Source organism: Kitasatospora sp. NPDC051705, from assembly GCF_044453265.1.
Taxonomy (GTDB): domain Bacteria; phylum Actinomycetota; class Actinomycetes; order Streptomycetales; family Streptomycetaceae; genus Kitasatospora.
Window position 1 is genome coordinate 56,618 of record NZ_JBITCO010000003.1, and the last position, 56,728, is coordinate 113,345.

General features: G+C 71.4%; 52 protein-coding genes (2 of these 52 cut by a window edge). 38 read left to right on the forward strand and 14 right to left on the reverse strand.

Translation table 11 applies throughout. The annotated features are described in order from the left end of the window. On the reverse strand, positions 1-445 hold the 5' portion of the coding sequence (locus tag ACIA8Q_RS05140; protein ID WP_396316782.1) for a hypothetical protein. 401 nt of this gene lie to the left of the window's left edge; only the first 445 of its 846 coding nucleotides appear in the window; the start codon lies at positions 443-445; the stop codon falls past the left edge of the window. A gap of 191 nt (positions 446-636) precedes the next feature. On the opposite strand from ACIA8Q_RS05140, the gene ACIA8Q_RS05145 reads away from it, so the two are divergent. Both ACIA8Q_RS05145 and ACIA8Q_RS05150 read left to right on the forward strand, forming a co-directional pair. Beyond that, positions 637-3,273: a valine--tRNA ligase gene (locus ACIA8Q_RS05145; RefSeq protein ID WP_360211578.1), complete on the forward strand. Its 2,637-nt coding sequence runs from the start codon at positions 637-639 to the stop codon at positions 3,271-3,273. Positions 3,274-3,606: 333 nt separating this feature from the next. Further along, positions 3,607-4,131, forward strand: a complete 525-nt coding sequence (locus ACIA8Q_RS05150) for a hypothetical protein (protein ID WP_360211576.1) — start codon at positions 3,607-3,609, stop codon at positions 4,129-4,131. Positions 4,132-4,156: 25 nt separating this feature from the next. Here ACIA8Q_RS05150 and ACIA8Q_RS05155 read toward each other — a convergent pair whose 3' ends face one another. The 3 genes from ACIA8Q_RS05155 to ACIA8Q_RS05165 form a co-directional block, all read right to left on the reverse strand. Then, on the reverse strand, positions 4,157-5,719 hold the full coding sequence (locus tag ACIA8Q_RS05155) for a glycosyl hydrolase family 18 protein (RefSeq protein WP_360211574.1): 1,563 nt from the start codon (positions 5,717-5,719) through the stop codon (positions 4,157-4,159). A gap of 169 nt (positions 5,720-5,888) precedes the next feature. Further along, positions 5,889-7,034: a non-hydrolyzing UDP-N-acetylglucosamine 2-epimerase gene (gene wecB, locus ACIA8Q_RS05160; RefSeq protein WP_360211572.1), complete on the reverse strand. Its 1,146-nt coding sequence runs from the start codon at positions 7,032-7,034 to the stop codon at positions 5,889-5,891. A gap of 66 nt (positions 7,035-7,100) precedes the next feature. After that, positions 7,101-8,534 carry a glycosyltransferase family 2 protein gene (locus ACIA8Q_RS05165; protein ID WP_360211570.1) on the reverse strand — a complete coding sequence of 478 codons (1,434 nt, stop codon included), beginning with the start codon at positions 8,532-8,534 and terminating at the stop codon, positions 7,101-7,103. A gap of 174 nt (positions 8,535-8,708) precedes the next feature. Here ACIA8Q_RS05165 and ACIA8Q_RS05170 point away from each other — a divergent pair, with 174 nt between their 5' ends. The 8 genes from ACIA8Q_RS05170 (at position 8,709) to rodA (ending at position 17,595) form a co-directional block, all read left to right on the forward strand. Beyond that, positions 8,709-10,100, forward strand: coding sequence for a folylpolyglutamate synthase/dihydrofolate synthase family protein (locus ACIA8Q_RS05170; RefSeq protein WP_360211568.1), 1,392 nt, complete (start codon positions 8,709-8,711; stop codon positions 10,098-10,100). A gap of 1 nt (position 10,101) precedes the next feature. Next, positions 10,102-10,452 (forward strand): DUF4233 domain-containing protein, encoded by a 351-nt coding sequence (locus tag ACIA8Q_RS05175; protein WP_360211566.1) that lies wholly within the window; start codon positions 10,102-10,104, stop codon positions 10,450-10,452. 109 nt (positions 10,453-10,561) lie between these two features. Beyond that, positions 10,562-10,975, forward strand: a complete 414-nt coding sequence (gene ndk / locus ACIA8Q_RS05180) for a nucleoside-diphosphate kinase (protein ID WP_360211564.1) — start codon at positions 10,562-10,564, stop codon at positions 10,973-10,975. A gap of 319 nt (positions 10,976-11,294) precedes the next feature. Beyond that, a complete protein-coding gene (locus ACIA8Q_RS05185) occupies positions 11,295-12,320 on the forward strand; it encodes a rod shape-determining protein (protein ID WP_030256393.1) in 1,026 nt (341 codons plus the stop codon). A 95-nt stretch (positions 12,321-12,415) separates the two neighbouring features. Beyond that, positions 12,416-13,363 carry a rod shape-determining protein MreC gene (gene mreC / locus ACIA8Q_RS05190; protein ID WP_360211562.1) on the forward strand — a complete coding sequence of 316 codons (948 nt, stop codon included), beginning with the start codon at positions 12,416-12,418 and terminating at the stop codon, positions 13,361-13,363. A 3-nt stretch (positions 13,364-13,366) separates the two neighbouring features. Continuing rightward, positions 13,367-14,008, forward strand: coding sequence for a rod shape-determining protein MreD (gene mreD / locus ACIA8Q_RS05195; RefSeq protein ID WP_360211560.1), 642 nt, complete (start codon positions 13,367-13,369; stop codon positions 14,006-14,008). Positions 14,009-14,065: 57 nt separating this feature from the next. Further along, complete coding sequence (gene mrdA / locus ACIA8Q_RS05200; RefSeq protein WP_360211558.1) at positions 14,066-16,399, forward strand: penicillin-binding protein 2; 2,334 nt, start codon at positions 14,066-14,068, stop codon at positions 16,397-16,399. Further along, entirely contained in the window at positions 16,396-17,595 is a 1,200-nt protein-coding gene (rodA, locus tag ACIA8Q_RS05205) for a rod shape-determining protein RodA (protein WP_360211556.1), read from the forward strand. Before mrdA ends, rodA begins: the two co-directional genes overlap by 4 nt. A gap of 129 nt (positions 17,596-17,724) precedes the next feature. Here the strand turns inward: rodA and ACIA8Q_RS05210 are convergent, their stop codons facing one another. Next, positions 17,725-19,017: a M14 family zinc carboxypeptidase gene (locus tag ACIA8Q_RS05210; RefSeq protein ID WP_387897602.1), complete on the reverse strand. Its 1,293-nt coding sequence runs from the start codon at positions 19,015-19,017 to the stop codon at positions 17,725-17,727. Between the two features lie 480 nt (positions 19,018-19,497). On the opposite strand from ACIA8Q_RS05210, the gene ACIA8Q_RS05215 reads away from it, so the two are divergent. Beyond that, positions 19,498-21,441, forward strand: a complete 1,944-nt coding sequence (locus ACIA8Q_RS05215; protein ID WP_360211552.1) for a TIGR03960 family B12-binding radical SAM protein — start codon at positions 19,498-19,500, stop codon at positions 21,439-21,441. 424 nt (positions 21,442-21,865) lie between these two features. Here ACIA8Q_RS05215 and ACIA8Q_RS05220 read toward each other — a convergent pair whose 3' ends face one another. After that, positions 21,866-22,207, reverse strand: coding sequence for a hypothetical protein (locus ACIA8Q_RS05220; protein WP_360211550.1), 342 nt, complete (start codon positions 22,205-22,207; stop codon positions 21,866-21,868). Between the two features lie 632 nt (positions 22,208-22,839). Continuing rightward, a complete protein-coding gene (locus ACIA8Q_RS05225; RefSeq protein WP_360211548.1) occupies positions 22,840-23,550 on the reverse strand; it encodes a hypothetical protein in 711 nt (236 codons plus the stop codon). A gap of 405 nt (positions 23,551-23,955) precedes the next feature. On the opposite strand from ACIA8Q_RS05225, the gene ACIA8Q_RS05230 reads away from it, so the two are divergent. Continuing rightward, positions 23,956-25,308 carry a hypothetical protein gene (locus tag ACIA8Q_RS05230; RefSeq protein WP_360211546.1) on the forward strand — a complete coding sequence of 451 codons (1,353 nt, stop codon included), beginning with the start codon at positions 23,956-23,958 and terminating at the stop codon, positions 25,306-25,308. Between the two features lie 104 nt (positions 25,309-25,412). Here the strand turns inward: ACIA8Q_RS05230 and ACIA8Q_RS05235 are convergent, their stop codons facing one another. Beyond that, entirely contained in the window at positions 25,413-26,165 is a 753-nt protein-coding gene (locus tag ACIA8Q_RS05235) for a creatininase family protein (RefSeq protein ID WP_396316783.1), read from the reverse strand. 7 nt (positions 26,166-26,172) lie between these two features. Beyond that, positions 26,173-27,477, reverse strand: a complete 1,305-nt coding sequence (locus ACIA8Q_RS05240; protein WP_396316784.1) for a hypothetical protein — start codon at positions 27,475-27,477, stop codon at positions 26,173-26,175. 134 nt (positions 27,478-27,611) lie between these two features. On the opposite strand from ACIA8Q_RS05240, the gene ACIA8Q_RS05245 reads away from it, so the two are divergent. From ACIA8Q_RS05245 to ACIA8Q_RS05265, 5 genes are all read left to right on the forward strand, one after another. Then, positions 27,612-28,082: an ATP-binding protein gene (locus ACIA8Q_RS05245; protein ID WP_360211540.1), complete on the forward strand. Its 471-nt coding sequence runs from the start codon at positions 27,612-27,614 to the stop codon at positions 28,080-28,082. A 148-nt stretch (positions 28,083-28,230) separates the two neighbouring features. Next, complete coding sequence (locus tag ACIA8Q_RS05250; protein ID WP_360211538.1) at positions 28,231-28,704, forward strand: hypothetical protein; 474 nt, start codon at positions 28,231-28,233, stop codon at positions 28,702-28,704. After that, positions 28,701-29,015 carry a hypothetical protein gene (locus tag ACIA8Q_RS05255; RefSeq protein ID WP_360211536.1) on the forward strand — a complete coding sequence of 105 codons (315 nt, stop codon included), beginning with the start codon at positions 28,701-28,703 and terminating at the stop codon, positions 29,013-29,015. Before ACIA8Q_RS05250 ends, ACIA8Q_RS05255 begins: the two co-directional genes overlap by 4 nt. A gap of 35 nt (positions 29,016-29,050) precedes the next feature. Continuing rightward, on the forward strand, positions 29,051-29,305 hold the full coding sequence (locus ACIA8Q_RS05260; protein WP_396316785.1) for a hypothetical protein: 255 nt from the start codon (positions 29,051-29,053) through the stop codon (positions 29,303-29,305). Between the two features lie 172 nt (positions 29,306-29,477). Further along, on the forward strand, positions 29,478-29,771 hold the full coding sequence (locus ACIA8Q_RS05265; RefSeq protein ID WP_360211532.1) for a hypothetical protein: 294 nt from the start codon (positions 29,478-29,480) through the stop codon (positions 29,769-29,771). A 596-nt stretch (positions 29,772-30,367) separates the two neighbouring features. Here ACIA8Q_RS05265 and ACIA8Q_RS05270 read toward each other — a convergent pair. Further along, positions 30,368-31,378, reverse strand: coding sequence for a hypothetical protein (locus tag ACIA8Q_RS05270; RefSeq protein ID WP_396316786.1), 1,011 nt, complete (start codon positions 31,376-31,378; stop codon positions 30,368-30,370). Between the two features lie 672 nt (positions 31,379-32,050). On the opposite strand from ACIA8Q_RS05270, the gene ACIA8Q_RS05275 reads away from it, so the two are divergent. The 3 genes from ACIA8Q_RS05275 (at position 32,051) to ACIA8Q_RS05285 (ending at position 33,406) form a co-directional block, all read left to right on the forward strand. Beyond that, the gene (locus ACIA8Q_RS05275; RefSeq protein WP_360211671.1) at positions 32,051-32,422 is read left to right on the forward strand and encodes a hypothetical protein; all 372 of its coding nucleotides are present in this window, start codon (positions 32,051-32,053) and stop codon (positions 32,420-32,422) included. Continuing rightward, complete coding sequence (locus ACIA8Q_RS05280) at positions 32,409-32,747, forward strand: hypothetical protein (RefSeq protein ID WP_360211528.1); 339 nt, start codon at positions 32,409-32,411, stop codon at positions 32,745-32,747. Before ACIA8Q_RS05275 ends, ACIA8Q_RS05280 begins: the two co-directional genes overlap by 14 nt. A 281-nt stretch (positions 32,748-33,028) precedes the next feature. Then, positions 33,029-33,406, forward strand: a complete 378-nt coding sequence (locus ACIA8Q_RS05285) for an STAS domain-containing protein (protein WP_360211526.1) — start codon at positions 33,029-33,031, stop codon at positions 33,404-33,406. 207 nt (positions 33,407-33,613) lie between these two features. On the opposite strand, the gene ACIA8Q_RS05290 is transcribed toward ACIA8Q_RS05285, so the two are convergent. After that, entirely contained in the window at positions 33,614-34,399 is a 786-nt protein-coding gene (locus ACIA8Q_RS05290) for a GntR family transcriptional regulator (protein WP_360211524.1), read from the reverse strand. Positions 34,400-34,650: 251 nt separating this feature from the next. Between ACIA8Q_RS05290 and ACIA8Q_RS05295 the strand changes: the two genes are divergently transcribed. The 5 genes from ACIA8Q_RS05295 (at position 34,651) to ACIA8Q_RS05315 (ending at position 38,321) form a co-directional block, all read left to right on the forward strand. Continuing rightward, positions 34,651-35,001, forward strand: a complete 351-nt coding sequence (locus ACIA8Q_RS05295) for a hypothetical protein (protein ID WP_360211522.1) — start codon at positions 34,651-34,653, stop codon at positions 34,999-35,001. Further along, positions 35,001-35,207 carry a hypothetical protein gene (locus tag ACIA8Q_RS05300; RefSeq protein ID WP_360211520.1) on the forward strand — a complete coding sequence of 69 codons (207 nt, stop codon included), beginning with the start codon at positions 35,001-35,003 and terminating at the stop codon, positions 35,205-35,207. The genes ACIA8Q_RS05295 and ACIA8Q_RS05300 overlap by 1 nt, the downstream gene beginning before the upstream one ends. Next, positions 35,207-36,508: an FtsK/SpoIIIE domain-containing protein gene (locus ACIA8Q_RS05305; protein ID WP_396316844.1), complete on the forward strand. Its 1,302-nt coding sequence runs from the start codon at positions 35,207-35,209 to the stop codon at positions 36,506-36,508. Before ACIA8Q_RS05300 ends, ACIA8Q_RS05305 begins: the two co-directional genes overlap by 1 nt. Then, a complete protein-coding gene (locus tag ACIA8Q_RS05310) occupies positions 36,508-36,708 on the forward strand; it encodes a hypothetical protein (RefSeq protein WP_360211518.1) in 201 nt (66 codons plus the stop codon). Before ACIA8Q_RS05305 ends, ACIA8Q_RS05310 begins: the two co-directional genes overlap by 1 nt. A gap of 158 nt (positions 36,709-36,866) precedes the next feature. Further along, positions 36,867-38,321, forward strand: coding sequence for a replication initiator (locus ACIA8Q_RS05315; RefSeq protein WP_360211516.1), 1,455 nt, complete (start codon positions 36,867-36,869; stop codon positions 38,319-38,321). Between the two features lie 227 nt (positions 38,322-38,548). Here the strand turns inward: ACIA8Q_RS05315 and ACIA8Q_RS05320 are convergent, their stop codons facing one another. Next, positions 38,549-40,162: a recombinase family protein gene (locus tag ACIA8Q_RS05320; protein WP_360211663.1), complete on the reverse strand. Its 1,614-nt coding sequence runs from the start codon at positions 40,160-40,162 to the stop codon at positions 38,549-38,551. Positions 40,163-40,499: 337 nt separating this feature from the next. Here ACIA8Q_RS05320 and ACIA8Q_RS05325 point away from each other — a divergent pair, with 337 nt between their 5' ends. The 5 genes from ACIA8Q_RS05325 (at position 40,500) to obgE (ending at position 47,708) form a co-directional block, all read left to right on the forward strand. Further along, positions 40,500-41,261, forward strand: a complete 762-nt coding sequence (locus ACIA8Q_RS05325; RefSeq protein WP_360211514.1) for a TIGR03936 family radical SAM-associated protein — start codon at positions 40,500-40,502, stop codon at positions 41,259-41,261. A 431-nt stretch (positions 41,262-41,692) separates the two neighbouring features. Further along, positions 41,693-45,313, forward strand: coding sequence for a ribonuclease E/G (locus ACIA8Q_RS05330; RefSeq protein ID WP_396316787.1), 3,621 nt, complete (start codon positions 41,693-41,695; stop codon positions 45,311-45,313). 228 nt (positions 45,314-45,541) lie between these two features. Continuing rightward, complete coding sequence (rplU, locus tag ACIA8Q_RS05335) at positions 45,542-45,859, forward strand: 50S ribosomal protein L21 (RefSeq protein WP_188307842.1); 318 nt, start codon at positions 45,542-45,544, stop codon at positions 45,857-45,859. A 14-nt stretch (positions 45,860-45,873) separates the two neighbouring features. After that, entirely contained in the window at positions 45,874-46,131 is a 258-nt protein-coding gene (gene rpmA, locus ACIA8Q_RS05340) for a 50S ribosomal protein L27 (RefSeq protein ID WP_360211510.1), read from the forward strand. A 101-nt stretch (positions 46,132-46,232) separates the two neighbouring features. Next, positions 46,233-47,708: a GTPase ObgE gene (gene obgE, locus ACIA8Q_RS05345; RefSeq protein WP_360211508.1), complete on the forward strand. Its 1,476-nt coding sequence runs from the start codon at positions 46,233-46,235 to the stop codon at positions 47,706-47,708. Positions 47,709-47,785: 77 nt separating this feature from the next. Here the strand turns inward: obgE and ACIA8Q_RS05350 are convergent, their stop codons facing one another. After that, on the reverse strand, positions 47,786-48,616 hold the full coding sequence (locus ACIA8Q_RS05350; protein ID WP_360221825.1) for a hypothetical protein: 831 nt from the start codon (positions 48,614-48,616) through the stop codon (positions 47,786-47,788). A gap of 305 nt (positions 48,617-48,921) precedes the next feature. On the opposite strand from ACIA8Q_RS05350, the gene proB reads away from it, so the two are divergent. The 5 genes from proB to ACIA8Q_RS05375 all read left to right on the forward strand — a co-directional run bounded on the left by proB (position 48,922) and on the right by ACIA8Q_RS05375 (position 54,085). Further along, a complete protein-coding gene (gene proB, locus ACIA8Q_RS05355) occupies positions 48,922-50,058 on the forward strand; it encodes a glutamate 5-kinase (protein WP_360221823.1) in 1,137 nt (378 codons plus the stop codon). Between the two features lie 169 nt (positions 50,059-50,227). Further along, positions 50,228-50,752: a hypothetical protein gene (locus ACIA8Q_RS05360; protein ID WP_360221820.1), complete on the forward strand. Its 525-nt coding sequence runs from the start codon at positions 50,228-50,230 to the stop codon at positions 50,750-50,752. A gap of 170 nt (positions 50,753-50,922) precedes the next feature. Then, complete coding sequence (locus tag ACIA8Q_RS05365) at positions 50,923-52,245, forward strand: glutamate-5-semialdehyde dehydrogenase (protein WP_360221817.1); 1,323 nt, start codon at positions 50,923-50,925, stop codon at positions 52,243-52,245. A 101-nt stretch (positions 52,246-52,346) separates the two neighbouring features. Continuing rightward, entirely contained in the window at positions 52,347-52,919 is a 573-nt protein-coding gene (locus ACIA8Q_RS05370) for a hypothetical protein (RefSeq protein ID WP_396316845.1), read from the forward strand. A gap of 104 nt (positions 52,920-53,023) precedes the next feature. After that, complete coding sequence (locus ACIA8Q_RS05375) at positions 53,024-54,085, forward strand: hypothetical protein (RefSeq protein ID WP_360221811.1); 1,062 nt, start codon at positions 53,024-53,026, stop codon at positions 54,083-54,085. 233 nt (positions 54,086-54,318) lie between these two features. Here ACIA8Q_RS05375 and ACIA8Q_RS05380 read toward each other — a convergent pair whose 3' ends face one another. Further along, positions 54,319-55,389 (reverse strand): M48 family metallopeptidase, encoded by a 1,071-nt coding sequence (locus ACIA8Q_RS05380; protein ID WP_396316788.1) that lies wholly within the window; start codon positions 55,387-55,389, stop codon positions 54,319-54,321. 294 nt (positions 55,390-55,683) lie between these two features. Between ACIA8Q_RS05380 and ACIA8Q_RS05385 the strand changes: the two genes are divergently transcribed. The 3 genes from ACIA8Q_RS05385 to nadD form a co-directional block, all read left to right on the forward strand. Next, complete coding sequence (locus tag ACIA8Q_RS05385) at positions 55,684-55,830, forward strand: hypothetical protein (protein WP_360221805.1); 147 nt, start codon at positions 55,684-55,686, stop codon at positions 55,828-55,830. 186 nt (positions 55,831-56,016) lie between these two features. Then, entirely contained in the window at positions 56,017-56,172 is a 156-nt protein-coding gene (locus ACIA8Q_RS05390; RefSeq protein ID WP_360221802.1) for a hypothetical protein, read from the forward strand. A 123-nt stretch (positions 56,173-56,295) separates the two neighbouring features. After that, positions 56,296-56,728 carry the 5' portion of a nicotinate-nucleotide adenylyltransferase gene (gene nadD, locus ACIA8Q_RS05395; protein ID WP_360221799.1) on the forward strand. 200 nt of this gene lie beyond the right edge of the window, so the window shows 433 of its 633 coding nt (coding positions 1-433); it begins with the start codon at positions 56,296-56,298; its stop codon lies beyond the right edge, outside the window.

Genomic DNA, 56,728 nt, shown 5'->3' on the forward strand with positions numbered 1-56,728 from the left:
CGGCCTCGGCCTTGCTCGGGTCGACGGCCTCCTCCTTGGAGGACTTCTGGACGTAGCCGTCCGGCAGCGACTGCGGCGCGGAGATCTTGTAGTTGCCGCCGGAGTCGCCGGCCATGAACTTCCACGCGGCGAAGCCGCCGCCGCCCAGCACCAGCGCACCGACCACCAGGCCGACCACCAGACCGGTCTTCCCCTTCTTCGGCGGGGCCGGGTAGCCCGGCTGGCCGTACGGGGCCTGCGGCGGCACGCCGTACGGCTGCTGCGGGGCGCCGTAGGGCTGCTGGGGCGCGCCGTACGGCTGGCCGCCCTGCGGCGGGTAGCCGTACTGGGGCTGTCCCTGCGGCGCGCCGTACGGCTGCTGCGGCTGCGGCGGGCCGTACGGGGGCTGCCCCCCGTACGGCTGCTGGGGCTGTCCCTGCGGATACTGCTGTCCCTGGCCGTACATCTGCGTCTGTGCTCCCCCGCCGCACCCGCGGCCTGTCATGGTGTGGATCTGCTCCGTACCCGTGCCGCAAACCGGACGAGTGTCCGGGAACGGTACCGCACGGCGCCCGGCGGCGACCCGTTCGGGCGGCTCGCGTCCGAGGGGCGAAAGCGGTTCGTAACACGTGCCCGCGGTTACGTAAACTGTGCGTCGTGACCGACACGACGAACCAGCGCCCCGTGAGCACCACCGGGGACGAAGCAGCAACCCTCCCGACGACCTACACCCCAGCGGACGTAGAGGGCGAGCTGTACGAGCGCTGGGTGGAGCGTGGCTACTTCGCCGCCGACGCGAAGAGCGACAAGCCCCCGTTCACCGTCGTCATCCCCCCGCCGAACGTCACCGGCAGCCTGCACCTGGGCCACGCCTTCGAGCACACGCTGATCGACGCGCTGGTCCGCCGCAAGCGGATGCAGGGCTTCGAGGCGCTGTGGCAGCCCGGCATGGACCACGCCGGCATCGCCACCCAGAACGTGGTCGAGCGCGAGCTCGCCAAGGAGGGCAAGTCCCGCCACGACCTGGGCCGGGAGGCCTTCGTCGAGCGCGTCTGGAAGTGGAAGGCGGAGTCCGGCGGCCAGATCTCCGGCCAGATGCGCCGCCTCGGGGACGGCGTGGACTGGTCCCGCGAGCGCTTCACCATGGACGAGGGCCTGTCCCAGGCCGTCCAGACCATCTTCAAGAAGCTCTTCGACGACGAGCTGATCTACCGCGCCGAGCGCATCATCAACTGGTGCCCGCGCTGCCTCACCGCCATCTCGGACATCGAGGTGGAGTACCAGGACGACGACGGCGAGCTGGTCTCGATCCGCTACGGCGAGGGCGACGCCTCGATCGTCGTGGCCACCACCCGCGCCGAGACGATGCTGGGCGACACGGCCGTGGCCGTCCACCCGGAGGACGAGCGCTACCGGCACCTGGTCGGCACCGAGATCGAGCTGCCGCTGACCGGCCGTCGCATCCCGGTCGTCGCCGACGCCCACGTCGACCCGGAGTTCGGCACCGGCGCCGTCAAGGTGACGCCCGCCCACGACCCGAACGACTTCGAGATCGGCCAGCGGCACGACCTGCCGAACATCGCCGTCATGGACGAGCACGCGGTCATCACCGTGCACGGCCCCTTCCTCGGCCTGGACCGCCTGGAGGCCCGCTCGGCGATCGTCGCCGCGCTGCGCGCCGAGGGCCGGATCGTCGCCGAGAAGCGCCCGTACGTCCACTCGGTCGGCCACTGCTCGCGCTGCAAGACCACCATCGAGCCGCGGCTGTCCATGCAGTGGTGGGTCAAGGTCGGCCCGCTCGCCAAGGCCGCGGGCGACGCGGTCCGCGACGGCAAGGTCAAGATCCACCCGCAGGAGATGGAGAAGCGCTACTTCGACTGGGTCGACAACCTGCACGACTGGTGCATCTCGCGCCAGCTGTGGTGGGGCCACCGGATCCCGGTCTGGTACGGCCCGAACGGCGAGGTCGTCTGCGTCGGACCGGACGAGCAGCCGCCTGCCGGCGAGGGCTGGCACCAGGACACCGACGTCCTGGACACCTGGTTCTCCTCCGGCCTGTGGCCGTTCTCCACGCTCGGCTGGCCCGAGCAGACCGAGAGCCTGGCGAAGTTCTACCCGAACTCCGTCCTGGTCACCGGGTACGACATCCTCTTCTTCTGGGTCGCCCGGATGATGATGTTCGGCCTCTACGCGATGGACGGCACCCCGCCGTTCCACACCATCGCGCTGCACGGCATGGTCCGTGACCAGAACGGCAAGAAGATGTCGAAGTCCTTCGGCAACGTCGTCAACCCGCTGGACTGGATGGACAAGTACGGCTCCGACGCGCTGCGCTTCACGCTGGCGCGCGGTGCCAACCCGGGCGTCGACGTCCCGATCGGCGAGGACTGGGTCCAGGCGGCCCGCAACTTCGCCAACAAGATCTGGAACGCCACCCGCTTCGCGCTGATGAACGGCGCCACCGTCGAGGGCCCGCTGCCCGCGCCGGAGGAGCTGACCGCGGCCGACCGCTGGATCCTGTCGCGGCTCAACAGCACCGTCGCCGAGGTGGACGGGCTGTACGAGGACTACCAGTTCTCCAAGCTGTCCGAGGCGCTCTACCACTTCGCGTGGGACGAGGTCTTCGACTGGTACGTCGAGCTCTCCAAGACCACCCTGGCCAAGGGCGGCCCGCAGGCCGACGCCGCGCGCCGGGTGCTCGGTGAGGTCCTGGACGTCACGCTGCGGCTGCTGCACCCGATCGTGCCCTTCGTCACCGAGACGCTGTGGACCACGCTCACCGGTGCGGAGTCCGTCGTCATCGCCGACTGGCCGACCGACAGCGGCTACCGCGACGCCGCGGCCGAGGCCGAGATCGCCACGCTGCAGCAGGTGGTCACCGAGGTCCGCAGGTTCGCCGTGAGCCAGGGCCTCAAGGACCGCCAGCGCGTCCCGGCGAAGCTGGAGCTGGACGGCACCGTGCTGGCCGTCCACGAGGACGCGATCCGCTCGCTGCTGCGGCTGACCGTCCCGGAGGAGGGCTTCGTGGCCACCGCCTCGCTGCCGGTCGCCGGCGCCACCGTCTCGCTCGACCTCTCGGGCACCATCGACGTCGCGGCGGAGCGCAAGCGCCTCGCCAAGGACCTCGCGGTCGCCGAGAAGGAGAAGGCGCAGACCACCGCCAAGCTCGGCAACGAGGCGTTCCTCGCCAAGGCGCCGGACGAGGTGGTCGCCAAGATCAAGGTCCGCCAGGAGGCCGCCGAGGCCGACATCGCCCGGATCACCGCCCAGCTCGCGGCGCTGCCGCAGGGCTGAGCCCGTACCGGCCGGTGAGGGGCCGCACTCCGCGACGCGCGGGGTGCGGCCCCTCGGCGTTCCCCGGCCCGGCGACCCGGCCGGATACCCGGCACGGATGCCCCGGCCGGGCCGCGGCCGTTCCCGTTACGCCTAATAGCGCAGCAACATTGCTCCCTTCCGGCGAATATTCATCCTGGACCGGGTGAGGTCTTATTCCGAGCGAATTCATTCCGGTCTTGCCCGCGCGGGTTCGCGGAAGTTTGCAGGTCGGATGTGTACGGTGTGCTCGGAGTTTCCGCTGAGCGTTTGTGCGGAGCGTTTCTGCTGAACGGACGGACGGGAGGGCATGGCGTGGTGGTGACCGAGGAGTTGGCCGACGAACTGCCTGCCGAGGCGGTCGAGGAGGCCAAGGTCAGGGCGGCGACCCTGCTGCTCGCCTTCCGGCACGGCAACCAGCTCGCTTTCGACCGCGAGCTGGACCAGCTGTTCGCCGAGCACGCCGGGCGCGAGGTGACCACCCTGCTCGCCTGGATCGCCGCCGAGGCCGTCCGCAAGGCGTACGCCCCCGAGGTCGGCGACCGGGTGCTGCGGGCGATGGCCCGGCGCGCCCCGGCCGACAGCGGTGCCGTCGCGGTGGACGAGGAGAGCGCGGACGCGGCCCGGCTGATCGAGGCGGTGGCGGCCGGCGAGGTGGCGGAGGTGCGCGGGCTGGTCGCCTCGACGGCCGACACCACCTTCCTGCTCGGCGGTCTGCTGCAGGGCGTGGCGATGATGCTGCCGCTGCTGCCCGAGGGCGAACTGGCCGAGATCACGGCCGAGCTGCGCCGCCGTCACGGGGGCGCGGTGCACGTCCCGGAGGCCCGGGCCGGGGTCTGAGGGCCCCGCCCCGGGCCCGCCGCCGTCAGGGCATGGCGTGCAGGTGCGCGCCGATGGTGGTGGCGACCGGGTTGCCCGCCCGGGCGTCCCAGTTGGTGGACCAGGTCATCGCCCCGCCGATGCCGGGCCAGGTGGTGTCCGGCCGGTAGCTGCCGCAGGCGGTGCCGGCCGCCAGGCAGTCCAGGGCGTTGGCGACGGTGCTCGCGGCGACGTACCCGCCGCCCGCCGCGCTGGTGGACGCGGGCACCCCGATCCCGACCTGGTCGGGCCGCAGCCCGCCCTTGAGCTGGATGCAGGCCAGGGCGGTGAGGAAGTTCTCGGTGCCCTGCGAGTAGACGTTCCCGTCGCAGCCGTTCATCGCGCCGGAGTTGTAGTACTGCATGTTGACGATGGTGAGGACGTCCTTCACGTTCAGCGCCAGCTTGAAGTACTCCGTGCCGGTCGACTGCATGTCGATCGTCTGCGGAGCCATGGTGAGGACGAATCCGGTGCCGGCCTTCGCCGCCAGGGCGTGCAGTGCCTGGCCCAGGTAGGCGGCGTTGACCCCGTTCTCCAGGTCGATGTCGATCCCGTCGAAGCCGTAGGACTGCATCAGCGCCCAGGCGGTGCTGGTGAAGGTCGCGGCGGAGGCCGCGTCGCCCACCCACACGGTGCCGTTCTGCCCGCCGACCGAGAGCACCACGCGCTTGCCGGCCGCCCGCTTGGCCGCGATGTCGGCCTTGAACTGGGCGTCGGTGTAGCCGCCGAGGCGGGTGGAGAGCGCGGGGTCGAGGGTGAAGCTCAGGCCGCCCCGGGTGGCGGTGGCGTCCGCGAAGGAGACCGCGATGACGTCGTAGGCCGCCGGGACGTCGCTGATCCGCTGGACGGTGGCGCCGTTGTCGAAGTTCTGCCAGTAGCCGGTGAGGATGTGCTTGGGCAGGCCGGGGGGCCGGCCGGTCGAGGTCGCGGTCGGGCTGCCGGTGGCGGTCGCGGTGGGGCTGCCACTGACGGTGCCGGTGGGGGAGGGGCTGCCGGTCGCGGTCGGGCTGGGGGACGTGGTGGTGGTCGGGCTCTGCGAGGGCTGCGGCCTGCCGGGGCCGATGAGTGACACGTCGTCGGCCAGGAAGGCGGGCTGCCCGTACCAGCCGTGCAGGTAGACGGTGACGCTGGTGGTGCTCGGGCCGGTGGTGAAGCCGGTGCTGAGCCGGCCCCAGCCCGCCGAGGTGGTCCAGGTGCTGGGGTCGGTGCCGCCGGTGCCGCGGGCGCCCAGGTAGACGTACGAGCCCTGGACCCAGGAGGCGAGGGTGTACGTCGAGGAGGGCTTCACGGCGACGGTCTGGGTGCACTCGCCGGTGTCGCCCGCCCCGGGGGTGGACTGCAGGGCGTAGCGGCCGGAGTGCACGGTGGTGCTCTGGACGGCGCCGCTGCCGCAGGTCCAGCCGGCCGGGGTGCCGGTCTCGAAGCCGCCGTTGGTGATCAGGTCGGGGTCGGCGGCGCGGGCGCCGGGGCCGGTGGCGAGGAGGAGCCCGGTCAGGCCCAGGGCCATGGCGCAGGCCCCGGCGAGCAGGGAGCGGCCGGCGCGTGGGCGCCGGTGTCGGAAAGGTGGCATGACTCCATCTCCGGTGGGGGAGGCCCGGCGGCGTCCCGGTGGTGGGGGTGGGATGCCGTCCGGGGTGTCGATGGTGCGCGTGTGGGAGCTACCGACAACTCAAGTCCCTGTCGGGGAAGGAGACTTGCCTCACAAGGTGGAGTAGACCAATCCGGCTGTCAAGAGGGCGCTACGCGGCCGCCAGCTGTACCGCGTCGTCGGCCGACTCGGCGGCGGCGGCGGTCAGCGCGGCGATCCGGGCCGACGCGAGGCCGTCGCCGTACGGGCTCGGGGTGGCCGCGAGCCGGGCGAGCCGTTCGGGGGTGTCGGCCAGCCAGGCCCGGGCCAGCTCGCCGAGCTCCTCGCCGGGGCCCACCAGCGCGGCGAAGCCCGCCGCGACCGCCTCCGGGCGCTCGGTCGAGCGGCGCACCACGAGCAGCGGGCGGCCGAGGACGGTGCACTCCTCCTGCACGCCGCCGGAGTCGGAGACGAGCAGCGCGGCGTGGCGCGCCAGGCCGAGGAAGTCGGCGTAGCGGACCGGCCCGGTGACGGCGAGCCGGTCCAGCAGCCGCTCCAGGCCGAAGCGTTCGACGGCGGCCCGGGTGCGCGGGTGCATCGGGAACAGCACCGGGGTGCCGGCCCGGGCGATCCGGTCCAGCTCGGCCAGCACGGCGCCGAGCGCCCCGGCGGTGTCGGTGTTCTCCGGGCGGTGCACGGTGGCCAGCACGTAGGCGTCCGGCCGCAGCCCGTGGGCGGCGAGCAGTGCGGCGCGGGTGGCGCCGTCCGGCAGCTGGCGGCGGACCACCTCGACGACGGTGTTGCCGGTGAGGGCGATCCGCTCCTCGGCGAGCGACTCGGCGCGCAGGTTGGCGACGTTGTCCCCGGTGGCGGCACAGAGCAGGTCGGCGACGTGGTCGACCATCACCCGGTTGTGCTCCTCGGGCATCGCCCGGTCGAAGCTGCGCAGCCCGGCCTCGACGTGCACCAGCGGGATCCCGCGGGCGTTGGCCGCCAGCGCCCCGGCGAGGGTGGCGTTGGTGTCGCCCTGGACGACCACGGCGGCGGGTCGGTCCTCGGCGAAGGCGGCGTCCAGCTGGCCGAGGGACTGGGCGATCTGGCCCGCCCGCGGGCGGCCGCCGACGCCGGTCAGCAGCTCCGGACGGGGCAGGTCCAGGTCGCGCAGGAAGCGGCCGGACATGGCCTCGTCCCAGTGCTGGCCGGTGTGCACCAGGCGGGTCGCGTCGCCCAGCTCGTGGATCAGCGGGGCGAGCTTGACCAGCTCGGGGCGGGTGCCGAGGACGACGGCGACGCTGGCGGGGGGAAGACAGGTGCTCATGGGGGAGGGCTCCGCGGGGGTCGGGGGCTCGGGGGGCCTGGCGGGGGCCGGGGCGGTGGGGCCGGCTCAGGACTCGAGTGCGGTGGGGGCGCCGAGGGCGACCTTCTCGGCGTTGCGCCGGGTCTTGGCCCAGCCGTTGCGGCCGAGCGCGATCCGGACGGCGGCCCGGGTGGCGACGACGAACAGGTGGTAGGCGTACAGCCAGACCAGGACGCCCCAGAGCAGCCCGGTGAGCCGGCTGCGGTCGGGGTGGACGAGCCGGCGGTAGGCGAAGCCCCAGAAGACCATCGGCAGGGTGGCGATCACGAAGGCCAGCAGCATGTACGGCCCGAACCGGAGCTGGAAGTCGGCGGTCTCCGCGGGGAAGAGCACCAGTCCGGCCGCCGTGATCGCGAGCGAGAGCGGGGTCAGCAGGACGAGCAGCACGCAGACCACCGGCTGCAGGAAGGTGTACAGCACCTCGGCCTTGCCGGCCGGGGTGTAGTGGGGGGAGCGCAGCACCCGGCCGGTGTACCGCAGGCACTGCATGTTGCCCTGGGCCCAGCGGGTGCGCTGGGTGAGGAAGCGGCGCAGCGAGACCAGGCCCTCCTGGGAGACCTGGGTCTCGGTGACGTGGGTGAGCCGCCAGCCGGCCAGCCGGAGGTCGAGGCCGGACTCGTAGTCCTCCAGCAGGGCGCGCTCGGGCCAGGGGCGGCCGGCCCGGCCCTCCTCGGCGGTGAGCGCGTCGAGGGCGGTGAGGCGGACGAACTGGCCGTTGCCGCCGAGGCCGACGCTGCCGGTGCGGCGGCGCAGCAGCTGCATGCCGGCGTTGTTGGCCTGGAACTCGACGTCCTGCATCCGGACCAGGGCGCGGGCGAGCGCGTTGGCGGCGCGGCCGCGGCCGGGCAGCGGGAGTTCGTCGTCGGCGTTGCGCATGCGCACGCCGATCTGGACGGCGCCGGTGTCGGGGCGGCCGAGCGCCTTGGCGTTGCAGACCCGGGCGAGGGTGCCGGGGTCGAGCCGCCCGTCGGCGTCGACGACGCCGATCACCACGCGCGAGCGGTCGGCCGAGGCGGGGAGCCGGGCGGAGATCTCGCGGTAGGCGGCGTTGAGGGCGGCGCCCTTGCCGATCCGGGCGTGCGGGCGGCGGCGCTGGACGAGGTGGACGCGGTCGTCGTGGGCCGCGGCGGCGAGCACCAGCTCGCGGGTGGCGTCCTCGCTGTCGTCGTCGATCACCCAGAGGTGGGCCTCGGGTGCGCTCTCGCGCAGTCCGGCCAGGGTCTGGGCGACCACGGCCTCCTCGTCGCGGCAGGGGATCACCAGGTGCCACTGGAAGGCCGCGGGGTCGCCGGGCTCGGCGGGCCGGTCGTGCCGGAAGGCGTGCCGGGAGCCGGCCCAGTACACGAGGAAGCGCGCGAAGACGAAGGCCATGTAGCCGACGAGGGCCAGCGAGACGAGTCCGGCTAACCAGACCACGGAGTCCTGGCGGAGCACGATCCAGTCGTGCAGGGCGTCGGGCATGGCGCGGTTCTCCTCGTGAATCAAAGGCGGAGTGACTCCTCGGGGTGCGAATCGATGCTTCGTTGCGGATCAAATCGCCAAATCAATAGTAAAGGGGGCAAACTGGAAACACCGCCCAAAGTGGCCGTTCTCACCCCGTGAGGACCGCCCGCCACCGCTCCGTAGACTGTGGTCGTGAGCGACAAGGCCGACCCGAACCCGTACACCCTCCGCCCCGCCGACGGCGACACCGGCGACGCCCTGCGCGACGTCGAGGTGGAGCTCTCCAAGCGCTGGCCGGAGAACAAGCTGGAGCCCTCGCTCGACCGGATCGAGGCGCTGATGGACATCCTGGGCCAGCCCCAGCGGTCCTTCCCCTCCATCCACATCACCGGCACCAACGGCAAGACCTCCACCGCCCGGATGATCGAGCAGCTGCTCAACACCTTCGAGCTGCGCACCGGCCGCTACACCAGCCCGCACGTGGAGACCGTCACCGAGCGGATCAGTCTCGACGGCGCCCCGATCACCCCCGAGCGTTTCGTCGAGGTCTACCGCGACATCGAGCCCTACGTGCAGATGGTCGACGCCCAGCAGCCCGTGCCGATGTCCTTCTTCGAGGTGCTGACCGGCATGGCCTACGCCGCCTTCGCCGACGCCCCGGTGGACGTCGCCGTGGTCGAGGTCGGCATGGGCGGCTCCTGGGACGCCACCAACGTCATCGACTCCGCCGTCGCCGTGATCACCCCGATCGGGCTGGACCACACCGACAAGCTCGGCGGGACCACCGGCGAGATCGCGGTCGAGAAGTCCGGGATCATCAAGTCGGGGGCCGTCGCCGTCGTCGCCCAGCAGCAGCTGGACGCCGCCCAGAACATCCTGCGGCGCGCCGTCGAGGTGGACGCCACCGTCGCCCGCGAGGGCATGGAGTTCGGCGTGATCCGCCGTGAGCTCGCCATCGGCGGGCAGCTGGTGACGCTGCGTGGGCTCGGCGGCGAGGAGTACGAGGACGTCTTCATCCCGCTGCACGGCGAGCACCAGGCGCACAACGCGGCGCTGGCGCTGGCGGCGGTCGAGGCCTTCTTCGGCGTCGGCGGCGCCCGCGGCGGGCAGCTCGACCCCGACAAGATCCGCCAGGGCTTCTCCGGCGTCTCCTCGCCGGGCCGCCTGGAGGTCGTCCGGCGCAGCCCCACGATCATCCTGGACGCCGCGCACAACCCGCACGGCGCCCGCGCCACCGTCGCCGCCCTCGGCGAGTCCTTCGGCTTCACCCGGCTCGTCGGCGTGATCGGCACCTCCGGCGACAAGGACGTGGCCGGCGTGCTGGAGGCCTTCGAGCCGATCCTCGCCGAGGTCGTCATCACCCAGAACTCCACCCACCGCGCGATGGACGTCGACGCGCTGGCCGCCCTCGCCGTCGAGGTCTTCGGCGAGGACCGCGTCCAGGTCGAGCCGCGGCTCGACGACGCCATCGCCGCCGCCGTCACCCTCGCCGAGGAGGAGGGCGACCTCGGCGGTGCCGGGGTGCTGGTCACCGGTTCGGTCATCACGGTGGGCGAGGCCCGCCTGCTGCTCGGGAGGAAGTGACATGAGGACGCTCTGTTCCTCGACGCTGATCGGCGAGGCGCTGCTGATCATGTTCGCCGCGCTGGTCGCGATGCAGCTCTCCGACGTCTCCACCGCCACCGTGTGGATCGTCAGCGGCATCGCGATGGCGCTGTGCGTGCTGCTCTGCGGCATGATCAACCGGCCCGGTGCGGTCCAGATCGGCTGGGCGCTCCAGATCGGACTGGTCGCCAGCGGCCTCGTCCTGCCGACGATGTTCGTGCTCGGCCTGGTCTTCGCCGGCCTGTGGTGGTGCTCGGTGCACTACGGCCGCAAGGTGGACGCGTTCAAGGCCGCCCGCGCGGCCGCGGAGGCGGCCGTCGCCGGCGTCTGAAGGTCCGGACCAGCGGGCGGACCCGCCGCTCACGCAAGGTAACCTCTGGCGTGTCGGCCCCCGCTCGTCGAACCGACTTCCGCCGAACCGAATCCCCAGGAGACGCACCGTGTCCCAGCGCACTCTGGTCCTGCTCAAGCCCGACGCCGTCCGCCGCGGCCTGGCCGGCGAGATCATCAGCCGCATCGAGCGCAAGGCCGGCTGGCGGCTCACCGCGGCCGAGCTGCGCACCTTCGACCGGGCGACGCTGGAGCAGCACTACGAGGAGCACGTCGGGCGCCCGTTCTACGAGCCGCTGCTGGAGTTCATGACCTCCGGCCCGTCGATCGCCCTGATCGTCGAGGGCGAGGAGGTCGTGAAGGGCATCCGGATGCTGGCCGGTGCGACCAACCCGCTGGAGGCCGGCGCCGGTACCATCCGCGGCGACTACGCGACGATCACCCGCGAGAACCTGATCCACGCCTCGGACTCCCCGGAGTCGGCCGAGCGCGAGATCAAGATCTTCTTCCCGGCCCACGCCTGAGCCGGTCCGGGCGACACGCCCGGGGACCTCGGGGCTGCCCCGGTCGGGACCATTGGCCCGGCCGGGGCATTCTTATCGTGAAATAAGCAACCAGGGGCGCCGACACGGCGTCCCAATGCTCGGAGAAGCGATCACGCTCCGGACAATGGACGGTATGCCCCACGTCGACGTCCGTACCGCGCGGCGTGACTACGATGGACGCGACTCAAGGGCCCGGTAAGGCAGCTCAGCTGGTCTCCGCCCCCGTGCGGGCGCGCGCTCTCGTCCACCCCCCATGAACTCCGAGCCCGGGAAGGCACCTCACCCCATGGCGAGCAACCTGTCGTTCATCGGCCGCGACTTGGCGATCGACCTTGGAACTGCCAACACGCTGGTGTACGTCCGGGGCAAGGGGATCGTCCTCAACGAGCCGTCCGTCGTCGCGGTGAACACCAACACCGGCGGCATCCTCGCGGTCGGCGCCGAGGCCAAGAAGATGATCGGCCGCACCCCGGGCAACATCGTCGCCATCCGCCCGCTCAAGGACGGCGTGATCGCCGACTTCGAGATCACCGAGCGGATGCTCCGCTACTTCATCCTCAAGATCCACCGCCGCCGCTACCTCGCCCGCCCGCGGGTCGTGGTCTGCGTCCCCTCCGGCATCACCGGCGTCGAGCGCCGCGCCGTCATCGAGGCCTCCTCCCAGGCCGGCGCCCGCCAGGTCCACATCATCGAGGAACCGATGGCCGCCGCCATCGGCGCAGGCCTGCCCGTCCACGAGGCCACCGGCAACATGGTCGTCGACATCGGCGGCGGCACCACCGAGGTCGCCGTCATCTCCCTCGGCGGCATCGTCACCGCCCAGTCCATCCGGGTCGCCGGCGACGAACTGGACAACGCGATCGTCCAGCACATCAAGAAGGAGTACTCGCTGCTCCTCGGCGAGCGCAGCGCCGAGCAGATCAAGATGAGCATCGGCAGCGCCTTCGGCCTGGAGGGCGAGAAGGACGAGCACGCCGAGATCCGCGGCCGCGACCTCGTCAGCGGCCTGCCCAAGACCGTGGTCATCTCCGCCGCCGAGGTCCGCGAGGCCATCGACGAACCGGTCAACTCGATCATCGACGCGGTGAAGACCACCCTCGACCAGTGCCCGCCCGAGCTGGCCGGCGACGTCATGGACCGCGGCATCGTGCTCACCGGCGGCGGCGCCCTGCTGCGCGGCCTCGACGAGCGGCTGCGCCGCGAGACCGGCATGCCGATCCACATCGCCGAGAACCCGCTCGACTCCGTCGCGCTCGGCTCCGGCAAGTGCGTCGAGGAGTTCGAGGCGCTCCAGCAGGTACTGGACGCCCAGCCGCGCCGTTAGCACCGACGAGACATCCGACACTCAACTGAACGGGCCGCCGCCCGAGCCCCACAGCCCGGGCGGCCGGCCAGGTACGAAGGGGCAGTACCAGCACCGTGAGGGACACACGAGAGAGCCGGCTGCTGCTCATCCTGCTGGTGGCGGTCGCCTTCGCACTCATCACCGTGGACATCAAGGGCGGTGAGGACTCCCCGCTCGGCGGCGCCCGGCACGCCGCCGCCAGCGTCCTCGGCCCGGTCGAACGGGGCGCCGCCACCGTCGTCGACCCCGTCGCCGACACCGTCCGCGCCTTCCGCGACGCCGCCACCGACAGCGGCCGCACCGACCAGCTCGCCCGCGAGAACACCGAACTGCGGCAGAAGCTGGCCTCCTCCGACATGGCCACCGGGCGCACCAAGCAGCTCGACGACCTGCTGCGCACCGCCGGTACCGGCGGCTACACCGTCAAGGCCGCCCAGGTCATCGCGATCGGCCCGGCCCAGGGCTTCTCCTGGACCATCACCATCGACGCCGGCAGCGACGACGGACTCGCCCGCGACATGACCGTCATCAACGGACAGGGCCTGGTCGGCCGGATCACCACCGTCGCCCCGACCACCGCCACCGTGCTGCTCGCCTCCGACCCCGGCTTCTCGGCCGGCACCCGGCTGGAGGGCAGCGGCGAGATCGGCTTCGCCTCCGGCGGCGGCACCAGCCCGATGAAGGTCTCGCTGCTCAACGGCAAGGCCCAGGTCAAGAACGGCGACCGGCTGGTCACCTTCGGCTCGCAGAGCGGCCGCCCCTTCGTGCCCGGCGTGCCGGTCGGCAAGGTGGTCGAAGTCGAGGCCACCCCGGGCCAGCTGACCAAGACCATCATGGTCGAGCCCTTCGTCCAGTTCACCCGGCTGGACCTGGTCGGCGTGGTGGTCGTACCGCCGCGCACCGACCCGCGCGACGGCGTCCTGCCGCCGGCCCAGGCCCAGAGCCCGGCCGCCGCACCCGCCCAGGGACAGGCCCCGGCCGCCTCCGCCGCCCCGCCCGCCAAGCCCACTGGGGGGAACTGAGCCATGCGCCTCGCCCGCATCCCCGTCTCCGCCGTCCTGATCCTGCTCGGCCTGATCCTGCAGGTCAGCGTCTTCGGGCGGCTCCAGCTGCCGGGGGCCACCCCGGACATACTGCTGCTCGTCGTGGTCGGCCTCGCCATGGTCTACGGGCCGTCCGGCGGCTGCCTGGTCGGCTTCTCGGCCGGCCTGCTGGCCGACCTCGCCCCGCCCTCCGACCACGCGATCGGCCGCTACGCCCTGGTGCTCTGCCTGATGGGCTACGCCGCCGGGCTGCTGCGCCCGGAGCACGGCCGCCAGCGGTCCGTCTCCAGCGCGCTGCTGGTGGTGGCCGCCGCGGCGGTCGCCTCCACCCTGCTCTACGCGATGGTCGGCGCCCTCGTCGGCGACACCGCCGCCCGGCACGTCGGCCTCGGCGGCCTGGTGATCAGCGCCCTGCTGTACGACCTGCTGCTGGCGCCCTTCGTGGTGCCGCTGGTCATGCTCGTCGGCCGCCGCTTCGGGCGCGACCCGGTGACCGCCGCCAGCGGCGACGACGAGGGCGGCCCCGGCCTGGGCACGCTGGCCCGCTACCGCACCACGCGCGAGGTCTCGACCGGCCCGTCCTACAAGAAGCGCCGCGTGCCCGGCTTCGCCAAGCGCCCGTAACCGGCCCCGCCCCGGCCCCCGACCTCCCGACTTCCCGCACCCAGGAGCGCACGAGACGTGAGCAACATCCCCGAGACCGGCCGTACCCGGCGGGTGACGATCCGTCTGGTGGTGCTGCAGATCCTGGTGCTGTCGCTGCTCGCCACCCTCGGCGGACGGCTCTGGTACCTGCAGATCCGCAACGCCAGCGTCTACACCGCCAAGGCGACCGGCAACCACATCCGCGAGGTCGTCGAACCGGCCGTCCGCGGCGAGATCCTGGACGCCTCCGGGCGGATCCTGGCCGGCAACGAGACCCGGCTGGTGGTCTCCGTCAGCCGCACCTCGCTGCTGCAGCAGAAGGACGGCGGCAAGGCCGTGCTCACCCGGCTCGCCGAGGTGCTGGGCATGCCCGCCAAGGACGTGCAGGAGAAGGTCCGGCTCTGCGACGCCAAGACCCCGCAGCCCTGCTGGAACGGCTCGCCCTACCAGCCGATCCCGGTCACCAAGGAGGCGACCACCCAGCAGGCGATGCAGATAATGGAGCGCCGCGAGGACTTCCCCGGGATCACCGCGCAGCCCACCGCCGTGCGCCGCTACACCGGTGCCGAGGGCGCCAACATGGCCCAGGTGCTGGGCTACCTCTCGCCGGTCACCGACGAGGAGGTCAGCAAGACCGCCGACAAGACCGGCCTGGACCGCTACCTGCCGGCCGACCAGATCGGCCGGGCCGGCCTGGAGTCGGTCTACGACCGCGACCTGCGCGGCACCGCCGGCATCACCCAGCTCGAGGTGGACAACCTCGGCCGGGTCATCGGCACCGCCGGCACCGCGGCCCCGCAGACCGGCAACAACCTGGTCACCAGCATCGACGCCCGGGTGCAGAAGGTGGTCGAGGACAACCTGGCCCAGGCGATGGCCGACGCCCGGAAGACCTTCGACAAGGTCACCAACCGCAACTACGAGGCCGACTCCGGCGCCGCCGTCGTGATGGACGTGCACACCGGGCGGATCGTCGCGATGGCCAGCGCACCGACCTACGACCCCAACCTCTGGGTCGGCGGCATCACCGGCAAGGACTACCAGTCGCTGACCAGCAAGGACTCCAACTTCCCGCTGCTGAACCGGGCCATACAGGGTCAGTCCGCCCCCGGCTCGACCTTCAAGGTCATCTCCACCACCGCCGCCGTGCAGGCCGGCTACTCGCTCGACGGCCGGTACGACTGCCCGAAGAGCATGACCATCGGCGGCCGCGAGTTCAAGAACTTCGAGAGCGAGAACTTCGGCGCGATCTCCCTGGAGAAGGCCCTGGAGGTCTCCTGCGACACCGTCTTCTACGGCCTCGCCTACGACCAGTGGATGAAGGACGGCGGCATCAAGCCGAAGAAGGACCCGGGCGACTGGTTCTTCAAGACCGCCCACCAGTTCGGCCTCGGCGCCAAGACCGGCATCGACCTGCCCAGCGAGGTCACCGGACGGGTGCCGGACCGGCAGTGGAAGCAGTCCTTCTTCGACAACAACAAGGACGCCTGGTGCAAGCAGGCGGAGAAGGGCGGCACCAGCTTCTCCGACCAGATCGCCCGGGAGAACTGCGTCGACGGCTACCAGATGCGCGCCGGTGACGCCGTCAACTTCGCGATCGGCCAGGGCGACACGCTCGTCACCCCGGTCCAGATGGCCCGGATCTACTCGGCGCTGGCCAACGGCGGCACCTTCTACCGGCCGACCGTCGCCAAGGCCGTGATAAGCCCGAGCGGGGATCTCGTCCGCGAGATCGCCCCGCACGAGGACGCCAAGTTCCCCGGCGACCAGAAGCTGCTGAGCTACATCGACCAGGCCACCGCGGGCGTCATCACCAGCGGCACCGCGGCCTGGAAGTTCGCCGGGGCCGGCTGGCCGCAGAACAAGATCGAGCTGCACGCCAAGACCGGCACCGCCGAGGTCGAGGGCAAGCAGACCACCTCCTGGCTGACCACGTACAGCAAGGACTACGCGGTCGTCATGACGATAAGCCAGGGCGGCACGGGCTCCGGCGGCTCGGGTGACGCGATCCGACGGATCTACCAGGCCCTCTACGGCGTCGACGACAAGGGCAACATCGACAACGGCAAGGCGCTGCTGCCCGCGCCGCAGACCGAGCTGCCGAAGTTCAACCCGGACGGCACCGCCGTCATCAAGCCCGCCGCGTACACCGTCACCGCCGACCCCGCGCGCGGCACCGCCGCCGACCCGGCCCTGCCGGGCGCCGCGCAGGCCGCTCCCGCGCCGCTGACCCTGTCGGCCGTGCAGGACCTGCCGGCCGCGGCCCCGGCCTTCCTCGACCCGCCGCAGCCGGCCGACCGGCCCGTCCTCGGCACCGCGGCCGGCGCCGCACTCGAACCGAACCGCGGCCCGGGAAGGGGGCGGGCATGACCTCCTACGGCTCGTACCGGCAGCTGCGGCTGGCCCCGCAGCGCAGCGGGGTCTCCAAGGCCCTCGCCAAGGACTCCCCGCTCTGGCGGCTGGACTGGATACTGCTGCTGGCCGCGCTGGCCCTCTCGCTCGGCAGCTCGCTGCTGGTCTGGTCCGCCACCCGCGGACGCGACTCGCTCACCCACGGCGACCCGCAGTACTTCCTGTACCGGCACCTCACCAACCTGGTGGTCGGGCTGGTCCTGTGCGCGGTGGTGATAGGCATAGGGAGTCGGCGCTTCCGCACGCTGGTGCCGTTCCTGTACGTCGGCGTGATCCTCATGCTGCTCGCCACGCTCAGCCCGCTCGGCTCGACCATCAACGGAGCGCACTCCTGGATCCAGCTGGGCGGCGGCTTCTCGATCCAGCCCGCCGAGTTCGCGAAGCTGGCGATCGTGCTCGCGATGGCGGTCGTGCTGTCGGACCAGGTGGACGCCGGGGAGCGGGAGTACCCCTCGCACCGGGCGGTGTTCCGCGGCCTGGTCTGGGCCTGCCTGCCGATGTGCATAGTGCTGCTGATGCCGGACGCCGGCTCGGTGATGGTGATGGCCGCGATCGTGCTGGGCATCCTGCTCGGCTCGGGCGCCGCCAACCGCTGGGTGCTCGGGCTGCTCCTGGCCGGCGCGGGCGGCTGCGTGGCCATCTGGAAGCTCGGCGTGCTCAGCAAGTACCAGATCGACCGCTTCGCCGCCTTCGCCAACCCGCAGCTGGACCCGTCCGGCGTGGGCTACAACACCGCGCAGGCCAGGATCGCGATCGGCTCGGGCGGCCTGACCGGCAAGGGGCTCTTCCACGGGACGCAGACCACCGGGCAGTTCGTTCCGGAGCAGCAGACCGACTTCGTGTTCACGGTGGCCGGCGAGGAGCTCGGCTTCGTCGGCGCGCTGGCGATCATCGTGCTGGTCGGCGTGGTGCTGTGGCGGGCCTGCCGGATCGCCCGCCAGGCGACCGACCTGTACGGGACGATCGTGGCGGCCGGGATCATCGCCTGGTTCTCCTTCCAGGCCTTCGAGAACATCGGGATGTGCCTGGGCATCATGCCGGTGGCCGGCATCCCGCTGCCCTTCGTCTCCTACGGCGGGTCGTCGATGTTCGCGGTCTGGCTCGCGGTCGGGCTGTTGCAGGCGGTGCGCAGCCAGCGGCCGATAGCGGCCTGACCGGCACGTCGGCCCGCCGGCGCGGCCGGCCCGTTCACCGGGGCCGGTCCGGGAGTCCTCCCGGGCCGGCCCTCGGCGTTCCCGCCCGGTCGTGCGCCCCCACGGGGGCCGGCGGCCGGGCGGGCGCGGTCAGAGCAGGCAGTCGGCGGCCGCCAGCACCGTCCTGGTCTGGTGGGCGACCTGCGTGCGCACCGGCACCCACTGCGCGCCGAACCCGGCCCGCAGCCGGTCCAGGCTCTCGGCGGCCACCGCCCCGGCGCGGACCCGGGCCGCCTCCACCGCCGGACCGCCGGTGTCCGCCAGCAACCGCAGCAGCATCGACGCCACCCGCAGCGGGATCCGGGCCGCCACGATCCCGGCCGCCGTCACCCGGGACACCGTGAGCGGCTCCGCGCACCAGCGCGCCACCCACTCGTCCGCCACCGCCGGGCAGACCTCCAGGGTGAACTCCGCCGCGCGCACCAGCTCGCCGTGCGCCGCCCGGGTGTGCGGGGGCACCAGCGCCAGCAGGCCGGACAGCTCCTCGGCGCGCTCGCGCAGCGTGCGGGCCGCGTCGCCGACCGTCCGCTCCACCGCCGGGTGCGGTCGGCCGTCGGCGACCGCCTCGACGGCCCACATCGGCACCTCCAGCACGGCCGTCACCCCGCCGTGGCGCCCGGCGTAGGACCAGGTGGACAGCTCCGGGCGGTCCGGCAGCGCCCTGGATCGGTCGGCGCCGTCGGCCGAGGGCATCAGGTAGGTGCCCGGCGAGGGGCTGGCCCAGCCGATCGCGTCGAAGGAGTCGACGTCCGGCGGGATGCCCGCGCGGCGCACCGAGCAGGCGAACTGCTCGGGCAACCCCGGCACCGGAGCCGTCAGTTGGACGAAGGCACCACCGAAGTCCACGCCGTGCAGCGAGCACTGCAGGAACGGGCGCAGCTCGTCGATCAGGCCGGTCAGCACCAGGCTCTCCGGCATCGGCGGGAGGCCGGAGCCGGGGGCCGGCAGCAGTTCGGGCTGCTCGGTGAAGGAGGGGCGGAAGAAGTGCTCGTAGTGCCGGTCCATGGTGAGCGGGCCGTCCAGCCAGCCCGCGTTGAGCGCGGCGCCGTCCGGGTCCAGGCAGAGCAGCAGGTGCCAGGAGACCCCCGGCCGGGCCGGGCGGTCCAGCAGCAGCCCGGCCAGCCGCAGCGCGCTGGCCGTCCCCACCGGCTCGTTCGGGTGCGGCCCGCCGACCACCAGGACCGCGCGCGGCCCCCGGTCGACGGAGAGCAGCAGCAGCGGGCGCCCGGCCCGGGAGCGGCCCGCCTCGCGCAGCCGGCACCGCTCGGGGTGGCGCAGCGCGAGCCGCCGTGCCGCGGCCTCCGTCTGTGCCGCGGTGGGGTAGCGGGCCGGCCGGGTGTCGAGGGGCCGGGAGGGACGGATCCGCCGGTCGGTGTCGGTCATGGTTCTCCTTGGGCGTCCTTCCGGTGCACCCGCGGGCCCCGGTCGCCGGGCCGCCGGGGAGCGGGCCGCACCGCCGGACGCGGCCTGCGCAGCCGGGGACGGGGGCGCTGCGGGCCGGGAACGGGTCGCCGGGGTGAGGGAGTCGGCGAGGGCCTGAGCGTACGGCCCAACTCCCCTGTCCGGAAGGGGTGCAGAGGTCTCTGACGGCGCCCTGTCAGTACCGCACGGGCGCTCCGGACATGTCAACGGCGGACGGCGCGGGCCGGCGGGCGCGCACTGCGCGTGCCGGGGGCGGGCGCCCGCGGGGAGGGTCGCGCCGGAGCGCGGGTGGGGCTCCGGCGCGGGAGCGGGGCGGGAGCGGGGCGCGGTGTGCGGCCGGAAGGCCGTTCCCCGGATTGGGCTACCCTTGAGGGTCACCCCTCCCAGCCGTCGCCTGTCGATGCGCGCGGCACCGAATCACGTCGTAAGGGTTCCTAGTACATGACTGTCGAATCGGTCTTCCCACGCCTGGAGGCCCTCCTCCCGCACGTCCAGAAGCCGATCCAGTACGTCGGCGGCGAGCTGAACTCGACCGTCAAGGACTGGGACGCCTGCGACGTCCGCTGGGCGCTGATGTACCCCGACGCCTACGAGGTCGGCCTGCCCAACCAGGGCGTCATGATCCTCTACGAGGTGCTCAACGAGCGCGAGGGCGTGCTCGCCGAGCGCACCTACAGCGTGTGGCCCGACCTCGAGGCGCTGATGCGCGAGCACCGGGTCCCGCAGTTCACCGTGGACGCGCACCGCCCGGTCAAGGCCTTCGACGTCTTCGGGCTGTCGTTCTCCACCGAGCTCGGCTACACCAACATGCTGACCGCGCTCGACCTGGCCGGCATCCCGCTGGAGTCCAGGGACCGCACCGACGAGGACCCGATCGTCCTGGCGGGCGGCCACGCGGCCTTCAACCCCGAGCCGATCGCGGACTTCATCGACTGCGCGGTCGTCGGCGACGGCGAGCAGGCCGTGCTCGACATCACCGACATCGTGCGCGCCTGGAAGGCCGAGGGCCGCCCCGGCGGGCGCGACGAGGTGCTGCTGCGCCTGGCCCGCACCGGTGCGGTCTACGTGCCGCGGTTCTACGACGTGGAGTACCTGGCCGACGGCCGGATCGGCCGCGTCGTGCCGAACGCCCCGGGCGTGCCGTGGCGGGTGTCCAAGCACACCGTGATGGACCTCGACGAGTGGCCCTACCCGAAGCAGCCGCTCGTCCCGCTCGCCGAGACCGTCCACGAGCGGATGTCCGTGGAGATCTTCCGCGGCTGCACCCGCGGCTGCCGCTTCTGCCAGGCCGGCATGATCACGCGCCCCGTGCGGGAGCGAAGCATCACCGGCATCGGCGAGATGGTCGAGCGCGGGCTCAAGGCGACCGGCTTCGAGGAGGTCGGCCTGCTGTCGCTGTCCAGCGCCGACCACACCGAGATCGGCGACATCGCCAAGGGCCTGGCCGACCGCTACACCGACGACAAGATCGGCCTGTCGCTGCCGTCCACCCGCGTCGACGCCTTCAACATCGACCTCGCCAACGAGCTGTCCCGCAACGGTCGCCGTTCGGGCCTCACCTTCGCCCCCGAGGGCGGCAGCGAGCGCATGCGCAAGGTGATCAACAAGATGGTGTCGGAGGAGGACCTGATCCGCACCGTCGCCACCGCCTACGGCAACGGGTGGCGCCAGGTGAAGCTGTACTTCATGTGCGGCCTGCCCACCGAGACCGACGAGGACGTGCTCCAGATCGGCGAGATGGCGAAGAACGTCATCCAGAAGGGCCGCGAGGTCACCGGCCAGAACGACATCCGCTGCACCGTCTCCATCGGCGGGTTCGTGCCCAAGCCGCACACCCCGTTCCAGTGGGCCCCGCAGCTGTCCGCCGAGGACACCGACGCCCGCCTGGCCAAGCTGCGCGACTCGATCCGCGGTGACCGCAAGTACGGCAAGAACATCGGCTACCGCTACCACGACGGCAAGCCGGGCATCATCGAGGGCCTGCTCTCCCGCGGCGACCGCCGGGTCGGCGGCGTCATCCGCGCGGTCTACGAGGACGGCGGCCGCTTCGACGGCTGGCGCGAGCACTTCTCCTACGACCGCTGGATCGCCTGCGCCGAGAAGGGCCTGGCCGGCACCGGCGTCGACGTCGACTGGTACACCACCCGCGAGCGGACCTACGAGGAGGTGCTGCCCTGGGACCACCTGGACAGCGGCCTCGACAAGGACTGGCTGTGGGAGGACTGGCAGGACGCCCTGGAGGAGGTCGAGGTCGACGACTGCCGCTGGACCCCGTGCTTCGACTGCGGCGTGTGCCCCCAGATGCAGACGGCTATACAAATCGGCCCGACGGGCAAGAAGCTGCTCCCGCTGACGGTCGTCAACGCCGCTGAGCAGCAGAAATAGCCCGCAGCATGGGTGACACGGTGGACGAGCTGTGTGACTTACTTCACAGCCTTCCGGAGGGTGAGCGGGAGCTCGTCCTGGGCGCGCTCGGCATGATGCGCGCCCCGGACGGGCCCGCCCACTCCAGGAAGGCCCGGCAAGGCGGCCAGAGAACCCCTCTGCCCGCCGCCCGGAGTGCCCCGGGCATCGAGTCCTCGATCGAGTGGGTATGAGCCCCTCACGGCCTGGCAGTGCGCGATCGTCGTCAACTCTGCTGCCCGTCGGAGCTAGCCAGCATGGGCGACATGCGGGTGATCGACGTGACGACTGGACTCGGATAGCACGCCGCCCCCTGGTAGGAGCCAGGGGGCGGTCAGGGCTTCGGCCTAGTCGGACGGCGTCCGGTTTGTGATCATGAGTCGAGCATGGGGGGCGGAGAGTCCGCTCAGCCGGCGGGCGGTTGGGCGGCTGAGACAGTGACCCGGTCGCCGAAGCGGCTACGCAGGTCTGCCTGGGCGCTGGACAGATTTCCGCTGACGCCGACCTCCACCACGCCGTGGGCGAAGCTCACCTCCGAGCCGTCGCCCACCATGACGATGCTGTAGTCGCTCGTGTGCCCTATCAGTGCCGTGACCTGGGTGCGGGTGGCGGCCAGCTCGCTGATCGAGCGCGGAGCATCGCGCAGGTCGATACGCACGCTCAGACCCAGGTGAGCGAGGGCGGCGTCGAAGCTGCCACCGCCCGGCTTCCGGTAGACGATGACGCAACCATCCGGAACATCCACCACCAGGCCTGTGAAGACATCCTGGTAGGAGCTACTGAGGTGTGAGACCGCGTCCGCGGCCGTGTCCAGCTGCTGCTGGTCCGGTCGGCCTGAGCTCGGCGTAGAGCTTACGGTGACGCTCGGCGTAGGGCTTACGGCGACGGCAGACGGGGCGGCACTCGTCGGCACAGGAGCGGACGGCGTGACATTGGTCTGTCCAGCACAGGCTGCGCATGCCAGCAGAGCGGTCAAGGCCAGGGTGCCAGCGGTCAAGCGTATCGGCGTTGGGGTGCGGGGCATCGATCCAGCCTTACTTTATCGGCGACGGTTGGTGATCGTAAGCGGGCGCGAAGCAACATGAGTAAAAGGTGGGCACGGCTTCCAAGATCATGGAGTTCTCTGCGCCGCGTGACCTGAGGGAGACTCCAGCCTGCCGAGGCATCACCCCCGATTCCGGCCGCCCCTAGCAGCCTGGGGCGGCTGCTAGGAAGTGCCTTGCCCGCTAGAGCGGCTGACCCAGGTACCGGACTCCCGTGATTCGCGTGGAGTGCGGTATGCGCTGGCCATGGTCCTCGTCCTGACAAGCGTGCGCGGTGCTGATCGGGTCGACCTTGCTGTCGGCGGTCGGTGGGTTTCAGCTCGGCCACCGCGCTGACTCACGAGTGGTGCAGGCCCTCGGCCACTCGTAGCAGCTCCTCATCGGAGAGCGACGCTGGCCGACCGCTGGAGACGGTGTAGGTATAGGTTCCGTCCGACCAAATGATCGAACGCGGCCCAGAGGTCGGTGAGCCGCTGACGTATGTGGCAGGGTGCCCGCCAACTGTGGCCTGCGCCTGTCCCTGGCCTGAGGTCTCGTCCCCTCGGGTTTGGGTGATGAGCAGACGGGAGCCTGCTTGCGCTCCTGTCCCGTGCTGGTATCCAGTGGTCCAGGTGGGCACGCCGGCGGGGGGCTGGGCCAGACCAGGGAGGTAGGGCACGGGGTCCGTGTCGGGATGGTCGTAGCCGGGGGGCAGGTAGGTCGGCTTTGCCAGCTCTTGGCCGTCGAGGTACGCAACGGGCTGGTTCGTTACCGCGTCTATCAGTGGCCGTGATGCCAGGGGTGCACTGAGGTGGGTGCTGATCCGAGAAGAGCCGCCTTCGGGGCACTGATACGTCGGTCCCTTGAAGCCCTTGCGGTGCAGCAGAATCTCGACCCGGTCGTTGCTCTGGCGCGTTACGAGGTCTGGTTCCTGCTCGCACTGCCATTCAACGGCCAACGTGATCGTCTGGCCGTCCGCGCTCACCAGCATTCGACCCGTCGCCGCGGCATCGTAGGTGTGCCACTTCGCGGGCAGCCACCACGTTTCAAGGGCCAACTCGAAGCCCACGACTGCCAGTACGGCTATGACGATGAAGCGTGTGCGCCTCGATAGGCGCGGCATCCAGTTAGCTCGCCTCAAGGCGCCTCCTCATAGATCAACCGCAATGCTGTCGGGCCGACGCTCACCACGTCAAGCGAGTCATCGGGGTGCCTACTAACGGACCCTGAATCCCTCAATGCACTGCCGCAGTCGGGAATATCAGATCAAACGCCTCAAACTAGACATTTTCCTGATATCTAAAAAATGGACCCAGCGTGTGGAGTATGTGAAGTTCTGTGGCAAATATATGGCATGCAGACTGCAGCTTCAATCCGTTAGGATGCGGTCGCCTGCTGCAAGATTGAGCAGGGAAGACGGCTACTGGGGGGAAGAATGAGTCCTCGAAACTTTAAGGTGCGAGGCAGAGTAGGATTGGCTGCAGCCGTTGCGCTGTCAGTGTCGATCGCTGTACCCGCCTTCGCCGCATCCGCGAGTGCGGCAGGCTCGGGTAAGGACAAGAAGCCTGTCGTCGGCACACCTGCGGCCAGCCCGCAGGTCATTGAGCTGATGAAGAAGCAGCAGGTCCTGGACAAGGTCGTAGACCAGATGACCGGCGGGCTTTCCTCTGTTGACCGGGAGAAGATACCGGGATTCTCAGAGGTTGAGGTAGACCCGGCCACGAACCACATCCGAGTCCACTGGAAGGGCACCGTTCCGAATTCGGTGCAGGGAGTCCTGAACAACCTGCCCGCAGGTGTGACGGCTGAGGTCATTCCGGCGAAGTACACCAAGGCCGAGCTGCATCAGGCGCGCGCCAAGCTGCTGAAGAACGGGAAGCCCCAGCAGCTGGCATCCAGTGTCACCGCGGCCCCGACCCGTATCACGAGCATCGCGCCGGCGGTTGACGGCAGCGGCCTGGTTGTCGGCTACGACGAAGAGCCAGTCGCCAATCGCGCCAGCGCCTTCACTCTCTCGGGGCAGCCCCCGGTGAGCGATGTGAAGCGTGATGCCAAGACCCGCGAGGTCAAGGCTGCCACCGACAGCCTTACCGGCGTTGAAACGCTGGCGAACTACGCGCCGATCGCCACCGATGCCACCCGAGGAGAGGACTCGTCTCCCTGGTGGGGTGGGGACGGGCTCCAGACTCCCGGTGGCACCATCTGCTCTAGCGGATTCGGTGTTACCCGTTCTGACGGTACGCCGCTCCTCACCACGGCTTATCACTGCGGTGACGGCACGTTCCACAACTGGTACAACGGAAATTTCGTCGGATCGACGGAGCAGCAGGACCGGCTTGATGTCGACGACATCGAAGGCATCAACACCGGGAACGCCGTAGGCAATGCTGTCTATGAAGGTCCCTGGAATCAGTCGAACGACAATGCGCGATACGTTTCCGGGTGGGGGCACAACAACGTCGGTGACTGGATCTGCCAGTCGGGCGCCAATGGCGGAACCCACTGTGGCATCAAGATTGATAAGACCGACTATTCCTTCCTAGGGAACAACATGGTCTGGCGTACGGTGGCCGACCACGCATACCAGACCGATCCCAATGACATTGCCGCGGTCAACGGCGACAGTGGAGCTCCGGTTTACTCCTACGATTCTGCCGGGAAGATTGTCGCGCGCGGCTCGCTCACCGCTCTGGACAACACCGTTAATTGCAACGGTCGGACGGTTTCCGATGGCGGATCCCGGGCGCCCTGGTGCTTCAGCGCCATGATGTATGTCCCGATCTACCAGATCCTCCACGACAAGGGTTGGACGATTAACACCGGCTGACCTGAGTTGCACCATAACAGCCCGTTGGCATAGGTCAACGGGCTGTTTGGTTTGACCTTACAAAGCTGATGCCAAGCGCCTCTAGAATTCCGTGCGAACGCGGTTCAAGCTGTCGTAGCGCTACTACGGTGCTTCGTGAACAGTGACAGGTGCGCGGCGGCTGACTTGGACAGGCTCTCAAGGACGGCTTTGCCCTTCTCGGCTGTACCGAGCGAGGGGCGGCCGATGATGCCGTTCCGGGTGTAGCCGGCCATGCCCAGGGTGAGGAGGTGGGGGCGCTCCGGGGCGTCGTGGTCGTCGCCCTCGATACCGTCGCGGACGAGGTGGGGAGCGCCGTGCAGGAGCAGGGATACCTCCAGTTCGCCGCCGTGCATGTCCTCGGCGCCTGAGCTCTCCAGGGCGGCGGCTTCGCGGGCCTGGTGCCAGTCCTCCCGAACGGGGAAGAGGGCTACGCGCGGGCCGTCGGTGTTGGCCTCCTGGACGACGTTCGAGAGGACGTAGTTGCCGCCGTGGCCGTTCACGATCAGGAGGCCGGGGGCTCCGGATGCCTGGAGCGACCTCCAGATGTCGTTGATCACGGCGTAGAGCGTGGCGGCGCTGATGCTGACGGTGCCGGGCATGTGCGCGTGCTCGTGGGAGCAGGACAGCGTGATGGGCGGCAGGAGGAACAGGTCGTAGTCGGCGGCGATCTGCTGGGCGATCAAGCTGGCCACGACCGTGTCCGTGATGAGCGGCAAGTGGTCGCCGTGCTGCTCGAAGCTGCCGACTGGCAGTACGGCGACCTTGGAGCCGCGTCGGCGTTCGTCTGCGGAAGTGGCGGCCGTGATCAGTGCGTCCATGGGCTCAGCCTCTCTCATCAGGTCGTCAGCGGTCGAGAGGAGGCGTTGTGCTCATCAGGGTCAAGCGGCCGGTGAAGGTGGCTACTTCGGGTACGGCGTGCCAGCGTTGAAGGGCCTTGCCCGCTGCGGACAGTTCGGACATCGCTCGGGCGGATTCGGTGTCGATGGCGATCGAGAGGGCCCGGCCGGCTGCGGCAGCGGCCTGTTCCGGCTCGCCGGACACTGCGTAGGCGCGCGCCAGTCGGGAGAGGTACACGCCTTGGTCGTTGCGGTAGATCGGCGGCAGCGACCGGAGTTCCGACTCGAACATGCCCACGGCGGTGCTCGGGTCGCCGAAGTCGATCAGGCAGTTCGCCCGCTGCATCTCGATGTAGGTCGGCGTGCAGTATGCGAGATCAAGCGCGTCGTCTGCGTGTGAGTCATCCGGCGCGGCGGCGAGTTCGTGAGCCTCGTCGAACTTGGCCTGGGCGAAGCGCGGGTTGCTCATGAGGGCGTGGCCCTGGGCCTCCTGCTGCGCGGCCAGGGCGCGGATACGGTGCGTGGCCCCGGCCGATCGCTGGGCGGCTCGGGCGAGACTGACGGCCTTCTGAGCGTTGCGCTGAGCGGTGGCCTGGTTGCTCTTCCGGAAGAGAACGTAAGCGGCCATGACGTCGTCGCCGCTCTCTTGGGCCCATTCCATGGCGCGGTCCGACCAGTAGAGAGCTTGGTCGAAATCCCCGAGATCTTGGTTCAGCCAGCCCAGGAACTCGGCGGTGCGGGCGCCGATCGTCAGGAGTTCGTCTCGAACACGGCCGCCGGCGTGTTGCTGAAGACGGTCGAGCAGTCCAACGTGTCGGGTCACCGCGTCGAGCGCGTGGCGGGAGCCGAGTAAGTTGGCGGCCCTGTAGTGGCCAGGCATGACCGTGCGGAGATGGCTGACGAAGAACTCCGGGTCGATCGGGGCGTTGAGGCCCTGGCCCTGAATGGCCGGCGCCGGAGCGTGGCGTCGGGGCTGCGCTGGCGCCGCCTCCTGCTCCCACGCCCGAGAAGCGAGTCCGAGCATGCGGCCAGGGATGTGCAGTCCGTCCGCGATGCGCTCGACGAGATCGATCTTCTCGATTTTGCGCTTGCCTGCCATGACCTCGCCGACCCGACTCGGCGTCATGTCACAGGCACGGGCAATGAGCGATGGGTAGATCCCGGACAGTTTGAGCAGTCGGAACACGGCGGCGAAGTCACGTGTTCGGCATGCGGTGATCATCTCTGGGTTGGACAGCAGGACCGCTGGGAGCCGGTCCGGTACGCGCGCCTCGGTCACCTCTGCCCCCGCTGTTGATCGAAGCTGCTGCACGGAAGTTGATTGCCTGTGAGTTTACCCACATTGGGTAATCAGCTTGGGTACGAAGTCCGCATTCCCTCTCGGCAGTCTGGTGTCAAGGGCCGGAACGTCCAGGTTCGGGCCTCCCATTGGGCACCGGGAGGGTGGTGCGCGTGATCAGCTCGGGTGAACCCCATGTCGGTAGTGGGGCCGGTCAGCTGGCCGTTGGGATGTCGGCGTTCGAGGCGACGCTTCCGCGCCATCGGCTGTCGGTGCACACGGCCCGCTTGCTGCTGCGGGACTTCCTGATCGGCGTTCCCGGAGCGTCTGAGCTCCTGTCCGGCGGTCTGCTCGTGCTGTCAGAGCTGATGACCAACGCCGTGGTCCACGCCCGCGTGCCCAAGGGGCGGCGTATCGCCATCCGGTTCGAGTTGGTCTGTGACCACCTTCGGATCGAGGTACACGACGCGAGCAGCGAGAAGCCGGTGATCCGACGGTCGACCGGCCCGGATGACAACTCGGGGCGTGGGTTGTGCCTGGTGGAGGCGTTGTCCGCGGAGTGGGGCTGCTGCCCCCGGCCGGAAGGTATTGGGAAGATCGTTTGGGCTCTCGTGGGCCCGGAGGGTGGTGCGCGATGAGGTTCGGGAGGGCGTCCGGAGTGACGGGGACGCGGTGCTTCTACTGCGGTGCGGGGCTGCGGAAAGCGCTGGCGCGGTTCATCGTCGTCAACGGTCAGGCGGTGGGTGTCCACAGGTGGCACCCGCGCCGCGCGGGGGAGGTGGCGGCGTGACGGACCTTCCCGCGGAGCCTGGCGCCGGGGCGGGGCCCCGTCCGGCCGACCGGTTCCCGCACCTGGCGTTCAGCCTCGGGCAGTGGCGGGTGGATGAGGCGTACTGGGCCGTCGAGAAGATCAAGGACGGGGTGCCGCTGGAGGAGATGGGGCACGCGGAGCTGCTGTCCACCGCCCGGGGCGCGCTGCTGTACGTGGAGTCCCTGGTCAGGTTGCTGGAGGCGGTGGAGCGCGCGTTGCCCATCGACCAGCCGGCGACGCTGGGCGAGGCGATCGAGCCGATCATCAGCTACCTGAGGTGGGCGCTGGACACGGGTGAGCCGCTGCGGGGCGGCAAGACGGTGTTCTTCGAGGAAGTGCGGCGGACGCGCCAGCCGTCGGTGCGGGTCCGGGTGGAGCTGGAAGTGATGGAGCGCAAGCTCACCGTTCCGGCGTGCAAGCGCCGTGCGCGTAGGAAGGCGAGGTCATGACCGGAACCGGGCACACCGCCCAGTTGAGTGCGCCGTATCCGTTCCCGGTGGCGGTGGAGGTCCGGGGGGTCACTGAGCCCGCGCGGTTCTCCCAGCTGTCGGACGCGCTGACGGCGCTGCTCGGTTCGCTGCGGGCGCTGCCGCTGGACGCGGAGCAGTGGAAGTACTTCGACGACCTGTTCGGGCCGGAGGCGGTGCCCTCGATTGGGCACCGGCTCGCGATGTACGGCCAGGTGCGGGCGCTCGCGTTCGTCGGGGTCACGCCGTACGTCATCAAGCTGTACCCGGCGGATCCGGCGGTGCGCCCGTGATCCGGCACGACCCTCGGACCTGGTGGGGCCGGGTCGTGTGGTGGTGGTCCCTGCGTGGCCAGTTCTCGTGGCCGGTGCGGGCCGTCTCCCCGAGCCGGCGTGCGGCCTACCGCGACGTAAGGGAGTGGTTCGCCGAGATCCAGTACGCCGACACCTCCCGCGCGCAGTTGGCGCGGCAGATCTGGCAGGAGCGCATGGGGGCTGATGATCCGCTGGCCGGCCTGGACGAAGCGGAGCTGTTCCGGCGGATCTTCGGCCGTGACCCCGACGAGAGCGAGGCTGCGAAGTAGGGCCCCTGACCTGAGCAGGGACAACTGAAGACGTACCGGACCACCCCGTGACCTTGGCGGGACCGTGGGGTGGTCCGGTGGGTCGGAACCCGGTGCCGATGGTATCGGGCTCCTCGGCATGTGTGCGCACGGTTGGCCGGTTCGGTTGTTGACCAGGGGAGTTGAGGGACTGTTGTACGGGGACGACGACTTCGGTGCGGAGTTGGCGGCGGGCCTCGATCCGGACTCGTGGGTGTGGCTGCCGGGCGTGGACTACGCCGCCGGGTGGCGGGTCGCGCGCGATGCGGCGGATGAGCTGAACGCGCTGCTGGCGGCCGGTGGCGTGCAGCGGTCACAGCTGCGAGCGATCGCCGACACCGACGCCCAGGGCGGGCCGGTGGTGCGCCTGGAGGGTGTGGCGGCGGGCTGGCTGCGCCTGGAGGAACTGCTGCGCCTGGCCGCGTTCGTGCGCCGTGAGTCGGCCTGAGTGGCCCCGGTGGGCGGGGAGCCGGTGCGCGTGGCCGGTTGGGGGAGGCTTTGGGCGGTGTCCTTGCCGGGTTGGGGTCGGGCATGGTCGGGGGGCCGTAAGCTGTTGCGACTCGGTCAGGGCTTTTGGGCCTGACCGCAATGTGGCCGAGTGGCCCCCCGTCCTTGCCCGACGCGGGCCCCGACGTGGCAAGGTGCGTAAAGCCTCCATCGGCCGGTCACCCCAGCCACCCCGGCGGTGGCCAGGTCCCCTATGCCGCTGCTGGGTTGAAGGGCCAGCAGTGTAGTGGTTCTTACGAGGCCGATGCTCAGTTGACTCGGCTTTGTCGGGGCATGGCCAGCCATCGTGATCGATAGGCGCGGAAAGGGCCGTCAAGGCCCAGGTCCGGCGGCAGCCGGACTTCCGCGACTGGCGCATTAGTCCCGACCCCGTTCCGACGACCCGGCTGCGTGGAAGCCTAGCCCGGGCGGCGGCAGCGGCATGGGCAGCCAGTCAGCCGGGGGCGAGCGGCGGATAGTTGCGATGGGATCGGATGAAGAGTAGTGGCCGCGATGTCTGCCAGATCGGTATACGTGCACCCAACAGAGAGTCAGATACTACGTGGCACTCGGTGTGACTGGGTCCGCTTCGGGCGCTCCCGAGGTGAAGGGACCGGAATAGCCCTGTGGGGAGACCAAGCGCTCGATGATGGCCAGGACCTCAGTGATGCTAATTTCGTCAAGGCTCGCAGTCTCGGTGTGCCCCTTGTAGGGCATGAGTTCCCTGTCGACTTGAGTCGTTGCGCCGCGGGCGCGCACGGCTTGCCTAATTGAATTCTCCACAATAGAGGCAGTCAAGCCGATTTTGAATGGCCATCGCCCCTTTTCCTTATCGAATCCCTGGCGCGCGTGCTCCTGAAGTCGATTATTCAGCTTGTTGGTTTTGCCCCATTTTAGGAATCGGATATTGTTGTTGACGACGAGATAAATGTGCGCTGGCTCCGTCTGTTTGAAGCCGGTGACCGCACAGCTCGTGCATCCGCCCTGCCCACCATTGCGGACGTCGTTGAGTCGCGGTCCAGGGCGGATCTCCGTCTGGCACACCAGGCAGGTGCACGGCCAGTGGAGATCCGTGCTGCCGGGGTAGGGGACATCCGGCCTGAGCTTTGCCTGCAGCATGCTTTCGATAGCCTCAACCTCACTCAGGCGACGGGAATCAGCCTGCCGGGCGCGGCCGCATGGCTCGCAGACGTGACCGAGCCTCTTTATGGCGCTGTAGGTCGTCTTTTTTCCTGTGTGGCCGCATCTGCCACATTGAAGTGGCCACGGGTCGTCCGCTCCCGTGTATGGAGCAAGGGGGATAAGGTCATTGGCTTTGGCGAAGATGGCAGCTTGCTCGGCATCACCCCGATTGCTGTCACCGATCCGGTTGCGTTTGCACTGCTTATCACATAATCCCACCCCTTCACGCATGGCGTTCGTGTACGTTGGATGAACGAGGGCTCCACACTTGAGGCAAATGCACTCGATTCCCTCCCGATTGTTCTCGTAATCCCCGACGACGATGACACCCTTTGCCTCTAAGGCACGCACCACGTCGGCCAGAGGCAGGCGCAGGGCCTCCTTCATCTTTTCTCGTCCGCACGGCCCACATGGGCCCTGGCGCTTGGCGTTGCTCAACGTGGGTGAGCCTGGTTGCTTGCACGTTTGGCAGATGCCAGGCCACGGGGTGTCGACTGTTCCGGGGTATGGAACGGTCGGGTCCATCCCATAGCTGATCATCCGACGCCGTGCGACCTCGGCGCTGAGCCGTGCTACCACTCTGCACTCCCTGCTGCTTGGTCGGTCCACCGTATTGGTGGCTACTGACAAAACGCAGCAAGTGTCAACATGCTGACTTGATAGGAAAGAACGGGGCCGCTTGCGTCCGGTTTTGAGCAGGCTGTGTCTTGCGGGCGGGCCAGGCGCCCGGCCGGGACCGGCCGGCAGGCCGCAGCCCGGCCGAGGCGGCTGGGCCCGCCCGGCGGCGCGGAGGCGCCGCCGCTTGAGTAAGTGAAGGCAAGTTGCGACAGTGTCGTGTCCGAGCGCCCACACCTGGGGTGTATTAGACAGGTGTCTTAAGAGCCGGTGGGTAGTGAGATCGGGAGCCCACGGTTTGGGCAACGAGTTGAGAGCCGCCTGGGCTGAGGGTGCGACACACCGCGCTCGGAGTAATGTCGTCGACTGCTCCGGTTCGCCGCGACAGGCTGTGGTCCTTGATTACGGTCATGTCAGGGGGTCGGGGTGGCTTTGCTATGCGAGGTGCTTTTCGAGAAGACCCGGCGGGCGCCCCAGCAGGACCCGACAGTCTCGGGTCGGCGGCTGGCTCTGCGGTTCAAAGTGAGCCAGGCGCAGCGCTCGCCGGTGCTGAGGACGCGCAAGAAGCCGGAGCAGCGGGGGTCGGTGTTGGAGCCGGTGAAGGTCTGGATCGACGAGATGCTGTGGACCGATCTGGAGGTGCCGCGCAAGCAGCGGCACACGATCGAGCGGATCAAAGCCCGACTGGCGGTCACCGATGCCCGGCTCTGCGCGGCCATTGTCGACAGGCTGACCTTCCACTTCATCCTGATCGAGACCGGCACCGAGTCCTTCTGTCTCCAGGCTGCCGAGGCCGAGCACCATGGCACCCGCTGACGCGCCGCTTGGCCGGGCCGGCGTCCGCACGCTCGCCACGGTCGAGGCCGTCGCCGCCCGCCTCGCTGCCCTGCCCGGTCTGCTGACCGCCGAGGAGCTGGGAAGCCTGGCGGCCCTCGAATGGGTCGCTGGCCACCGCTCCTTCGGCCCCGTCAGCGGCTTCGACACGATGGAGCGCCCGAACGACGCCATCATCAGGGCCGAGGAACGGGCCGCGCGCCGGAAAAGTACCCACGAGGACCGCGACGGCAGCGTCCGCCGCTTCGCCGCCGGCGTCGCCAGCGCGCTCGCCTGGGTCCTCGGCGAAACCGACGAACAGCCCTGAGGCGGAGCAGGGACATCGCGCTGGCCGTGCCCTGAGTCGGGGCCGCTCGTTGAACCGGACACCTGTCGGCGCAGGACGGAGGCGCACGGGTTCACATTCCCCCGGGCCCGTGCGCCGCCGGGCCGCGCCGACAGGCTGGGCAGCGGGATTTGCCCGGTGCGCTGGCGCGGTGTTGCCGGGTTGAGCGGCTGGCTCCGGCAGGCCGGCCCGGGTGGAAAACGCCGCCGTGAAAGCGGGAGGATCGAAGGCGGACAGCCTCCCAGCCGGAAGGGAGCCCGCTCATGTACGCCCGGCACGCTCCCCGCCTGCGGATCACGACCTCAGGCACTCCCGAGACCGCCCTCGTCCTGCACCTGGACGGGCAGGTCGACCAGGGCGAGCACGTTCTTCTGGACGCTGGCCTCGCCCGCGCGGTCAAGGAGCGCCCGCCCCGGCTGGTCATCGATCTTGCGGGCCTGACCTTCTGCGACTCCACCGGCCTCAACGCCCTGCTCAGGACCCGCCTGGAGGCCCTCGCCACCGGCGTCGAGCTGGTCCTCGCCAGCCCTCCGCCTCAGGTCAAACGCCTGCTGGAGCTCACCGGAACCGACGGGGTCTTCACCATCCGCGACGACGTCCCAGCCGCTCTCACCGGCCCCATCACCCCCGACCGCGGGTGAAGAACGCCGGTCGACCGCCACCAAAATGCAGGCGGACCCCCGAGGGTGGTGTCTGCCAGGGACCTCGCCTGGACAGTCCCTCCTCGGCACGAACCGGGCAACCTGGCTCTTGATCTCGCTGCCGGAATGGCTCTCGTCAACTTGTCGAGAACACCTGGGGGGCTTTGCCGCCGTCAGCGCTCATGTTGGATCCTGGATCGATCGCAATTAGCGAGTGATCTTGGGGCGGGTGGCGCGCTTGGGCTTGGTGGCCTCGATGTCATAGGTCACGGCGCTGGTCTCGGCGCCGAGCCTGGTCTCTTCGAGTAGCAGCGGCAGACCCGACGGTCGGTCGTAGGTGACACGGTGGACGACCAGCAGGACGGCGGCCTCGGACAGGTGGAGGGCTTCCCGTTCGTCGGGCTGGGGGATGCGGGCGCTGACCCGCTCGCGCCAGGTGGGTTCGTGCCCGGCGGCGGCGAGCGTCGCGTAGGCCTCGGCCGGTGCCACTCCGGGCTCTTTAGCCAGGGGGGTGCCCGTGATGCGCTCCATCGGGAGCAACAGGCGGTGAAGGGCGCGGCCATTGCCGGCAGGGTCGGTGATCAGGCGGTCGCATGCGAACATCGCCTCGCCCTCGTCCATGTCCAGAAGTGGCGCCGTGATCGCGTCGGTGCGGGTGCGGTAGACGGTCGGCTCCTCGCCGTGGCCGAACCACGCGTCGACAGGCGTCTCGTACTGACTGCCCCGGAGGGTGACGGTGCGCTCCATGGTGTCAGCGGGGCCGTGGACGGTGGGGCGGACGAAGGTGCCTCGTCCCTGCTTGACGTCCAACTGACCTTCACCGCGTAGGGCGGCGACGGCGAGCCTGACGGTTGGTCGGGAGACGCCGTACTTCTCGGCGAGATCGGTCTCCGTGGGCAGCTGCGTGCCAGGGGGCCATTCGCCGGCGGCGATCGCCTGTCGCATCGCCGCCGCTACCTGCTTGTGCAGTGCCTCGTTCCGGATGATCGCCATCGTGTCGAACCCCTTGGTGCGGGCGCCGGGGAAGGCCCGCTTCGCGCGTGTCGTGTGGTTATCGAGTCGTTATCTGTGATCGTTTGCCCAGCTCGGGCCGCATGTGCATGTCTGTCATCAGTCGCTAGCCGTTAAACGTAAGCATGAATCGCTTGCGCCGGGGCGTCAAGGCGGCGCATCATTTAAGCGCAAAGGTAAGTACGTTTGACGACCGACGTTAAACGGCCTTTGCGTCATTGGAGTGTGCGCTCATGCAGTCCATTCCCGTGGACGGAACCCGGCTCGGCACGATGACCTGCATCGTCGCCCCCGAGGTGCGGATCGCCAACCGCGAGACCGGTGAAGTCCGTAAGGACCGTGAGGGGCAGACCGTCTACACGGTCGGTGTCGCGGTGCGGCAGGACGGCCGGCGGGCCTCGATCATCGAGATCAGCGTGTCCGGCGAACCGGTCGGCGTCGTGGAGGGCGTGCGGGTGCACGTCACCGGCCTGACCGCCTTCTCCTGGGCGATGGGGGACCGGCACGGCCTGTCCTTCCGCGCCGACGCCATCACCCCCGTCCCCGCCCCGGCGTCGGCCTCGCGCAAGGGTGGTGACGCCTGATGAGCACCGTCACCCGCGCCCGGCTCCGTCGTCTCCTGTGCGAACTCGGCGACCTGGCCGACGAGGTCAACCCGTTCGCCGCCGACAGCAGCGGCGCCCAGCTCTTCGACCACATCGCCACCCTCGCCGACAAGGCCGCCGGCCAGGCCCGCGACCTGGAGACCGAAGCCCACAACACCGCCATGGAGAACGGGGAGCGGCCGTGATCCTCGCCCAACTCCTGTGGGTGGCGCTGCTCGCCACGGTGCTCATCCTCATCGCGACCGCTCCCGGGCTGCGGCGCTCCTACCCCTACATCTGGTGGTGCCTACTCGGCTACCCCGTCACCGTGATCAGGGTCCGGCTCACCTGGCGGCGGCTGACCACGAACCTCGGCCTCGCCGTCGCCAAGCGCCCCAGTCGGGCCCTGCTCGGTGACCTGGTGGTGCGGGGTGATCCCCTCAAGCCGGTCCCGCCCCGCCTCGGCGCGCCGAAGCTGCGGCGCGGCGGCCTGGACGTGGCGGTGCGGATGCACCCGGGGCAGGTCCCGGACCACTTCCTGTCCGCCGTGGAAGCACTCACGCACGCCTGGCGGGTCCACGCCGTCCGGCTGTTCTCCGACGAGCGCGGATTCGTCACCCTCTCCGCGCTGGCCTGGGACCCGCTGCGGGCGCCCGTCGTGCCGTACCAGCTGAAACAGCGCGCGCTGCGGGCGGTGGTCGGGCTGCTGGAGGACGGCCGCGCGTGGGTGATCGACTTCCGGCGCACCCCGCACTGGCTGATCGTCGGCGCCACCCGCTCCGGCAAGTCCACCCTCATCGCCTCCCTGGTGAAGGAACTCGCCCCGCAACGCGTCGCCCTGTTCGGCATCGACCTCAAGGGCGGCATGGAACTCTCGCTCTTCGAGGACCGGCTCTCGGCCCTGGCCTCCACCCGGGCCGAGGCTGCGAGGCTCCTGGCCGAACTCGTCGCCGAGACGGAAGCACGCATGCAGTTGTGCCGCTCGGTCGGTGCCCGCTCGATCTGGGACCTGCCCGCCAAGCTCCGGGTGCTGCCCGTCGTCCTCATCGTCGACGAGGTCGCCGAGCTGTACCTGATGGCCACGCGGGAGGACAAGGCGGAAGTCGGGGAGATCTCCACCAACCTCCTGCGCCTGGCCCAGCTCGGCGCCGCCCTCGGGATTCACCTGGTGATCGCCGGTCAGCGGGTCGGCTCCGACCTCGGCCCCGGCGTCACCGCGCTGCGGGCGCAGCTGGCCGGCCGGATCTGCCACCGGGTCAGCGACGCGGGAACGGCGGAGATGGCGCTCGGCGACCTCAACAAGGACGCCCTCGCCGCAGCGCAGCGCATCACGCTCGCCGAACAGGGCGTCGCCATCACCGCGGACACCGACGGCCAGTGGCTCCGGGCCCGCTCGATCCACGTCGCCCCCGACCAGGCCCGCCGCGTCGCGGGCAAGTACGCCCGTCTCGCCCCCACCTGGCCCGGCCTGCACGTCGACGAGCCGAGTGAAGGGGTCTACCTCTGATGGGCAACGGCCCGGCCCTCGTCCTGATCGCCTTCCTCGCCCTGGCCACCTTCCTCCTGGTGCGCTCCGGCGAAATCAAGGCCTGGCACGTCGCCCTCGTCGGCGTCCTCGCCATCTACCTCGACCGCATCGGCTGGACCGACCCGATCGTCTACGCCGTGACCTGGATCGTCCAAGGCCTCACCCACACCACCACCTGAAAGCGAGTGATCACCGTGCCAGCCAGCCCAGCCCCCACCGGCGGACCGACCCCGATCCGCCGGACCCCCTCCACCCGCCCCCACGCCACCCCCGGCCGCGCCACACACAGTTTGGCCCGGCCGGGGCCCGGCAACCCCTGGCCCTGGAGACACCCCCCATGACCGCCCCCAACCCGTACACCGACCCCACCGCACGCCGCGCCTACCTCTCCCGGGAGGCGCGGCTGCGCCAACTACCCTCCATAGACCGGGACTTGGTCCGCCTCGGTGAGATGCCGGACCTGAACCGCTGGATCGAACAGATCCGCGCCACCGGCGGCTGCGCGGAACCGGTCTACCTCACCGGACACACCACCACCCTGGACGCCGACACCGGTGAAGTCCTGCGGCACTACTCGACCGCCACCGAACCCGGCGGCCGGCTCGCCGTCCGCTGCCGCAACCGCCGCGCCACCCGGTGCCCGTCCTGCTCGCGCGAGCACAGCGGCGACACCTTCCACCTGGTCCGCTCCGGCCTCACCGGCGGCAAAGGCGTCCCGGAGACGGTGCGCACGCACCCGCGGCTGTTCGTCACCCTCACCGCGCCCTCGTTCGGCCCGGTCCACCGCGCCGGCGAATGCCACCGGGCCCGGCGCCGGCGCTGCGAACACGGAGGCCGGCACGGCTGCGGCCGGACCCACTCCGACACGGACCCGCTCATCGGACAGCCGCTCTGCGCGGACTGCTACGACTACCCGGGCCACGTCCTGTGGAACGCGATGGCCCCGGCGTTGTGGAAGGCCTTCCGGGACAACCTGTACCACCACGTCGCCACTCGGGCCGGCGTCGGCCGCACGGCCGTCCGCAAGCTGATCCGGGTCTCGGCCGCGAAGGTCGCCGAGTACCAGAAGCGCGGCGCGGTCCACTTCCACGCCGTCGTCCGCTTCGACGGACCCACGGGACCCACCGACCCGCCCCCGCCCTGGGCAACCGCAGACCTCCTCATGGACACGGTGCGCTCCGCGGCTGCCGCCGTCGCCCTGCCGCGCCCCGAATCGGCCGCATTCGGCGACGGACGGCTCCGCTTCGGTACCCAGCTCGACGCCCACCCCCTCACCGGCGGCGACGGCGCACGCCTCACCGACGACGCGGTAGCCGCCTACGTCGCCAAGTACACGAGCAAGAGCGTGGAAGCGGCCGGCGCCGTCGACCGCCGCATCGAATCCATCGACGAGATACGAGCCCTGCACGTCACCCCACATATCCGGGCCCTCATCGCCACCGCCTGGCGCCTCGGCGAACTGCCCGAACTACGCCACCTGCGCCTTCGCACCTGGGCCCACATGCTCGGCTACAGGGGCCACTGCCTCACCAAAACCCACGTCTACTCCACCACCTACGGCCAACTCCGAGCCGACCGCACCGAACACGCCCGCACCCTCGCCGGCGCCCCCGCCCTGTACATCGACTGGGACACCGACACCACCACCGAATCCGCCTGGCGCTTCGCCGGAACCGGCCACACCCCCGCCGAAGCACTCATCGCCGCCGGCATCGCCGAAGACCTCGCCACCAACCGGGAGATGGCCCGTGAAGAGGCGAGATGCTCCGGCGCTAATAGGGAGGCGCTGTGATCACCCGTCCTGGCGCGCGAGATGCGACGCCCACTGTCGTCGGTCCTGCCGAGTGGGCAGAGCCGTTGAGACGGACTCAGTGGCAGGCCATCAAGAGCGAGATCGTCATCGTCGACGAGGACGGGAACGAGGAGCCATACGACCCGGCCAAGCACTGACGACGACAGGCCCCGACACTGCTGCCGGGGCCTGTCGCATGCCGTTCGGCCTTCGGGCCGGCTGTTGCGTCAGAGCTTGCTTGCGAAGTCGTCTTCCTTGACGATCAGCCGGTCGCGGTAGTCCTTGGGGATCATGAGGCGCAGCTTGATCGCGGGGGCCCGCTGACCCTTGACCTTGGTTCGGGTGACTTCACAGCGGATACCCACCCTCACGAGGTCTGCGGCCATGGCCTCGGTGCCGCCTTCCTCCCACTGCTGCCGGAACGTCTTTCCGTTGGCCACGTTCACCCACCGGTCTTCGGTGGTCTCGGGGTCGATCTCTCCGAGTTCGGTGATCAGCTTGTCCAGCGTCTCCTCCGCCTGCTCGCGTGTGAACCGGGTCTTGGCGTACCGGCCGCCGGGCTCCAGCTCCTTCATGTAGTAGGCGATGGACTCCTCAAGCTGCGCCACATGGGCACGAGCCTCGGCGCCCCGTGCGTACTCGCGCACCTGCACCGGCTCGTCACCAAGGACGGACAGCACGTCGAGGACGAGCTTGGCGTTGATCACATCGGGGTTGGGAGCGCCAGGTCCCCCACCGCGGCAGCCCTGGCAGCGCAGGTACTCGTACACCCGACCGTTGACGCGGCTCCGCTGTTCCACCATGTGCGTCTTGCAGTCGGCGCAGATGAAGACTCCGAGGAACTTCGTGGCGCCACCGGGCCGGCGTTGAGGCTGGTTCTTGCTGCGCTTGTCGAGATCCGCTTGGAGCTCGTTGAACTCCTCGTCGGCGAAAATGGCCTCCGCGACCCTGATGGGCTTCCCGGCCTTGTCCAGGACGAGCTTGGACCGGCGAGCGCCGCCCTTCTTCTCCTCTTCTACGCGGTAGCCCATCAAGGCAGGGTTGCGGAGCTGGCGCAGGAGGGTCGAAACCGTGAGGCCGTCGCTGCCGAGGCCCGCGCGCTTCAGCAGCTTGACCATGCGGGTCGCGGAGACGCCTCGACGAGCCATGCGTCGGCACCAGTGCAGGGCCTTGTGGGCGTCGGCCTCAATAACAAGGACGACGTTCCCGTTCTCGTCCTCGGCGGTGGTGTACCCGAAGGCCGGCTTGCCGACCAGCCAGGCGGACTGCGTCTTCGCGTAGTCCCAGAGGCTCGCGACGCGCGTGCTCGTGTTGGTGGCCTCGATCTCCGCGATGCCGCCGATCAGTGTGACCAGGATCTTCCCGACGACCGTGGTCAGGTCGATCGAGTCGTGCCTGGAGACCAGGTTCTTCCCGTACTTCAACGCCCAGTCGATCATCGTGTTCAGGTCGGACAGACGGCGGATGAACCGGTCGAGCTTCCAGAACAGCAACACGTCGAACTCCGGCGCCCGGTTGTTCAGCCAGTCGCCCAGCTGCTTGCGCTTCCACGGGGGCACTTTCGTGGCGGACACGTTGAGGTCGCTGGCGACGCCGACCACGCGGCAGCCCCGGTTCAGCGCCTCACGGCGGAGGTCGAGCTCCTGGCGGACGGGGGAGGTGGTGTCTTCCGTGAGCACGGACAGCCGGACCGACAGCAGAGCTCGGGGCGCCTCTGCCGGAAGGGCGGCCTCGGCTCTCTTCAGGTCCTCCAGCAGTGCCAGATCTGAGGCGGTCCACTCAGCTTCGACCGTGTACATCTTCTGCTGCGCGGCACGGGCCGTGCGGCTGCGCTTCGCCATGTCGGAGACCCCCCTCGACGGTTTTGGACGTGTCTCCATATAGCCCCAGATGCAGACGGAGATCCAGATCGGCCCGACCGGCAAGAAGCTGCTGCCGCTGAGCGTCGTCAACAAGTAGTCCCCGGGTCCGACGACCCCCGGCCGGAACGCTCCGGCCGGGGGTCGTCGGCGTACGGCTGACCAGGGGCGGAGCGAGGGGGGCGGCGGGGCGCGTACCCTTTGAGGTGACAGAGTCCGGACCGTGGCGGCAGTTCGCCGCGCCGGACGGGGACAACTGACTAAGGACTGAGCGACCCTGGCACGCCGTACGCCCGACGGTCCGCCGCCCGCGCCGACGGTGCAGCGGATCCGTCTCCGCTACACCAAGCGCGGCCGGCTCCGCTTCACCAGCCACCGCGACTTCCAGCGCGCCTTCGAGCGCGCCCTTCGCCGGTCCGCCGTGCCGATGGCCTATTCGGCCGGCTTCACCCCGCACCCGAAGGTCTCCTACGCCAACGCGGCCCCGACCGGGGTGGCGAGCGAGGCGGAGTACCTGGAGATCGGTCTGGCCGCCCTGCGCGACCCCGAGGAGCTGCGGGCGCAGCTGGACGAGTCGCTGCCGCCCGGCCTGGACGTGATCGACGCGGTCGAGGTGCGGACGCCGAACTTCGTGGAGCGCCTGGAGGCCTCCGAGTGGCTGGTCCGGCTGGACGGCGTCGAGCCGGACGAGGCGGCCGGCGCGGTCAAGGCGTTCCTGGCCGAGGAGCGGGTCGAGGTCGAACGCACGACCAAGAACGGCGTGCGGGTCTTCGACGCGCGCGGCGCCGTGGCGGCGCTGGACCTCGTCCCGCCGCAGGTCGACGGCGGTGCGGACACGGCCGCCGGAGCGGACCACGATGTTCGGACCGGCCGTCCCTGTGCGATACTGCGGCTGGTAGTACGACACGCCACACCCGCCGTACGACCCGACGACGTATTGTCCGGTCTCCGTGCGACGGCCGACCTGGCGCCGCCGGTCCCCGCAGAGGTGACCAGGCTGGCGCAGGGGCCGCTCGACGAGGAGACCGGCACGGTGACCGACCCGCTGGCGCTCGACCGCGCCGCGGCCCCGGCCGGCTGACGGCCGCCGGGGTGCGCGGGGCCGCGTCCGCCTGACGGGCGGAGGCCGGGCCCAGTGCCTCACTGGGCCCGACGGTCCTCCAGGTTCCCGCGGCTCCCCAGGGGAGCGAGCGTCGTCGCAGCACAGGCCGGCCACCTGCGGCCCGCCGACCAGGACGGTCGGTGGGCCCGGGAACCCCGTCCGGGAGCCACCCGGGGTTGGGGGACGGCGCAGCTTGGGAAAACCTCAGAAGACTGGTCAGACCAGAAGACTTTCGACACCCCGCCGAGGGCGGGGCGCCGAGCGAGACTACGAGCCCCTGTGCGGCCTCGCGTCCGCGCGGCGGCACCGTGAATGGGTCCGGCCCGAGCATCGTCGCGATGCCGGCCGGCCGCCCGTGCCGTGCCGTGCCCGGATGCGGAGCCCGGGGGCCTGACGGGAGATCCACCCGCATGCTCGATAACACCGATCCGCAGCAGACCGCGGCCACGGAACAGAACGAAACCGCCCCGACCGGCGGCGAGGGCGCGTCCGCGGCGCCGCCGCGCCGCCGCCGTCGCGCGGTGTCCCGCCCCGCGGGGACCCCGCAGGGTGCGGCCACCGAGGCCGCCGAGACGGTCGTCCCGGCCGAGGCGCCCGCCGCCGAGGCCGCGGCGGCCGAGGCCGCTCCGGCCGCCGAGCCGGTGGCCGAGAAGCCCGTCCGGGCCCGTCGCACCCGCAAGCGTGCCGAGGCCCCCGCAGGGACCCCGGAGGCGGCCGAGGCCGTCGCCGCCGAGCCGACCGCGGCGAAGGCGGCCAAGGCGGCCGAGAAGGCCGTCGAGGAGCCCGCCGAGGCCGCTCCGGCCGCCGAGCCGGTGGCCGAGAAGCCCGTCCGGGCCCGTCGCACCCGCAAGCGTGCCGAGGCCCCCGCCGGTACGCCGGCCGCCGCCGAGACCCCGGCCGAGGAGCCCGTCGCCGCCCCGGCGCAGGCCGAGGAGCCCGCCGCCGAGGCCGAGGAGGCCCCTGCGGCTCCGGCCCGCCGGGCCCGTCGCCGCCGCGTGGTCGAGGCCGCGCCGGTCGTCGAGGCGCCGGTCGAGGAGCCCGCCGCCGAGGAGCCCGCCGCCGAGGAGCCCGTCGAGGAGGAGTCGGTCGAGGAGGCCGCGGCCGTCGAGCCCGAGCCCGAGCCCGCCCCGGCGCCGGTCGCCGAGCCGACCGGCCGGGTGCGCCGCCGTGCCGTCCGCCCGTCCACCGCGATCTTCCAGGCCCCGGTGTTCCAGGAGCCGGCCCCCTACGTCGCGCAGCCCGCGGCCCAGCCGCAGCAGCCGGCCGCCGCCGCCCCGGCCCAGGCCGAGGAGCCGGCCGTCGCCGAGCGCGAGGAGGACGAGTTCGAGTACAGCGGCGTCGGCCGCCGCCGTCGCGTGCGCACCTCGGTGCGGGTGCAGCCGCCGGCCCGCTCCAAGGGCGGGCGGGCCGTGAAGGCCGCCGAGCGCGCCGCCGAGAAGGCCGAGCGGGCCGAGCGCGCCGCGGAGAAGGCCGCCGAGAAGGCCGCCGAGGCTCCGGTCGAGACGCCGGCCGTCGAGGCGCCCGTCGTCGAGGCCCCCGTCGCCGGTCCGGAGACCGAGGGCGACTGGGAGGAGGACGGCCGTCCGTCGCGCCGTCGCCGCCGGGGTGGCCGCCGCCGTCGCCGCGGCGAGTCCGAGGACTTCGAGAACGAGGCCCTCGAGACCGAGCAGCCCGCCGCCGAGGAGCCGGCCGAGGCCGCCGACGAGGAGGGCGACGAGGACGACGACCTGGCCGCCGGCCTGTCCTCCTCCCGCCGCCGTCGCCGCCGTCGCCGCCGCAGCGGCGAGGCCGGTGCCGTCGAGACCGCCGAGACCACCGAGGACGGCGTCCGCACGGTCGTGAAGGTGCGCGAGCCGCGCCGCCGCTCCACCGAGCCGTCCTTCGACCCGGACGAGGTGCAGTCCATCAAGGGCTCGACCCGTCTGGAGGCCAAGAAGCAGCGCCGCCGCGAGGGCCGCGAGCTGGGCCGCCGCCGGGTGCCGATCATCACCGAGGCCGAGTTCCTCGCCCGCCGGGAGTCCGTCGAGCGCGTCATGGTGGTGCGCCAGAACGGCCAGCGGACCCAGATCGGCGTCCTCGAGGACGGCGTGCTGGTCGAGCACTACGTGAACAAGGAGCAGGCCACCTCGTACGTCGGCAACGTCTACCTGGGCAAGGTCCAGAACGTGCTGCCGTCGATGGAGGCCGCGTTCGTCGACATCGGCAAGGGCCGCAACGCGGTGCTGTACGCCGGTGAGGTCAACTTCGGCGCGCTGGGCGGCCACGGCGGCCCGCGCCGGATCGAGTCGGTGCTGAAGTCCGGCCAGTCCGTGCTGGTGCAGGTCTCCAAGGACCCGATCGGCCACAAGGGCGCCCGCCTGACCAGCCAGATCTCGCTGCCCGGCCGTTACCTGGTGTACGTGCCCGAGGGCTCGATGACCGGCATCTCGCGCAAGCTGCCCGAGAACGAGCGCGCCCGCCTGAAGCAGATCCTCAAGAAGATCGTCCCGGACGACGCGGGCGTCATCGTGCGCACCGCCGCCGAGGGCGCCTCCGAGGAGGAGCTGACCCGCGACGTCCAGCGACTGCAGCAGCAGTGGGAGGACATCCAGAAGAAGGCCGCGACCGGCAACGCCCCCGCGCTGCTGTACGGCGAGCCGGACATGACCGTCCGGGTCGTCCGCGACATCTTCAACGAGGACTTCACCAAGGTCATCGTCTCCGGCGACGAGGCGTGGAACACCATCCACGACTACGTCTCCAACGTGGCCCCGGACCTCGCCGAGCGGCTCCAGCGGTGGACCTCCGAGGTGGACGTGTTCGCCACCTACCGGATCGACGAGCAGCTGATGAAGGCGCTGGACCGCAAGGTCTGGCTGCCCAGCGGCGGGTCGCTGGTGATCGACCGCACCGAGGCGATGGTCGTCATCGACGTCAACACCGGGAAGTTCGTCGGCCAGGGCGGCAACCTGGAGGAGACGGTCACCCGGAACAACATCGAGGCGGCCGAGGAGATCGTGCGCCAGCTGCGGCTGCGCGACCTCGGCGGCATCATCGTGATCGACTTCATCGACATGGTGCTGGAGTCCAACCGCGACCTGGTGCTGCGCCGCCTGCTGGAGTGCCTGGGCCGGGACCGGACCAAGCACCAGGTGGCCGAGGTCACCTCGCTGGGCCTGGTCCAGATGACCCGCAAGCGGGTCGGCCAGGGCCTGCTGGAGTCCTTCTCCGAGCCGTGCGTGCACTGCAACGGCCGCGGCGTGATCGTCCACATGGAGCAGCCGAGCACCCACGTCCACACCCCGGTCGCGCCGGCCGTCGAGCCGGCCGCGGGCAGCGGCAAGCGCCGCCGCCGGGGCAAGGGCGGGGCGGCCCACGAGGAGCCGCAGGCCGTCGAGGCCGCGGTGACCGAGGCCGAGGTCGAGGCCGATGCCGAGCTCGCGGTCGAGCCGGTGCGCGAGGAGATCGAGGGCCAGCTGGCCCTGGAGGTCCCGGGCACCGAGGAGTCGGCCGAGGCCCCGGCGGCCCAGCCGGACCTGGTCGAGATCCCGGCCGTCACGGCGGCCCCGGCCGGCCGCACCCGCCGCCGCGCGGTGCGCAAGGCGACGGCTCCGGCCGGTACGCCGGGCGGTGCCGAGATCGTGGTGCTGCAGGCGCGGGCCGACGCGGCGCTGGAGGCGGCCCTGGAGGCCGCCGCCCCGGCCGCCGAGCCCGTGGTGGCCGTCGAGGCCCCCGCGGCCGAGTCCCCCGCCGCCGAGGAGCCGCAGGCCGTCGAGGTCGCGGAGACCGAGGCCGGGGCCGTCGCGGAGACGGAGGCCGTCGAGGCCCCCGCCGCCGAGGCCGCGGTCGAGGGGTCCGCGGTCGAGGAGTCCGCGGAGGAGGCGCCGGCGCCCAAGAAGCGGGCCGCCCGCAAGACCGCCGCGAAGAAGACCGCCGCCAAGAAGACGACCGCGGCGGCCAAGAAGACCACCGCCCGCAAGACCGCCACCAAGCGGACGAGCGCGGCGGCCAAGAAGGCCGCGGCGGCCGAAGGTGATACGGCCGCCGAGTAGTGCCCCGGCCCGGGGCGGGACCCTTCCCGCCCCGGGCCGTACGGGCCGGTTTGCCCCCCGGGCGGGCGGTCCGTATTCTTGACCCTCGGCGTGTCTACGCCACGCTCCCGAGCACATCACCTTCCCGAGGTGACCGCGTCCGCGCGGTTCCGAGGGGAGAGGCCTCTGTGTCCGTACCCAGGTGGCTGGCGTCGGGAGTTCCGACCGAGCAAGGAAAGCAGGTACCGCATGTACGCGATCGTTCGCGCAGGCGGCCGCCAGCACAAGGTCGCCGTCGGCGACGTGCTGGAGATCGACCGTATCGAGGCCAAGCCGGGTGACTCGGTCGAGCTCTCGACCATCCTGGTCGTCGACGGCGAGGCCGTCACCTCCGACCCGTGGGTCCTCGCCGGCGTGAAGGCCCACGCCGAGGTGGTCGACCAGACCAAGGGTGACAAGATCGTCATCCTGCGCTACAAGAACAAGACCGGCTACCGCCGTCGCCAGGGTCACCGTCAGAAGCACACCGCGGTGCGCATCACCAGCATCGACTCGGTCAGCAAGTAAGGGGATAGCCGAAAATGGCACACAAGAAGGGCGCAAGCTCTACCCGTAACGGCCGTGACTCGAACGCCCAGCGCCTCGGCGTGAAGCGCTTCGGCGGCCAGGTCGTCTCCGCCGGCGAGATCCTCGTCCGCCAGCGCGGCACCCACTTCCACCCGGGTGCGGGCGTCGGCCGTGGCGGCGACGACACGCTGTTCGCGCTGACCGCCGGTGCGGTGCAGTTCGGCACCCGTCGCGGCCGCAAGGTCGTCAACATCGTGGCCTCCGAGGCCTGAGTCACACCAGACTCACAATGAAGGGTGGGCCGGAATGTTCCGGTCCACCCTTCATGCTTTACGCAGGTAGAAGCAGACTCATCCGTACTGGAGGCACACCCATGACCACCTTCGTGGACCGCGTCGAACTTCACGTCGCCGCGGGTAACGGGGGCCACGGCTGCGCCTCCGTGCACCGCGAGAAGTTCAAGCCGCTCGGCGGCCCGGACGGCGGCAACGGCGGGGAGGGCGGCAGCGTCATCCTCACCGTGGACGCTCAGATCACCACCCTGCTCGAGTACCACCACTCGCCCAAGCGCAAGGCCACCAACGGCAAGCCCGGCGCGGGCGGCAACCGCACCGGCGCGGACGGCGAGGACCTCGTCCTGCTGGTGCCGGACGGCACCGTGGTGCTGGACCGCAGCGGCAACGTGCTCGCCGACCTGGTCGGCCACGGCACCAGCTTCGTCGCCGCCCAGGGCGGCCGCGGCGGCCTCGGCAACGCCGCGCTCGCCTCGGCCCGCCGCAAGGCGCCCGGCTTCGCGCTGCTCGGCGAGCCCGGTGAGGCCCGTGACATCGTCATGGAGCTCAAGTCCGTCGCCGACGTGGCCCTGGTGGGGTACCCGAGCGCCGGCAAGTCCTCGCTGATCTCGGTGCTCTCCGCCGCCAAGCCGAAGATCGCGGACTACCCGTTCACCACCCTGATCCCCAACCTGGGCGTGGTCACCGCCGGCGACACCGTCTACACCATCGCCGACGTGCCCGGCCTGATCCCCGGCGCCAGCCAGGGCCGCGGGCTCGGCCTGGAGTTCCTGCGGCACGTCGAGCGCTGCTCGGTGCTGGTGCACGTGCTGGACTGCGCCACCCTGGAGCCGGGCCGCGACCCGCTGACCGACCTGGAGACCATCGAGGCCGAGCTGGCCCAGTACGGCGGTCTCGAGGACCGGCCGCGCCTGGTCGCGCTCAACAAGGTGGACGTGCCGGACGGCCAGGACATCGCCGACCTCACCCGGGCGTCCCTGGAGGAGCGCGGCTACCGCGTCTTCGAGGTCTCCGCGGCCTCCCGCAAGGGCCTGCGCGAGCTGAGCTTCGCGCTGGCCCAGATCGTCGCCGAGGCGCGGGCCGCCAAGCCCGTCGAGGAGTCGACCCGGATCGTGCTGCGGCCCGTCGCCGTGGACGACGCCGGCTTCACCATCACCGAGGAGGACGGCGCCTACCGCATCCGCGGCAGCAAGCCGGAGCGCTGGGTCCGCCAGACCGACTTCTCCAACGACGAGGCCGTCGGCTACCTGGCGGACCGGCTGGCCCGCCTCGGCGTCGAGGACCGGCTCTGGAAGGTCGGCGCCCACGAGGGCGACACCGTCATCATCGGCCCGGACGACAACGCCGTGGTCTTCGACTGGGAGCCGACCATGGCCGCCGGCGCCGAGATGCTCGGCCGCCGCGGCGAGGACCACCGCTTCGAGAACCCGCGCCCGGCCGTCGACCGCCGCCGCGAGAAGCAGAAGGGCCGGGACGCGGCCGAGGCCGAGTTCCTGGCCTTCGAGGCGCTCTCCAGCGGCCGCCAGGCCGCCATCGAGGGCGACGACGAGGACTGAGTCCGCGCAGCCGCGAGCGGCCCCCGCCACCCGTCCGGGTGGCGGGGGCCGCTCGCGTGTTCAGCGCCGGCGGGACGTCACTTCGTCCAGGCCGCCTGGACCTTGGTGATGTCGGTCGAGTCGCCGTAGCCGACCATCGCCGGGACGCCGCCGGCCGGGAAGCTGACGATGTCGCAGCCCTTGAACTCGACGCCCTTGGTGGCACCCGAGAAGCTCGGGGTGGTGCACTTGGCCACGGGGGTGGAGCCGGTCGGGTTGGCGAAGCTGGCGGTGCCGCCCGAGGCGTCGTAGACCTTGAACTTGGAGTTGGGCGCCGCGAAGGTCAGCTTGGAGTCCCCGAGGTTCTTCATCGTCCAGCTGACGTAGTAGATCGCCCGGCCGTCCAGGCCCGTGGTGGGGGCCTTGGCGTCCTGGAAGTCCTTGAGCGAGCCGGGGGTCACGCCGGTGACGGTGATCTCCAGCTTGGCCGCGGCGTTGAAGGTCTTGTCGGCGAAGTCGACGGTGGCGGGCTGGCCGAACTTCACCGCGGTGCCGGCCTGCGGCAGCTTGCCGCCGCCCGCGCCGCCGCCGGTGGCCGCGCCACCGGTCGCGCCGGCCGTGGCCGCCCCGCCCGTGGCCGCCCCGCCCGTGGCACCGGCGGTGGCCGCCCCGCCCGTGGCCGCGCCGCCGGTCGCGCCGGTCGGGGCCGCGGTCGAGCCGCCGGCCGCGCCGCCCGTGGCGGCACCCCCGGTCGCGGCACCGCCGGTGGCCGCGCCGCCGGTCGCCGCGCCGGTCTGGGCCGGGGCCGCGCCCGTGGCGCCGCCCGTCCCCGCCGGGGTGTCCGCGTTGTCCGGGCCGCAGGCCGCGAGCGACAGCGCGGTGGCCGCCGCCAGGGCGGCGACGGTGAGCTTGGTGGTGTACGTACGCATGGTGCGCTTTCCTGGGCGCGCGACCGCGAACCGTTGCCGGCCTGCCCATTGCGGTGCCGCCCGATGACACGAGAGTCGAAGACGAATGGGTTCAGCGGGCAAGAAGCCGTCCCCCGATCTGGCTTGCGGTCAGGGACCATACCAGCCATCCGGATTGTCGGCCGCGCTGTGGCGAGGCCGTGACCGGGACGGGTCCAGCCGGTGAAACAACCGGAGGGCGACCTGTGCGGATCGCGTAGATTTCGGGGGCGACGGCCGGGCCCGGCCCGCCGCACCAGCACCACACCGGAAGGGCGTACAGCGAGATGAGCGAGGACTCACTGCGGCAGGAGGTGCTGACCGCGCGGCGGATCGTCGTCAAGGTCGGCTCCTCCTCACTCACCACGGCGGCCGGCGGCCTGGACGCCGACCGGGTCGACGCCCTGGTGGACGCGCTGGCCAAGGTGCGGGCCCGCCCGGACGCGCCCGAGGTGGTCCTCGTCTCCTCCGGCGCCATCGCCGCCGGGCTCGCGCCGCTCGGCCTCGACAAGCGCCCCAAGGACCTCGCCCGCCAGCAGGCCGCCGCCAGCGTCGGTCAGGGCCTGCTGGTCGCCCGTTACACCGCCTCCTTCGCCCGCTACGGCATCCGGGTCGGCCAGGTCCTGCTCACCGCCGAGGACGCCAGCCGGCGCGCCCACTACCGCAACGCCTACCGCACCCTCGACCAGCTGCTCGCGATGGGCGCGATGCCGGTCGTCAACGAGAACGACACCGTCGCCACCGCCGAAATCAAGTTCGGCGACAACGACCGGCTCGCGGCCCTGGTCGCCCACCTCGTCCGGGCCGACCTGCTGGTGCTGCTCTCCGACGTCGACGGGCTCTACGACGGCGACCCCTCCCGGCCCGGCACCAGCCGGATCGACCGGGTGAGCGGCCCGCACGACCTCGACGGCATCGAGATCGGCAGCGCGGGCAAGGCGGGCGTCGGCACCGGCGGCATGGTCACCAAGGTCGAGGCGGCCCGGATCGCCACCGGAGCGGGCATCCCGGTGGTGCTCACCGCCGCCAGCCACGCCGCCGACGCGCTGGCCGGCCGGCCCACCGGCACCCTGTTCCTGCGCACCGGCAGCCGCACCTCCGACCGGATGCTCTGGCTCGCCCACGCGAGCAGCCCGCGCGGGGCCCTGCACCTGGACGCGGGCGCCGTCACGGCGGTCGTCTCGGGCGGCGCCTCCCTGCTGCCGGCCGGGGTCACCAAGGTCGACGGGGAGTTCGCCGCGGGTGATCCGGTGGACCTTCTTGCCGAAAACGGCCACATCGTGGCTCGTGGACTGGTCAACTTTGATGCGAGGGAGTTGCCCCGCCTGCTCGGCCGGTCCACCCGCGACCTGGCCCAGGAGTTCGGCGCCGCGTACGAGCGCGAGGTCGTCCACCGCGACGACCTGGTCGTTCTGCGCGGCTGACCGGCCCACGCGCCGGCACCGGCCGGCCGGCGGAGCGCGGTCGGCGGGCCGCTCCGCAGGGGGAGCGGCCCGGCCGCGGGCGAGGAGGGGTGCAGCCGGACCGGTCGGCCGAGGGCCGGCGGGACCGGTGCGGGGGGACGACACGACATCGCCGAACAGGAGGCCGCCGGTGGAACGCAGGCGCGAGACGGCGCTGACCGCGGGGACCGCGGGCCGGCGGCTCACCAGCATCGACGGCGGACGCGGGGACGCCCCCGCGCAGCCGGCCGGTCCGCCGCCGCAGGGGCCCCGAGGGGTGCGCAGGCCGCCGGCGCAGCGCGCCGACGAGGGGGAGCCGCCCACCGTGCCGGAGCAGGCCCGGCTCTGGCACGTGGTGCTGAGCGTGTCCGGGCAGGTGACCCCGCTGTCCTCGCTGCGGGCCTCGCTGGAGCGGCTGGCGCACGACCACTCGTTCTTCCTGACCGCGCGCTACGCCGCCGACCACGCGGAGATCCGGTACTGGGAGCAGGCCCGGGACCTGCACGACGCGGCGGCGATCGCGCTGCGGCTGTGGGGCGAGCACAAGCTCACCGCCAACCTGCCGCCGTGGGAGATCGTCGGCCTGGAGGTGGTCGACCGGGCGACGTACCACAAGCGGGTGGCGGAGGGCTTCGGCGACCCGTCGCCGCACCTGGGGGGCGTGCACCCGTACTGAGCGCCGGGCGGGCGGCGGGTGCGGTGGGTCCGGGCGCGGTGCGTCCGGGCGGGGTGATCGCGCGGCCCGGCCGGTGCGCGCGGGCCGGCTGCGGCGGGGTGCGTCCGGCCCGGAGTTCGGATGGCGAAACGGCGGACCGGCACGGCCGGCGCAGTCGCTACCCTGGGCGCATGACCAGCGACCTCGCCACCGCCGACAGCCCCGTCCTCGCCGTAGCGCGCCGAGCCCGGGAGGCCGCCGCCGCGATCGCCCCGCTGCCGCGCCGGGCGAAGGACGCCGCGCTGCTGGCGATCGCGGACGCGCTGGTGGCCCGCAGCGCCGAGATCACCGCGGCCAACGCCGAGGACGTGGCCCGGGCCCGCGAGGCCGGCACCGCCGAGTCGGTGATCGACCGGCTGAGCCTCGACCACGAGCGGATCGCCGCGATCGCCGCCGACGTGCGCCAGGTCGTCGGCCTGCCCGACCCGGTCGGCGAGGTGCTGCGCGGCTACACGCTGCCCAACGGCCTGGACGTGCGCCAGGTACGGGTGCCGCTCGGCGTGGTCGGCATCATCTACGAGGCCCGGCCGAACGTGACCGTGGACGCCGCGGCGCTCTGCCTCAAGTCCGGCAACGCCGTACTGCTGCGCGGCTCGGCCTCCGCCTACCGCTCCAACACCGCGCTGGTCGCCGTCCTGCGGGACGCCGTCGCCGCCGCCGGACTGCCCGCCGACGCCGTCCAGCTGGTGCCGGGAGAGAGCCGCGAGTCCGTCCAGGAGCTGATGCGCGCCCGGGGCCTCGTCGACGTGCTCATCCCGCGCGGCGGCGCCTCGCTGATCCGCGCCGTGGTCGAGGGCTCGACCGTCCCCGTGATCGAGACCGGCACCGGCAACTGCCACGTCTACGTGGACGCGCGGACCGACCTGGCGATGGCCGTCGGCATCCTGCTGAACTCCAAGGCGCAGCGGGTCAGCGTCTGCAACTCCGCCGAGACGCTGCTGGTCCACCAGGACGTCGCGGACGCCTTCCTGCCGCTCGCGCTGGCCGCCCTCGCCGAGGCCGGGGTCACCGTGCACGGCGACGACGCGGTGCTCAAGGCCGCAGAGGGCACCGGCGTCACCGCGGTGCCCGCCACCGACGAGGACTGGGGCACCGAGTACCTCTCCTACGACCTGGCGGCGGCCGTGGTGCCCTCGCTGGACGCCGCGGTGGAGCACATCCGCCGCTGGTCCTCCGGCCACACCGAGGCCATCGTCACCACCTCGCAGGCCGCCGCCCGGCGGTTCACCCAGCTGGTCGACTCGACGACCGTGGCCGTCAACGCCTCCACCCGCTTCACCGACGGCGGTGAGTTCGGCTTCGGCGCGGAGATCGGGATCTCCACCCAGAAGCTGCACGCCCGCGGCCCGATGGGCCTGCCCGAGCTGACCAGCACCAAGTACATCGTCACTGGTGACGGGCACGTGCGGGGCGAGGCGACGCAGACCGTCGGCGGGGCCGCGGACGCCGGCTGACCCGGCCCGGGGCGCCCCGCGTCACACGGGCGACGGACCAACTGCGAGGAGCCACAGACAAATCGCCCGCCCGGTAATACGCTGAATCCGTGGCTGAGGATGTGGGGGGCTTGCCGTACCCCGACGGCGCCGACCACGGTGGTGCGGACGACGAGTTCGCCACCGTGGTCTTCGATGAGGCCTTCGTCCGGTCCGCCGCCGTGCACGAGCCGACGGCCAAGGAGCGGCAGCTCGCCGCCGCCGAGGCCCGGTTCGAGCCGGACTCCGCGGGCCCGGGCTGGGGGTATGACGTCACGGCCGGGGACGGGCTGCCGCTGGAGCTGCGCCCGTACCCGAGCGGACTCGACGACGACCACCACTACCCCGACCCCTGGTCGGGCCCGGGCCGGGCGACCGGCCGCCAGGGCCGCCGCCGGGGCGGGCGGGGTGCCGACCCGCTGCGCGGGCGCGGACGGTACGTGGCGCAGCAGCGCTGGCACCGGCCGGTGGCCTGGATCCTCGCCGTGATCATGGGCGTGAGCCTGGTGGCGGTCGCCGTCGCGGCGATCTACCAGGGCGTGGGCGGGCCGGCCGGCGCGCCCCGGCGCCCCGAGTCCGGCAGCAGCAGCGCAGGGACGGACCCGCGACCCGCGCCGGCCGAGCCGTCGCTCGTGGTCACCGCACCCGCGGGGTGACGTCGTAGCGGCGGTGCGGGTCGGGGCGGGTGGTCACGGAGCGCTCCCGGGAATCTGTGTGAGCGCCCTCGTGGAGCGGCCCGGATCCGGCTTACCCTGGTGTCATGGGTGACCCGCGAGAACCTCCGGAGGGTACGCCCGACGGTGGTTCCGGCAACGAGGACGAATACCGGTCCGTCGTTTTCGACGAATCGTTCGTCCGGGCTGCCCGGATCCAGGAGCTGTCCGCCCGGGAGCGGCTGGCCGGGTCCTTCGGGAAGGCCACCCGGGCCCGGGTGCGGCTCGGTCCGCTGGGCACCGTCCCGCGGCAGGCGCTCGCCCTGCTGCTGCTCATCCTGCTGGCCTTCGGGGCTGCGGTGTACTTCGGGGTCAGCTCGCCGAACCGGATCTCGGCCCGGCCCGAGGGCAGTCAACTGACCGTCAGTCTGGTCGCGTTGAGCCCCGCCGCGGCGGTCAAACCGGTCGCCGACCCGGCCGATCCGTTCGCCGCGCTGCCGGTCGGCTACAGCGACGGTGCGATCGGCCTGGGCACCCCGAGCGGGGCCGCCACCGAGCACTTCAGCCGGGTCGAGGTCACCAAGGCGCTCGACACCGTCCAGCGCTACCTGGTCGCCTCGTCGCTCGCTCCGGGCACCCTCGTCCAGGGCGCCACCGACGACGTGCGGGCCTTCGTGACCCCGGGGGAGCAGGCCCAGTTCGACACCAGCGTCGCCCAGCCCGTCGACGACCGGCACCACGCGCTCACCGGCTGGCTGGTCCGCTTCGACCCGGCACAGGTCGCGCTCGCCGCGGACTCCGTCAAGGTGACCGGTGCTATGCGGATCGACGAGGCGGACAGCGGCACCCTGCAGATCACCACCGACCACACCTTCGTCTACGCGCTGAAGGCGGCCGGAGCCCCGGCCGGCGCGCCGGTGACCCTGGAGACCGTGCGGCGGCAGCTGACCTTCCAGTTCGACCGGGTCGACCTCGCCTCGGCGCAGCTGCGGCTGGTGGACTCGGTCATCCAGGCCGGCCCCCAGCCCTGCAGCGGTTCGATGGCCGGGTTCCTGCAGCCGGTGCTCGCGACCGCGCAGGGCACCCAGGTCCCGGCGCCGGCGGCGATCGACCCGGGCAACCACGCGCACCCGGCGTGGCAGGTCTGCGGGGTGCTGGCGGGCGGCTGAGGCACGGCTCCGGGGTTTTCCCCCGGGGTCCGGGGGGCTTCGCGCCGCCCGTGGCCGGGGCTTCCTCGCCGCCGCGGCGGGGTCCGGGCCTGCTCCCCGCCCGGGTGCGGGGCTTCTCTCTCCGCCCGGGTGCGGGGCTTCCTCTCCGCCCGGGTACGGGGTCTCTTCGCCGCCCGGGTACGGCGACGGCCGGCGCCCCGGGGCGGGGCACCGGCCGTCGACGGGCGGGCGGGTCAGCCCTTGCCGCGGTCCTCGCCGTCCTCGCGCGGGGCGGCGGACGGGCGGGCGGCGCCCGTGAAGGTGTCGCGGAGCTTGCCGCCGACGTTCGCGGCACCGCCGGCGACGTCCCGGATCAGGCCCATCAGCGGGTCCTTGCTGTCCTTCACCGAGGACGTGTAGTGGTCGGCGGCGGCCTTCCACTGATCGCCGACCGAGGTGTTCGGGTCGTCCGCCCGGCGCGGGTAGGCGCCGGCCAGGATCGAGCGGTAGTCCTCGCTCTCGGCCCACTTCTTCAGCTGGGCGACCCGGACCACCGCGAACGGGTGGCTCTGCGGCAGCACCTGGAGCAGCTTGAGCACGCCGTCGCGCAGGTCCCCGGCCTTCTCGTACTCCTCGGCCTGCTCCAGGAAGGCGTCGACGTTCAGCTCGGCCAGGTCGTGCCCGCCGGCCAGCTTCATCAGGGCCCGCATGGACGCCTGGAGGTCCTGCCCGGCGAGCAGGCCCGCGCGGTCGCTGGACAGCTCCGCCTTGCGGAACCACTCCTTGAGCGCGGTGACGACCGCCATGATCGCCAGGTTGCCGAGCGGCACCCAGGCGACCCGGGTGGCGATGTTGGTGAGGATCATCAGCATCGTCCGGTAGACGGCGTGGCCGGACATCGCGTGGCCGACCTCGTGGCCGATGACCGAGCGCAGCTCCTCCTCGTCCATCAGGTCGACCAGGCCGCTGGTGATCACGATGACCGGGGAGTCGATGCCGATGCAGTACGCGTTGACCGTCGGGTCCTGGGTCACGTACAGGTCCGGGACCTTCTCCAGGTCGAGCACGTAGGCCGCGTCGCGCACCATGTCGTACAGCTCGGGGAACTGGCGCTCGGAGGTCTTCACGGCGGTGGCCAGGAACATCAGCCGGATCGAGCGCTCGGAGACCAGCCCGGCGAGCTTCTTCAGCACGTCGTCGAAGCCGGTCAGCTTGCGCAGGGCGACCAGGGCGGACCGGTCCGCCGGGTGCTCCCAGGCACGGGTGGAGATGCCGGCGAAGCGCTGGCGGCGCCGGCTGGGGGTCTTCACGGTCGGGTCGGTCATGGTCCGGGTACCTCCTGGTCGACGGCGGCCCCGGCCCGGCGGCCGGCCCCCCGCTGCTGTGCTCCTTCAACGACTGAATCTGCAACGTCCGTGGTTGCGTACTCGTCCCCGGGCGGGCACGCGTACCCGGGCCGGGCGGGCACCAGGACCCGGACCGGGTGCGCCGCGGGGCCCGGACCGGGCGCGGCGCGGGGGCCGGTGGGGGCCGCCGGTGTGAGGCCGGTTTACCCTGAATGCCCTGGAGAACCGAGACCGGACCCGGCCGCGGTACCGAGCAGTTCGAGGAGCCCGCAGATGTCCACCGACGCGCTTGTCAGCCTGGCCACGCCCATCTCGAACGAGGCCGGCCCGGGTATCTTCCTGCGGATCATCGTGGTGGCGTCGTTCGTCGGCGTCGGCCTGCTGGTCTGGATCATGGCGCGCGCCTTCCGCGGCAACTGAGGCCCCGCGGGGCCCCGCCCGGGGCGCGTCGCACCTGCTGCCCGCCCCGGCGGGGCTCACCCCCGGTCAGCGGCGGTGGGCCGCCGAGCGGTTGCGGTGTGACCCCCCGTACGATGACGGGTGGGCCCTCACCGGCCCGGAAGAACCCCAGGTCCGTTCACCCGAGCCGAGAAGGTCACGCCGACCATGAACACTGCCGCCGCACTCCCCGTCCTGAACCTGCTCGCCGAGGGCGAGGGGGGCAACCACGACAGCCTCAACCCGTACCTGACGGGTGGCGCCGCACTGTTCATCCTGCTGCTCCTGCTCTTCGTCACCACCCGCTTCAACCGGGACCGCTGAGCCCGTCCCGACGCCGCCCGGGGGGCGTCCGGCCCGTGCGCCGGACGCTCCCCGAGGCGTCTGCGGAGGACCCCCACCCGGGCGTTCCCGCACCGTAACGGGCGTCGCGTAAGGTGTGGCGGCATGGGAGAGCAGGCCGGGAATCCCGGCGGACCGGAACCGGTGAAGAAGCGCCTCGGCGTGATGGGCGGAACCTTCGACCCGATCCACCACGGCCACCTGGTCGCCGCCAGCGAGGTGGCGAGCGCGTTCCACCTGGACGAGGTGGTCTTCGTCCCGACCGGGCAGCCGTGGCAGAAGAGCGACCGCCAGGTCACCCCGGCCGAGGACCGCTACCTGATGACGGTCATCGCCACCGCCGAGAACCCGCAGTTCTCGGTCAGCCGGATCGACATCGACCGCGAGGGCCCGACGTACACCGTCGACACCCTGCGCGACCTGCACGCCATGCACCCGGACGCCGACCTCTTCTTCATCACCGGTGCCGACGCGCTCGCCCAGATCCTGTCCTGGCGCGACTCCGAGGAGCTCTTCTCGCTCGCCCACTTCATCGGAT

Excerpts from the sequence above, each read along its gene's own strand:
- ACIA8Q_RS05235 (WP_396316783.1), bottom strand. The coding sequence starts at position 26,165 with ATGAGAGAGGCTGAGCCCATGGACGCACTGATCACGGCCGCCACTTCC.
- rpmA (WP_360211510.1), top strand. The coding sequence starts at position 45,874 with ATGGCACACAAGAAGGGCGCAAGCTCTACCCGTAACGGCCGTGACTCG.
- wecB (WP_360211572.1), bottom strand. The coding sequence starts at position 7,034 with ATGAGCACCTGTCTTCCCCCCGCCAGCGTCGCCGTCGTCCTCGGCACC.
- ACIA8Q_RS05380 (WP_396316788.1), bottom strand. The coding sequence starts at position 55,389 with ATGACCGACCCGACCGTGAAGACCCCCAGCCGGCGCCGCCAGCGCTTC.
- ACIA8Q_RS05210 (WP_387897602.1), bottom strand. The coding sequence starts at position 19,017 with ATGACCGACACCGACCGGCGGATCCGTCCCTCCCGGCCCCTCGACACC.
- ACIA8Q_RS05350 (WP_360221825.1), bottom strand. The coding sequence starts at position 48,616 with ATGCGTACGTACACCACCAAGCTCACCGTCGCCGCCCTGGCGGCGGCC.
- ACIA8Q_RS05320 (WP_360211663.1), bottom strand. The coding sequence starts at position 40,162 with ATGGCGAAGCGCAGCCGCACGGCCCGTGCCGCGCAGCAGAAGATGTAC.
- ACIA8Q_RS05375 (WP_360221811.1), top strand. The coding sequence starts at position 53,024 with ATGGGTGACCCGCGAGAACCTCCGGAGGGTACGCCCGACGGTGGTTCC.
- ACIA8Q_RS05365 (WP_360221817.1), top strand. The coding sequence starts at position 50,923 with ATGACCAGCGACCTCGCCACCGCCGACAGCCCCGTCCTCGCCGTAGCG.
- ACIA8Q_RS05315 (WP_360211516.1), top strand. The coding sequence starts at position 36,867 with ATGACCGCCCCCAACCCGTACACCGACCCCACCGCACGCCGCGCCTAC.
- mreD (WP_360211560.1), top strand. The coding sequence starts at position 13,367 with ATGCGCCTCGCCCGCATCCCCGTCTCCGCCGTCCTGATCCTGCTCGGC.
- ACIA8Q_RS05155 (WP_360211574.1), bottom strand. The coding sequence starts at position 5,719 with ATGCCACCTTTCCGACACCGGCGCCCACGCGCCGGCCGCTCCCTGCTC.
- proB (WP_360221823.1), top strand. The coding sequence starts at position 48,922 with ATGAGCGAGGACTCACTGCGGCAGGAGGTGCTGACCGCGCGGCGGATC.
- ACIA8Q_RS05390 (WP_360221802.1), top strand. The coding sequence starts at position 56,017 with ATGAACACTGCCGCCGCACTCCCCGTCCTGAACCTGCTCGCCGAGGGC.
- ACIA8Q_RS05295 (WP_360211522.1), top strand. The coding sequence starts at position 34,651 with ATGCAGTCCATTCCCGTGGACGGAACCCGGCTCGGCACGATGACCTGC.
- ACIA8Q_RS05215 (WP_360211552.1), top strand. The coding sequence starts at position 19,498 with ATGACTGTCGAATCGGTCTTCCCACGCCTGGAGGCCCTCCTCCCGCAC.
- ACIA8Q_RS05285 (WP_360211526.1), top strand. The coding sequence starts at position 33,029 with ATGTACGCCCGGCACGCTCCCCGCCTGCGGATCACGACCTCAGGCACT.
- rplU (WP_188307842.1), top strand. The coding sequence starts at position 45,542 with ATGTACGCGATCGTTCGCGCAGGCGGCCGCCAGCACAAGGTCGCCGTC.
- ACIA8Q_RS05290 (WP_360211524.1), bottom strand. The coding sequence starts at position 34,399 with ATGGCGATCATCCGGAACGAGGCACTGCACAAGCAGGTAGCGGCGGCG.
- ACIA8Q_RS05165 (WP_360211570.1), bottom strand. The coding sequence starts at position 8,534 with ATGCCCGACGCCCTGCACGACTGGATCGTGCTCCGCCAGGACTCCGTG.
- ACIA8Q_RS05300 (WP_360211520.1), top strand. The coding sequence starts at position 35,001 with ATGAGCACCGTCACCCGCGCCCGGCTCCGTCGTCTCCTGTGCGAACTC.
- ACIA8Q_RS05280 (WP_360211528.1), top strand. The coding sequence starts at position 32,409 with ATGGCACCCGCTGACGCGCCGCTTGGCCGGGCCGGCGTCCGCACGCTC.
- ACIA8Q_RS05270 (WP_396316786.1), bottom strand. The coding sequence starts at position 31,378 with ATGAAGGAGGCCCTGCGCCTGCCTCTGGCCGACGTGGTGCGTGCCTTA.
- ACIA8Q_RS05255 (WP_360211536.1), top strand. The coding sequence starts at position 28,701 with ATGACCGGAACCGGGCACACCGCCCAGTTGAGTGCGCCGTATCCGTTC.
- ACIA8Q_RS05330 (WP_396316787.1), top strand. The coding sequence starts at position 41,693 with ATGCTCGATAACACCGATCCGCAGCAGACCGCGGCCACGGAACAGAAC.
- ACIA8Q_RS05175 (WP_360211566.1), top strand. The coding sequence starts at position 10,102 with ATGAGGACGCTCTGTTCCTCGACGCTGATCGGCGAGGCGCTGCTGATC.
- ACIA8Q_RS05385 (WP_360221805.1), top strand. The coding sequence starts at position 55,684 with ATGTCCACCGACGCGCTTGTCAGCCTGGCCACGCCCATCTCGAACGAG.
- ACIA8Q_RS05310 (WP_360211518.1), top strand. The coding sequence starts at position 36,508 with ATGGGCAACGGCCCGGCCCTCGTCCTGATCGCCTTCCTCGCCCTGGCC.
- rodA (WP_360211556.1), top strand. The coding sequence starts at position 16,396 with ATGACCTCCTACGGCTCGTACCGGCAGCTGCGGCTGGCCCCGCAGCGC.
- obgE (WP_360211508.1), top strand. The coding sequence starts at position 46,233 with ATGACCACCTTCGTGGACCGCGTCGAACTTCACGTCGCCGCGGGTAAC.